Annotated in this window: 42 protein-coding genes and 7 pseudogenes; 28 read left to right on the plus strand and 21 right to left on the minus strand. The window is 61.0% G+C overall.

The annotated features are described in order from the left end of the window. The 4 genes and pseudogenes from F9929_RS13580 to F9929_RS24470 form a co-directional block, all read left to right on the plus strand. A pseudogene (locus F9929_RS13580) lies at positions 1 to 140 on the plus strand (IS3 family transposase); the annotation flags it as partial. A 340-nt stretch (positions 141 to 480) separates the two neighbouring features. Beyond that, a pseudogene (locus F9929_RS24940) lies at positions 481 to 747 on the plus strand (transposase); the annotation flags it as partial. A gap of 360 nt (positions 748 to 1,107) precedes the next feature. Beyond that, positions 1,108 to 1,584 (plus strand): hypothetical protein, encoded by a 477-nt coding sequence (locus tag F9929_RS13590; RefSeq protein ID WP_152047136.1) that lies wholly within the window; start codon positions 1,108 to 1,110, stop codon positions 1,582 to 1,584. A 1,238-nt stretch (positions 1,585 to 2,822) separates the two neighbouring features. Continuing rightward, positions 2,823 to 3,479 carry a DUF4145 domain-containing protein gene (locus F9929_RS24470; protein ID WP_235919294.1) on the plus strand — a complete coding sequence of 219 codons (657 nt, stop codon included), beginning with the start codon at positions 2,823 to 2,825 and terminating at the stop codon, positions 3,477 to 3,479. 17 nt (positions 3,480 to 3,496) lie between these two features. Here F9929_RS24470 and F9929_RS13600 read toward each other — a convergent pair whose 3' ends face one another. Further along, entirely contained in the window at positions 3,497 to 5,104 is a 1,608-nt protein-coding gene (locus F9929_RS13600; RefSeq protein ID WP_152047138.1) for a DUF6538 domain-containing protein, read from the minus strand. 699 nt (positions 5,105 to 5,803) lie between these two features. Here F9929_RS13600 and F9929_RS13610 point away from each other — a divergent pair. Next, positions 5,804 to 6,394, plus strand: a pseudogene (locus F9929_RS13610) (IS481 family transposase); the annotation flags it as partial. Between the two features lie 237 nt (positions 6,395 to 6,631). Here the strand turns inward: F9929_RS13610 and F9929_RS13615 are convergent. Next, positions 6,632 to 7,944, minus strand: a pseudogene (locus F9929_RS13615) (IS110 family RNA-guided transposase). A 143-nt stretch (positions 7,945 to 8,087) separates the two neighbouring features. Between F9929_RS13615 and F9929_RS13620 the strand changes: the two are divergent. Beyond that, positions 8,088 to 8,456, plus strand: a pseudogene (locus F9929_RS13620) (integrase core domain-containing protein); the annotation flags it as partial. A gap of 367 nt (positions 8,457 to 8,823) precedes the next feature. Here the strand turns inward: F9929_RS13620 and F9929_RS24035 are convergent. Beyond that, a complete protein-coding gene (locus tag F9929_RS24035; RefSeq protein WP_193227757.1) occupies positions 8,824 to 8,961 on the minus strand; it encodes a hypothetical protein in 138 nt (45 codons plus the stop codon). Positions 8,962 to 9,234: 273 nt separating this feature from the next. Between F9929_RS24035 and F9929_RS13625 the strand changes: the two genes are divergently transcribed. The 10 genes from F9929_RS13625 (at position 9,235) to F9929_RS13675 (ending at position 19,522) form a co-directional block, all read left to right on the plus strand. Continuing rightward, positions 9,235 to 10,611, plus strand: coding sequence for a porin (locus F9929_RS13625; RefSeq protein WP_328595993.1), 1,377 nt, complete (start codon positions 9,235 to 9,237; stop codon positions 10,609 to 10,611). 1,590 nt (positions 10,612 to 12,201) lie between these two features. After that, positions 12,202 to 13,155, plus strand: a complete 954-nt coding sequence (locus tag F9929_RS13635; RefSeq protein ID WP_152047141.1) for a hypothetical protein — start codon at positions 12,202 to 12,204, stop codon at positions 13,153 to 13,155. 93 nt (positions 13,156 to 13,248) lie between these two features. Then, a complete protein-coding gene (locus F9929_RS13640; RefSeq protein WP_328595994.1) occupies positions 13,249 to 13,641 on the plus strand; it encodes a tyrosine-type recombinase/integrase in 393 nt (130 codons plus the stop codon). A gap of 70 nt (positions 13,642 to 13,711) precedes the next feature. Further along, positions 13,712 to 14,464: a hypothetical protein gene (locus tag F9929_RS13645; RefSeq protein WP_152047142.1), complete on the plus strand. Its 753-nt coding sequence runs from the start codon at positions 13,712 to 13,714 to the stop codon at positions 14,462 to 14,464. 70 nt (positions 14,465 to 14,534) lie between these two features. Further along, the gene (locus F9929_RS13650; RefSeq protein WP_152047143.1) at positions 14,535 to 14,747 is read left to right on the plus strand and encodes a helix-turn-helix transcriptional regulator; all 213 of its coding nucleotides are present in this window, start codon (positions 14,535 to 14,537) and stop codon (positions 14,745 to 14,747) included. A 14-nt stretch (positions 14,748 to 14,761) separates the two neighbouring features. Beyond that, a complete protein-coding gene (locus F9929_RS13655) occupies positions 14,762 to 15,553 on the plus strand; it encodes a hypothetical protein (protein WP_152047144.1) in 792 nt (263 codons plus the stop codon). Between the two features lie 128 nt (positions 15,554 to 15,681). Continuing rightward, positions 15,682 to 17,355 carry a DUF927 domain-containing protein gene (locus F9929_RS13660; RefSeq protein WP_152047145.1) on the plus strand — a complete coding sequence of 558 codons (1,674 nt, stop codon included), beginning with the start codon at positions 15,682 to 15,684 and terminating at the stop codon, positions 17,353 to 17,355. A 71-nt stretch (positions 17,356 to 17,426) separates the two neighbouring features. After that, the gene (locus tag F9929_RS13665) at positions 17,427 to 17,981 is read left to right on the plus strand and encodes a hypothetical protein (protein WP_152047146.1); all 555 of its coding nucleotides are present in this window, start codon (positions 17,427 to 17,429) and stop codon (positions 17,979 to 17,981) included. Between the two features lie 394 nt (positions 17,982 to 18,375). After that, complete coding sequence (locus F9929_RS13670) at positions 18,376 to 19,137, plus strand: hypothetical protein (protein ID WP_152047147.1); 762 nt, start codon at positions 18,376 to 18,378, stop codon at positions 19,135 to 19,137. A 10-nt stretch (positions 19,138 to 19,147) separates the two neighbouring features. Beyond that, on the plus strand, positions 19,148 to 19,522 hold the full coding sequence (locus F9929_RS13675; protein WP_152047148.1) for a DUF3768 domain-containing protein: 375 nt from the start codon (positions 19,148 to 19,150) through the stop codon (positions 19,520 to 19,522). Between the two features lie 46 nt (positions 19,523 to 19,568). On the opposite strand, the gene F9929_RS13680 is transcribed toward F9929_RS13675, so the two are convergent. Next, entirely contained in the window at positions 19,569 to 19,862 is a 294-nt protein-coding gene (locus F9929_RS13680) for a helix-turn-helix domain-containing protein (protein ID WP_152047149.1), read from the minus strand. A 126-nt stretch (positions 19,863 to 19,988) separates the two neighbouring features. On the opposite strand from F9929_RS13680, the gene F9929_RS13685 reads away from it, so the two are divergent. The 3 genes from F9929_RS13685 to F9929_RS13695 all read left to right on the plus strand — a co-directional run bounded on the left by F9929_RS13685 (position 19,989) and on the right by F9929_RS13695 (position 22,856). Then, positions 19,989 to 21,557 carry a hypothetical protein gene (locus tag F9929_RS13685; protein WP_152047150.1) on the plus strand — a complete coding sequence of 523 codons (1,569 nt, stop codon included), beginning with the start codon at positions 19,989 to 19,991 and terminating at the stop codon, positions 21,555 to 21,557. 65 nt (positions 21,558 to 21,622) lie between these two features. Then, on the plus strand, positions 21,623 to 22,168 hold the full coding sequence (locus F9929_RS13690; protein ID WP_152047151.1) for a hypothetical protein: 546 nt from the start codon (positions 21,623 to 21,625) through the stop codon (positions 22,166 to 22,168). Between the two features lie 82 nt (positions 22,169 to 22,250). Further along, on the plus strand, positions 22,251 to 22,856 hold the full coding sequence (locus tag F9929_RS13695; RefSeq protein ID WP_152047352.1) for a DUF805 domain-containing protein: 606 nt from the start codon (positions 22,251 to 22,253) through the stop codon (positions 22,854 to 22,856). Between the two features lie 781 nt (positions 22,857 to 23,637). Here the strand turns inward: F9929_RS13695 and F9929_RS13700 are convergent. After that, complete coding sequence (locus F9929_RS13700; RefSeq protein WP_152047152.1) at positions 23,638 to 24,867, minus strand: CDP-glycerol glycerophosphotransferase family protein; 1,230 nt, start codon at positions 24,865 to 24,867, stop codon at positions 23,638 to 23,640. Further along, the gene (locus F9929_RS24705) at positions 24,864 to 25,562 is read right to left on the minus strand and encodes an adenylyltransferase/cytidyltransferase family protein (protein ID WP_152047153.1); all 699 of its coding nucleotides are present in this window, start codon (positions 25,560 to 25,562) and stop codon (positions 24,864 to 24,866) included. Before F9929_RS24705 ends, F9929_RS13700 begins: the two co-directional genes overlap by 4 nt. Before the next feature lie 113 nt (positions 25,563 to 25,675). Here F9929_RS24705 and F9929_RS13710 point away from each other — a divergent pair, with 113 nt between their 5' ends. From F9929_RS13710 to F9929_RS13730, 5 genes and pseudogenes are all read left to right on the plus strand, one after another. Beyond that, positions 25,676 to 26,656 (plus strand): glycosyltransferase family 2 protein, encoded by a 981-nt coding sequence (locus F9929_RS13710; protein WP_152047154.1) that lies wholly within the window; start codon positions 25,676 to 25,678, stop codon positions 26,654 to 26,656. Continuing rightward, positions 26,646 to 28,289 (plus strand): hypothetical protein, encoded by a 1,644-nt coding sequence (locus F9929_RS13715; RefSeq protein ID WP_152047155.1) that lies wholly within the window; start codon positions 26,646 to 26,648, stop codon positions 28,287 to 28,289. Before F9929_RS13710 ends, F9929_RS13715 begins: the two co-directional genes overlap by 11 nt. Further along, a complete protein-coding gene (locus F9929_RS13720; RefSeq protein WP_152047156.1) occupies positions 28,277 to 29,233 on the plus strand; it encodes a lysylphosphatidylglycerol synthase transmembrane domain-containing protein in 957 nt (318 codons plus the stop codon). The genes F9929_RS13715 and F9929_RS13720 overlap by 13 nt, the downstream gene beginning before the upstream one ends. Then, entirely contained in the window at positions 29,230 to 30,993 is a 1,764-nt protein-coding gene (locus tag F9929_RS13725) for a hypothetical protein (protein WP_152047157.1), read from the plus strand. The genes F9929_RS13720 and F9929_RS13725 overlap by 4 nt, the downstream gene beginning before the upstream one ends. A gap of 93 nt (positions 30,994 to 31,086) precedes the next feature. Beyond that, positions 31,087 to 31,200, plus strand: a pseudogene (locus F9929_RS13730) (IS5/IS1182 family transposase); the annotation flags it as partial. Between the two features lie 9 nt (positions 31,201 to 31,209). Here the strand turns inward: F9929_RS13730 and F9929_RS13735 are convergent. The 9 genes from F9929_RS13735 to F9929_RS13775 form a co-directional block, all read right to left on the minus strand. Further along, positions 31,210 to 32,019, minus strand: a complete 810-nt coding sequence (locus F9929_RS13735) for a MipA/OmpV family protein (protein ID WP_152047158.1) — start codon at positions 32,017 to 32,019, stop codon at positions 31,210 to 31,212. A gap of 256 nt (positions 32,020 to 32,275) precedes the next feature. Continuing rightward, the gene (locus tag F9929_RS13740; protein ID WP_235919296.1) at positions 32,276 to 32,548 is read right to left on the minus strand and encodes a helix-turn-helix domain-containing protein; all 273 of its coding nucleotides are present in this window, start codon (positions 32,546 to 32,548) and stop codon (positions 32,276 to 32,278) included. 40 nt (positions 32,549 to 32,588) lie between these two features. Then, entirely contained in the window at positions 32,589 to 33,875 is a 1,287-nt protein-coding gene (locus tag F9929_RS13745) for an NAD(P)/FAD-dependent oxidoreductase (RefSeq protein ID WP_152047159.1), read from the minus strand. Further along, the gene (locus tag F9929_RS13750) at positions 33,872 to 34,972 is read right to left on the minus strand and encodes a lipoprotein N-acyltransferase Lnb domain-containing protein (RefSeq protein WP_152047160.1); all 1,101 of its coding nucleotides are present in this window, start codon (positions 34,970 to 34,972) and stop codon (positions 33,872 to 33,874) included. Before F9929_RS13750 ends, F9929_RS13745 begins: the two co-directional genes overlap by 4 nt. Further along, complete coding sequence (locus F9929_RS13755) at positions 34,972 to 36,189, minus strand: alpha/beta hydrolase (protein ID WP_235919298.1); 1,218 nt, start codon at positions 36,187 to 36,189, stop codon at positions 34,972 to 34,974. Before F9929_RS13755 ends, F9929_RS13750 begins: the two co-directional genes overlap by 1 nt. Positions 36,190 to 36,212: 23 nt before the next feature. Continuing rightward, positions 36,213 to 39,341: an efflux RND transporter permease subunit gene (locus F9929_RS13760; protein ID WP_152047161.1), complete on the minus strand. Its 3,129-nt coding sequence runs from the start codon at positions 39,339 to 39,341 to the stop codon at positions 36,213 to 36,215. Beyond that, complete coding sequence (locus F9929_RS13765) at positions 39,338 to 40,414, minus strand: efflux RND transporter periplasmic adaptor subunit (protein ID WP_235919300.1); 1,077 nt, start codon at positions 40,412 to 40,414, stop codon at positions 39,338 to 39,340. Before F9929_RS13765 ends, F9929_RS13760 begins: the two co-directional genes overlap by 4 nt. Next, on the minus strand, positions 40,411 to 41,505 hold the full coding sequence (locus tag F9929_RS13770) for an efflux RND transporter periplasmic adaptor subunit (RefSeq protein ID WP_193227758.1): 1,095 nt from the start codon (positions 41,503 to 41,505) through the stop codon (positions 40,411 to 40,413). Before F9929_RS13770 ends, F9929_RS13765 begins: the two co-directional genes overlap by 4 nt. A gap of 172 nt (positions 41,506 to 41,677) precedes the next feature. Next, entirely contained in the window at positions 41,678 to 42,289 is a 612-nt protein-coding gene (locus tag F9929_RS13775; RefSeq protein WP_193227759.1) for a TetR/AcrR family transcriptional regulator, read from the minus strand. Between the two features lie 298 nt (positions 42,290 to 42,587). Between F9929_RS13775 and F9929_RS24475 the strand changes: the two are divergent. Continuing rightward, positions 42,588 to 43,330: pseudogene (locus tag F9929_RS24475) on the plus strand (IS630 family transposase); the annotation flags it as partial. A 16-nt stretch (positions 43,331 to 43,346) separates the two neighbouring features. On the opposite strand, the gene F9929_RS13785 reads toward F9929_RS24475, so the two are convergent. Further along, positions 43,347 to 44,104, minus strand: a protein-coding gene (locus F9929_RS13785) for an IS5 family transposase (protein ID WP_407922235.1) whose coding sequence is annotated in 2 segments (ribosomal slippage) — positions 43,347 to 43,768 and positions 43,768 to 44,104 — 759 coding nt in all. Because the reading frame shifts where the segments join, the coding sequence is not laid out codon by codon here. A 379-nt stretch (positions 44,105 to 44,483) separates the two neighbouring features. Next, complete coding sequence (locus tag F9929_RS13790) at positions 44,484 to 45,077, minus strand: TetR-like C-terminal domain-containing protein (protein ID WP_152047165.1); 594 nt, start codon at positions 45,075 to 45,077, stop codon at positions 44,484 to 44,486. Positions 45,078 to 45,169: 92 nt separating this feature from the next. On the opposite strand from F9929_RS13790, the gene F9929_RS13795 reads away from it, so the two are divergent. The 3 genes from F9929_RS13795 to F9929_RS13805 all read left to right on the plus strand — a co-directional run bounded on the left by F9929_RS13795 (position 45,170) and on the right by F9929_RS13805 (position 50,605). Further along, positions 45,170 to 46,909: a peptidoglycan D,D-transpeptidase FtsI family protein gene (locus tag F9929_RS13795; RefSeq protein WP_235919302.1), complete on the plus strand. Its 1,740-nt coding sequence runs from the start codon at positions 45,170 to 45,172 to the stop codon at positions 46,907 to 46,909. A 124-nt stretch (positions 46,910 to 47,033) separates the two neighbouring features. Further along, the gene (locus F9929_RS13800; RefSeq protein ID WP_152047166.1) at positions 47,034 to 49,475 is read left to right on the plus strand and encodes a penicillin-binding protein 1A; all 2,442 of its coding nucleotides are present in this window, start codon (positions 47,034 to 47,036) and stop codon (positions 49,473 to 49,475) included. Positions 49,476 to 49,681: 206 nt separating this feature from the next. Beyond that, entirely contained in the window at positions 49,682 to 50,605 is a 924-nt protein-coding gene (locus tag F9929_RS13805) for a 2-hydroxyacid dehydrogenase (RefSeq protein ID WP_152047167.1), read from the plus strand. Positions 50,606 to 51,000: 395 nt separating this feature from the next. Here the strand turns inward: F9929_RS13805 and F9929_RS13810 are convergent, their stop codons facing one another. The 4 genes from F9929_RS13810 to F9929_RS13825 all read right to left on the minus strand — a co-directional run bounded on the left by F9929_RS13810 (position 51,001) and on the right by F9929_RS13825 (position 57,608). Next, a complete protein-coding gene (locus F9929_RS13810) occupies positions 51,001 to 51,546 on the minus strand; it encodes a recombinase family protein (protein WP_152047168.1) in 546 nt (181 codons plus the stop codon). A 211-nt stretch (positions 51,547 to 51,757) separates the two neighbouring features. Then, entirely contained in the window at positions 51,758 to 55,081 is a 3,324-nt protein-coding gene (locus F9929_RS13815; RefSeq protein ID WP_152047169.1) for a DEAD/DEAH box helicase, read from the minus strand. Beyond that, entirely contained in the window at positions 55,074 to 55,862 is a 789-nt protein-coding gene (locus tag F9929_RS13820; RefSeq protein ID WP_235919304.1) for a hypothetical protein, read from the minus strand. Before F9929_RS13820 ends, F9929_RS13815 begins: the two co-directional genes overlap by 8 nt. A 117-nt stretch (positions 55,863 to 55,979) precedes the next feature. Continuing rightward, on the minus strand, positions 55,980 to 57,608 hold the full coding sequence (locus tag F9929_RS13825) for a DUF6538 domain-containing protein (RefSeq protein ID WP_152047171.1): 1,629 nt from the start codon (positions 57,606 to 57,608) through the stop codon (positions 55,980 to 55,982). Positions 57,609 to 57,671 lie beyond the last annotated feature (63 nt).

Consider the following 57,671-nt stretch of genomic DNA (forward strand, 5'->3'; position numbering starts at 1 on the left):
GTCACTACAACACCAAACGTCCACACTCGAGCTTGGGTTACCGTCCGCCGGCACCTGCCGCCGTGCCGTGGCCGGCTGCGCCACCCCAACCCGCTTCGCCGGCCACCTCAAACGTCGCCAGCAAGCCCACCATGCATTAGATTTGAACCAGGCCACCTAATGGGGGCAGGCCAATAAGGCGGTTAAGAAGGACTGTTTTTCCTGACTTCGAAGGCCCGGAAAGTGAGACAAGAGCGTTTCTAGTCTTCAACGCATTGCCTAGATGAGCTTCAAGTGGATCGCCCTGTCTGTCAACGTAGGTATGGTTGGGAAACGAGTTCGGGGTGAACACATCGACGGCTTTGAGCATGGCAGCAGCTTATAGAGGACAATCTCTGATAGATCAGACGAGAGCCTGCATTTCGTCAACTAGGTCCTGTTGACATAGTGGGTTCACGGAGCGTCTGAGGTCTGATGCACGGCTGTCTTTTGGAGGCAGCATTGGCGCGAGGCGACCTAACCGACGACGAGTGGTCGGTACTTGGCGAGCTTTTGCCGAGCGAGCGTGGACGCAAGGCTCGTCCGCCCCACGACAATCGGCAATTTCTCGACGGCATGCTGTTTGTGCTGCGTGCTGGCTGCCCGTGGCGCGACATGCACGAGCGCTACGGCAAATGGAACTCCGTCTACGTCCGCTTTCGCCGCTGGGCCGAACAAGGCGTTTGGGACGCGCTCTTGGAGACGCTGGTCGAACTCGGGCTGACCGACACGCTCTTTGCTCAAGCTGAAGGCGCGTCGGTTTTGTGGCTACGTCGCGTATCGGCCTACAATGAAGCCGCCCTGCCTAATCAAAACCCCGTTTGTCGGAGCTCGACAATGGACACGCCCGGTTCCAGCTCATAAATTGTCTGTAGGCATTGGGGGTTGGTATGGCAGGCAACTGGAACAGGAAAGGCGGCAATTTTTCTGGGCGCTCCGTACCTGCGCCTCAGAAGCCGAGCGACCACCCAACGAAAATTTCTGGACATAGCGCACATCCCCGGCCGCCGTCTGTTCCGACAACAATCGTGGACCGCGTCAGTAACGCGCTAAAGGCTGCTAACGAGAAGAACGGCTTCGTGAGGTCAGATGCCAAGAAATGATCAGGAAACATTTGCACACCTGATCTCAAACCCTAACGTCTCATATGAAATAAATCTCCTTTCGTACGCGCTTTTCGCGGATGAAAAAGCAAAGTGGGTAGAGCATTTTACCGCACTCCATGGGTCTCAACCTAGCTCTGCTGACACCGAGAATTGGGTTAGCAACATAACCGATCAACATTTTGAGCATATGAGATTGAAGGCAGCTCGCTTCTTCGATGCTGCGGCGCGCGAATACTTGGCTAAGGAGTTTGATCAAGAGAAGAAAGAGGTCCTTCAATCGAAAATTATATCGGAAGTAAAAGCGGCGGGTGCCTTCTGGCGGCAAATGGCTATTGCAATTCTTACCGCTGTTTTGGCTCCTGTTATCATTGGCGGTATCATCGCAGCATTCCTTGCTTATAACGAGGTGTTCCCCACCTTCATAAGAGTTCCAACTCAAATCGACGGCACAAAGGGGTGACGACTTGAAATTAGGCTTCAACTGCTACCAATCGGACATATCAGCAATTTCCCCTGGTACAGTGTTTGCAGCTTCCATCGGACAAGCGACAACCTTTTGCATGGCGGTTGAGGCCACGCAGGGCGACACCGTCGCAGGCCTCGTTGCACTATCACCGGGTCATCCGTCTCTTCGCAATCAAGCTGGCCTATTAAACGGGACAGTAATATCCGGTCAGCCGATACTTGTTTACCCTGATGCGCGCTTCGCTCCGTCACCGCATCCCGATCATTTGAAGTTCGACCCGTATTCCGGTATTCCAAATGGCGCTCTCGTAGCACGCGGCAGTGACTTCGCAGTTGTCGCGGCAACCGGAAATAGATCAAGGTCGGCGTATTCTTGCTCGGACGGCCTTGCAGTCCCCAACTTGTTTTATGCAAGGGATGTGATCGTTTTTACATCTTGGGAAATTCTGATTGAAGGACCTGCCGGAGAGCCACATACCTTATGTGTTATGAATGCCGTCACTGCCCCCAACCCTTATTGAATAATACTCAGTTTCAGAACTTCTTCAGCTTTGGCGGTTCATGTGCATACGGGTCATTCGGAACGCTGATATGAACCTGAGACTATTGCGTTCATTGAACTAAGGATAGTCCTATATTGTCAACAGGACTGTTCAACGGCCATAGGATGTTAACCCTTTAACCCCTGATGCAGAAAGCTTTCTGCATCTTCGGGGCCGACAGTCCCTTGGCGCGGCCGATCGGGAGGAGTTCCTGAAGGACCGGCCGGGGTGGGGCAAGCTTTCCACAGCCGCCTTCCAGCGGGCGGGCTGGACGTCGATGTTCCCCATGATGGCAGATCAGATGGGCGGCCTGCTTGGGGGCTGACCCGCTCTTTGATACCCGCACGACAGGAACGCCCTCTCAAGGCATTCTCTCGTTCCCTGCCGCGTCCCTCTACGACGACCTCTCGAAGGCGGTAGGGGGCGTGTCATCGGCCGCGATGGGGGACGATACTCCCGAAAGGATGCCCGCATTCTGTGGTCCTTGCTGCCCTTCCAGAACACCCTTCCGATGCTCTGGCTCTACAACAACACCGGGGGCCGCCTGCCGGCCGAAGAGTCGGATTAGGCTTGACGAGACTGTAGCCTCGTTTCAATCGACACGCTTTTAGCGAAGGCTGGGGGTGTGTCGATTTTTTCCCTTCTCGCACTTTGACGTGCCATGTTCCGCGCTGGCGGAAGGAGACCCAGCGTGTCAACGGAACTTTACATCAAGCGTTTTCAGGAATTGCGTGCTCAAGCCTCGGGCGTTGCCTCCACAAGGCATCGTCCATCCGGTGATATGGTCTTCGGTGACAGCGTTGACACCGGCAGGTTTCTAAACTGGAAGGTCAAAGCACGCAGTCTCATAATAAAGGCGTGCGGAGAAAGTTCTGAGCATTACAAGCAGTTTCTAAAATCAGAAGAGCCGCAATCGTACCGAACGAGTTTTGAGGAATTCCAAGAAGTATTCGCGGTTTTCGAGGCTGCCAGGGAGGACTTTGAAGGCGGGTATTTGGCAGACGTTAGGAACGTCATTCAAGCTGAGGTATTTAGCGACGAGCTTGACCAAGCACGAAATCTGCTTTCGGCCGGTTATAAAGCGCCATCCGCTGTTATTGCTGGGGTGGTTCTTGAGACGACCCTTCGGCGAATGTGTGTTGATCGGCAGTTGTCCACTGGCAAGCTCGATAAGATGAATTCCGATCTCGCCAAAGCGGGAGCCTACAACCTCCTTGTGCAGAAACGCATTACTGCTTTGGCAGACGTTAGAAACAACGCCGCTCACGGTCATCCCACACAGTTCAAAGACGATGACGTCGCCGACATGATCAACTATATCGAAAGCTTCGTAGCAACGCACACTTGATGCTATGCGAACGCCGCCTACCGCTTACCTGAGTATTTTGGAAACTTGGCGATGGCAGCCGCGCGGGTCCGCAACGTCACGTCTCCATAGCTATCGCCGGCCGTCTTCGGCGCATGACCTTGGATGGCGTCCAAGACCCTGTCGGAAATGCCTAGCTCACGCCCGACAGTTTTGAAACGATGCCGCCATCCGTGATTAGGGGCCACGTTCGGGTCAGTGACGAGGCCCCTTGCGAACTCCCCAAGGCGGTTCTTGACGCCCTGGAGGGGGCCTAGAACGTCGCCGTCTTCGGCAGGGTCAAGAAATAGGTGCCCTCTCTTGGACGCACCCACGAAGGCTGCAAAGCCTTGAGTGATCAAGTCGGCATGTAGGGGAACGTCGCGCGCTTCATTCGTCTTAACCGTTCCGGCCTCGGGAGTGATGCGAAGCACCCATATGTCACCGTCCTGCCGCACGTCTTCTTTGCGAAGCTGGGTCAGTTCCCCGACCCGCGCTCCGGTATAGGCGCACAGCCACGGCACCCACCGTTTCGCCGCAAAGGTCTTCTCACGTTCGTTGCCCCGACGAAGGTTTCGAGCGGCCGATAGAAGGGCTTCCGCTTCCGCATCGTTCAGGTCTTTAGATCGAAGCTTGGCAACCTTTCCAATTCGCAGGGTGACGCCAGCGGCCGGGTTGGAGGGCAGCTTGTGGTTCGCCACTGCCCACGCGAAGACCGCCTTCAGCCCCGTTAGGTCGCTGTCCTTGACCGTTTTCGGGGAGATTGGCTTACCAGTCCTTGGGTTGATCGAAGCGAGTCGGTGGTCTTTGAACGCGACAATGTCGGCAGGCGTGATGGCGGATGCGTTGTCGTGCTTCAGAAACGCTCTCAGCTTGTCGAAGGCGCTTCGGTAGCTCTCGTGGGTGCTCGGCTTCAGACCCGTCGCCTTGGCCTCGGTCCACCATCCTGTGAATAGGTCATCTATCGTGAGCTTGCCGGTGGCCTTCGATGCCGTTGGGTTGGCGGATACGGGCATGATAGGGTTCCATTCGGGGAACCGCATAGCGTCAGGGTCGGGGCGGTAGTCTCCATCAGCGTTCCTTTCGAGAACGCCGGCCGCTTGCGTCAACGCCTTCCCGGCTTCCCGCAGGAAGCGGCGCTTTGTCGTCTCGTCTAGCTCTACGCCCCTTGAGCGCAGGAAAGGCGATGGGTGGACGGCGTCTTCTAAGCGCCTCCAATTCGAAGGTGTCTCGTCTCGTTCTAGATCAAGCTGCGCGTCCACAATATGAGCGCGCATATCCTCCCACGCAGCAGCCTCGCCCGGGTCATCACTCCAGCCCGCGACCATTTCCCGATACCATTCGCCAGCGAGGGCGACCGTTTGCTGGAAGCTGAGCGATACAGGGCCGGTACGCACAGCGCGCCATGCCCGTTCGAGAGAAGCAATTGCCGCCGCCTGCCGCTCCCGCGCCTCCTGTGGGTCCCGTGTCCTCAGCGATAGGCGCACGTCTTGCGCTTTCGCAGACAGTTTAACGAGAACCGTCTCGTCGCCAACCCGAACAGCAACCGTCGTGCCACGCACCTTGCCTTTGATATCGGCTGGAATGCGCTGGACGAACTGATGAAAACTGGTGGTGGCGCGCTTCATGGGACGAGGCATAGCTAGAGGCACTGTTGAACCGTCCTGTTGAACAGGAGAGCCGATCCAAACCGTTGATTTCGCCTAAGCTACTGCGCCAAATGGAGTTTGTGAAGCAATGGTGCCCAGGGACGGAACGGGCATTTTGAATCTTAAAAAGAGCAGAATCAACTACTTAAGGCAGCGCCTAGCGAGCGCTTTGTATCACCCATTCGTAGTAAAGCGAAGGCCTGATGGGGGCAACTTTCTCACCACTATCAGGGTCGAAAGCATATGCTTGCCATATCGTGACGAGAGGTCACATAAATTCATAATCGCCCCAACCGAAATCCGCGTTGTCTCGAATGCGAACCTCTACGGCCAGATAGTTTGCGAGCAGTGCACGCATCACGTTCGCTCAGAAACGATTGGTTATTAGGCGCAAAGGTGGTGGCAATGTACGCGATAGCGCCGAATTAGGTCGCTGGCATCACTCGCCGCAATTCACGCATCGTAGCGGGTCGTTGAGGGGTCGAATGCGGTCTCAGTTACCGTTTTGCACCAGTAGCGACGTCTGTCGTGGGAGCGGGTGCGTTTCAAAACTCCCGTCCTGTAATGCAGGTTTCGATGTCCTTCATTTGCAGAGCGTACCAGAACCAGTCTGCGTCGTAGCTGTTTGGTCCCAGGGTTTGATGGTGTGATCCTTTCCATAGATTGGAAGGAGGCTCTATGGGACAGGTTCGTCACGGCAGCGCCACGACCACGCACGCCATCCGAGCAGCAATACAGCGATCGCAAGCTTCGCTCGCGACGCTGAGCCAAGAGCTCGGCATCAATCCGAAGACGGTGGCCAAGTGGCGCAAACGTCAGACCCTGGAGGACATGAAGACTGGGCCGAAGGAGCCCCGCTCAACCACACTGAGCGAGGTCGAGGAGGCGATGGTCGTCGCGTTTCGTCGGCACACGCTGCTGCCGTTGGATGACTGCCTCTACGCCTTGCAGCCAACGATCCCACATCTGACCCGGTCAGCGCTGCACCGATGTCTTCAGCGGCATGGCATATCCAGATTGCCGGATGTAGAAGGCGACAAGCCAAAGCGGCAGCGGTTCAAACGCTATCCCATAGGCTTCTTTCACATCGACATTGCCGAGGTGCAGACCGGCGAAGGCAAGCTCTACCTGTTCGTGGCCATCGACCGAACAAGCAAGTTCGCGGTCACCCAGTTGGTCGATAAGGCGGACAGGCGAACAGCTTGGGAGTTCCTGGAACACCTGCTGCAGGTCGTGCCGTATCAGATCCACACGATCCTGATTGACAACGTCCTATGTCGGGACGCTTTGGGAAGCTTGAGCCAACAGTTCTCCATCGCCGGCAGCAGCCAGCGTCGGCATTGAACTTGAGCCAGATGGCTCCCACCGTCAACGGGATCGCTCCCTGCCATAGCAAACACAGGATCCATCGGCGCCGAGGCAACCGTGGTCCTCACCATCCTTAAAACGGGATACGCACCCAGGTGGAAGGCCCGAACATTATCTACAGGGTCGCATGCTGCGCCCTCACGGCACTTGGCTTGGAGGGGTCCTTCCACCTGGCATCCGACCGCTCGAGGAACGGTCGGTATTCTGTCTCCGTCTTGATGACGGCATGAACGACCCGCGCCATCTTGGCGGTGAGCGCGGTCATGGCCTTCCGGCGCCTGTCGGCATCGCCCGCATGACCTGCGACGTATCGGCCAAGCTTGTCGCGGAAGCTGTTGTCGCATTGGCGCGCCGCCACCTGTGCGGCCATCCAGAAGGTTCGACGCAAACGGGCATTGCCGTACTTTGACAGCTTGGTCCGCCCTCGGAAGGTGCCTGACTGGCACGTGGCGAGATCCAGACCGCAGAACTTCAGGAACTGGCGGTGATGGCGAAAACGACGCAGGTCGCCGGCTTCCGCCAGGATCGTCAGGGCGTTGATGGGGCCGATCCCGGGGATCTTGATCAGGAGCTGATAGTCCCGGTTCTGCGCCAATGTCGCTTGGGCGGTCTCCTCGATCCGGTTGCGCTGCTGAATGAGGCTTCGAGCCTGCGCGATGATCATGCGGAACATGGCGATCGCCGCGGCGTCCGCGGGGACGGGCAAGGCGATCGACGAGCACGCCGTCTCGTAGATGTCGTTGATGAGGGCTGCCTTGGAGACCTTCCGGCCGACCAGAGGCCAAGCCTCTGCCGCGAAGGCCTCACGACCCATGGCGGTGATGCTGCCGGGCGTGGGAAAGCGCTCGATCAAAGCCAGGAACCAGTCCGATCGGCTGTTGCCGGCGAAGCGAGCGATCTCGGGAAAGTAGAGCGGCAGATAGTGGGTCAGGATGCGATGCCAGGTTTGCGTCTTGGCCTTCGAGATTGTCTCGTGGGTCTTCGACAGTTCCTGAAGGTCGTTGATGCCGGCTGCCAGCGGGTCGACATAGACCTGTGTCGCGCCGATCCGCAGCATGTGCAGGATGACCTGCGCATCCTTCGGATCGTTCTCGGACTTACGCGGCCCCACTGGGGCCACGGTTCCTCGAACTGTCCCAGCCGTTGTGGAGCGCTTCGCGCGTTCTGGCCAAGGCGACTGAGGAGATCAAGCGCAGCTCAAACCCTGCGGTCAGGAGCCGATGGGCCAGCGTGCGGTGGTAGTTGCCCGTCGCCTCGAAGCCGACGACGATCGGACGCCCGATGGCGACGAGATCGTCCACCAGCCGGTCGTAGTCGGGCTTGGCTGCCATCACGGTCATGCGGCGTCGGCGGCCGCCCTCCGGTCGCTCGATCAGGATCTCCTGACGATGCTTCGACATGTCGATCGCTACCAGCACGCTGCCGGTCGGATTAGAAAGGCGTTTGGCCATGGTCGGTCACGCTCCAAAGTGTTGTCTCGACAACCTCACTTTAGAGACCTGTTGGCCGGCCATGGCCGCCTGAGAATGCCCTACGCCCTATCGGGCTCCGCGCATCCTCAGGCGGCCCCAGCATCCGCTTCCCAATGTGCTACGGCATCCAGTTCGCCGAGCAGCAGCGCAACCGCAACACGGCCTGGTCCCGGCAGATGCGCTTCGACATGATCTGCGAGGCAAACAGCATCGAGCACCGCCTCACCAAGCCGAACCATCCCTGGACCAATGGGCAGGTCGAGCGGTTGAACCGCACCATCAAGGACGCAACGGTCAAACGCTTCCACTACGAGAGCCATGATCAGCTTCGCACGCATCTCGCCGACTTCATGGCGGCCTACAACTTCGGCCGTCGGCTCAAGACGCTCGGCGGTCTCACGCCCTACGAATACATCGCCAAGATCTGGACCTCAGAACCAGACCGGTTCATCGTCAATCCGATCCACCAGATGCCGGGACTGAACACGTAGCCGCAGTCGCCGAGCACATGCTACGCCTTGTGCAGTTCTTCAGAAGGCCGTTGCCCCGATGTGGTCGGTGAACGACCCAGCGGTCATAAAGAACCTCAACGGACGACCATCTGCATCGGCCATTGGGTCGGGCTTGGTATTCATGCCGCCTTTGATGTGGTTGATAGCGACCAAGAAACACTTTTTTGCGCCAATCTCGATGCTTTGCGGTGCATCTTCAGGTAGGTAGAGCCAATCATTATTGTCTTTCGCTTGGCACCGGCCGCAGCCAGCCCTCCATCATTTGAATGAAAACGCCCATCTCGCCCCAACGCTTCGAGCGGTTATACAGCGTCTTCGAGAACCCATAGGCCTGCCGCCTTCGCCACTAACGCAGCTCGTCGCCCTTCACGAAGATGATGCCGCGCAGCACCGCGAGTTCCCAATCCGTAGCTGGTAGTGGCTCTTCGCAAGAAAAATAGCTTCCGACGTGCCGACTGCGCGTCAACTGGCTGGTATCGGTCACTCATATCCAAACCTCGCAACAGAGTTCGTAATCCGACGCTATCCCTCGGACCTGTACGGCCCGACCCTAACCGTAAGCGCTGCGCTGGCAGCTTCAATCATCCGAGTGCTGCCTCAAATCACACGTCGGATTGCCAAAGGTCCCTAAAAATGAGGACTTCACCAAAGACATCTAACCTGCAGTGCCGTAAAATTGTGTCATCAAGGACACAGGGTGTGTTCGACTAGCTGCATCGACGGTCCAGCTATATTGCTTCCAAACGTCAGTTCGGTGATGTTCAACCTCGAAAGGCACCGAGGTTCACTTCGGGCTTTCAAAGCAGGGATGGGGCAGGGAAGGCTGTCCTTCAAACAAGGCCCAACCCTACCTTACAACTTGACTGGAGGTCAGGACATGAACATCAAGAGCCTTCTTCTTGGCTCCGCTGCGGCTCTCGTCGCAGTCTCCGGCGCGAAGGCGGCCGACGCCCCCGTCACGATGGTTGAGCCGGAGCCGGTTGAATACGTCCGCGTTTGCGACGTCTACGGCACGGGCTTCTTCTACATCCCGGGCACCGAGACCTGCCTCAAGATCGGCGGCTACGTCCGTTTCCGCACGAACGTCACCGGTGAACTGAACGGTGCGCTGAACCCTGGTTTCAGCGACGCTCAGGACTTCGACGACAGCAGCCGCAACTACGACTTCAACACCCAGACCCGCGCTCGTCTCGACTTCGACGCTCGCGAAGAAACCGAACTCGGCACCCTGCGCGGCTTCGTCCGTCTCCAGGCCACCAACATTTCGGGTTCGGACCTCGGCTACGGCACGTCCAACAACGCGGTCGCCATCGACCAGGCATTCATCCAGCTCGGCGGCCTGACGGTTGGTAAGCTTGACACGCTCTGGGCCGAAGATGACGGTCTCTATACCGACAACGACTGGTCGGTCGGCGATCTTTCGAACAACCAGGTCCGTTACACCTTCGCCACCAACGGCTTCAAGATCTCGGCCTCGGTCGAAGACGAAGGCGACGGCGATGCGATCCCGGATGTCGTCGCTCAGGTCGGCTACCAGTTCGCCTGGGGTTCGGTGAACGTCTACGGCGTGTACGACGAAGACAACTACGACCCGAACTTCGTCGGCGTCCCGGACGACTTCGCTGGCTTCCTGCTCGACCCGTATAATGGACAGGAAAAGGACGGCGGCGCGTTCGCGTTCAAGGCCAACGCCGAGATCAAGGACCTGATCTACCTTGGCGGCTCGCTGAAGATCGAAGGCCACTGGGCTTCCGACCCGACCGAATACGCTTCGCTGGCTCCCGGCGGTTATCTCGTCGGCATCGAAGCTGAAGGCAGCAACGTTTCCGCCGACAGCAACTTCAGCTTTGCTTCGCTGCCGGAAGAATGGCAAGTCGGCGGTGGTTACCAGCAGTCGTTCGGCAAGTTCACGGCCTACGTGTCGGGTATCTACGGCAAGACCTTCTCCATCAACTACGCCAACGGCGTGAGCGAGAGCTCGGAAATCTGGGGCGCTGCCGCCAACCTCGGCTACCAGCTCACCTCGAACTTCTCGGTTCTGGGCGAAGTGTCCTACCGCAACGTCGACCTCAAGGGCGGCCTGGAAGATCTCGACCAGACCCGCGGCTTCCTCGAGTTCAAGCGTTCCTTCTAATCGGACTAAACGATCCGAACGGAAATACAGGGAGGCCCGGCGGAAACACCGGGCCTTTCGCTTTTTAGATAGGGGGTTTACGTCGCCTACCTTTGGAAGTCCCACGCTTCGGAATGTCGAGCGTCTGGACAAGGCGGGTAACGGTGCTGATACCTACGCTGAGCTCTTCAGCAATCTGTTTGATCGTCGAGTCGGACCCAACGTAAAGTTGCAAGACACGTTCCTGCAACGTTGTCTGTTCCTCGCCAGATAGTATCGCGCGACGCGGTCGAGGAATTAGCTGTCGTACCGCCGTCTCCACGCTGTGCCTTGGCAGGTCCAAAATTTCCGCGATGCGCTTGCATGCGATACCTTGGTCCCGGTTCATCACGATGATCGTGTCGAGCAAGTCCGTTGGAAGTTTATCAATCGCGTTCGCTGACCGTCGCCGAAGAGACCTCCCGGCCGCTCGCAAACCTGCGTAGATACGCGATACTGGTAATTCGTACTTCGCTTGGAGAACTTCGACGCTCACGCCTGATTCATAATCGATCAACATCTCCGAAATGACGCCGTCGGGGATGCTACGTCGCTTAGTTCCAGGACGTGTTCGCGGCCGCGCAGGAAGGCCTAGCTCCGCAATAAGATGCCGTACCCCCTTCGCGGTTAGGCCGAAACGCTCTCCGAGACCGGACTGCAGCTCACCAGATTTGTAGGCGACCGCAAAGTCTTCTCTTTCTGATGCGGTCAAGTGACCAACATCCGACGTGAATTGCATCATCGTGTTCCGCTTCAAAGCCCGTCCAGCCGCGCGTTTGTGAAGAAACCTTGTACTAACCGGATCTCGAGGCGGATTTCCCAGCGAATCCTCCTAAACCAATTAAACTGGTCCCGGACCCACCTAACGGCGCTGTCGGTAACCGACATCAGACAAAAAAACCCGGCCGAAGCCGGGCAAGTCATACGTCTCGGCTGGAGTGAGACCAAACACATTTCGACGTTGGGTATGCGAACGTCAAGCCTTTATCTGACGATTGTCAGTCTTAGCCTCACATCCCACATTTTCAGTAAATCAAACGCTTCCGAAGTTCCTTCATGGGGCCCGTATATCCCTCAATGCCTAATGCCCACCATCTACAATAGGCCTCGTCACGGACGTCTATTCGCGGATCGAGGCCATCAACAAATTCTCCGCTTCCGCCTCCTCGGACTGCGTACAGGCAACGCGGCTCACTTCACATGTCAGGTACATCCACGCGCGACTATTCGTTTCATCGCCAAGTGTGGAGGAAACTGCCGTAACGGCAACTAGGTTTCCCGAACAAGAAGCTGGGCGGACCTCACGAAACAATGCTTACCGGAGTCCTTATTGCCGTCACCAAGGAGGAAGGCCCCCGCGTGAGGAAATCTATGCGGGTGCGTCACTACGGTAGGTTTTCCAACCACCCGAGGTGTCTTCGTTGGCAGCAACTCGAAGCCGGCGAAAAGCGACTGCGTTGTCCCAATAACATCACTGTGAGAGAAATGATTTCCTTGTTCTGGATCAGGTGTTTATCGCCAACGTTTGGGGATTAGATAGCACAACCCGAGCCCTTATGATTGGACGCCTGCGTGAGCAACGAGTTCAAGTCCAACCGTCGTTATGCGGTGCTTTTCCGGACCCATGTCTGGGACGAGTTCGCTAAACGGCAGTACCAGCGCCTGCTTGCCACCAACCCCTCCGGCGATGTCTTCATCGTTGCGAACAACACATCGGGGGCGTTCGACAACTTCGACGATCCAGCCCTGTTCGCGTTCAGCACCTCCTCGCTCGCCGCACTCGATCTTCCAAACATCAGCGAGATGAAGGCTGACAATCCGTTCTGGTACAATATCGACTACCCCCTCTACATGTTCGCGAAGGCGTATGGCGGTTACGACTACTACGTCGTTGTCGAGTACGACGTTGGCATCGAAGGCTCCATCGACAGGATCGTCGAAGATATGGCTCGGTCGGGCTATGACTCCATTGGCTACGACAGCGGGCAGCCGATGAAGCAGTGGGGGTACCGCAAGTCGGCAGTCGATTTTTACGAAGCGCATGAGATGAGGAAGGAGCTGTACTGCTTCTCCGTCTTTTCGGCACGAGCGTTGGCGTTCCTTTACGCTCGGCGTGTCGAGATGGGCAGGCTGGTTGCGGAACGGCCGGAGATGAAATGGCCGCACTGCGAGATTTTCATCCCAACAGAACTCGCCAAGAACGGCTTCTCGCTCGTTGACCTCTCACGATATGGGCGAACAGACCGATACGATTTCCAGCCGGCCGTGCTGGAGGATGACGTGCATCCGACAGGGACCGACCGTTTCCTGCACCCGGTGCTCGACCGTGAACGCAGCCTGCAGAACATTATCAAGTATGAGTATCGGCCGGAGCGTTTCTTTTATCCCCGCAGCGCTTTTCGTAGACGTCTCAAGCGGTTTCAGCCACACGAGTACCGTTCGCTCCTGAGACGGTCGCTGAACGCTCGCATGCGCAAAGTCTATGGGCGCTTGGCGGCTAGCATTGTGAACGTCTTCGTCAGCTAATCTGGCTCGAGTGTTCGATGCTGAGATGTGAACATTCTGTCCGCAATTACGGTGTGAACCGATCGGATCGGCCCAACGTCCGCGACCTACAATATGTCCTACACGCTGGCACATCAGTTCGCGCCGCTTGATCACCGTTCGAAGTGGTCGGCGAGTTGGGGCGTTCATTGGACCGTGCCGGCCGCGCGAATAAAGGCCAAGCGCGAGCATCGCGTGCCGCTCAGCAGTCGGGCTCTCGAAATCCTTGATCGCGCGAAGCTATTGGGAGGAGAGGGGGCTTTTGTCTTCCCTGGTCGCAGCGCGCAACGACCGATGTCGAATATGGTGTTCTTGATGGCGCTCCGGCGGATGGAAATGCCGATCACAGCTCATGGTTTCCGTGCGACCTTTCGCGACTGGGCAGCGGAAACGACCAACATTCCGCGCGAAGTCGCCGAGGCTGCCTTGGCTCACCAAGTAGAAAACAAAGTCGAGGCTGCCTACTGACGCGGAGACTTGCTGGAAAAGCGCCGAGAATTGATGCAGCTGTGGTCACAATATTGCGGAGACAAGAACGGTGAAGAAACCAAAGCCAAGGCGTAAATCTGCCCTAAACGATCATCATCCGCATCAAGGTATCGGACTACTGCCTTCGAACAATGATTTTGCGTGTCTTCAAAAAATATATGAAGTGCTTCCGGTGTTCTTGGATGGTTGTAGAAAAGAGGATGGCCTCGCCGCTGCTGTGGAATCATTGCACGAACAAAAAGAAGGGATGCTTCTCGTTGTTCGCCATTACAATGCTGACAAGGCAGACGATGATCGATTTACATTCCCTCAAATGAAGGGGGAGGTCCGTCGTCTCAAGAAGAAAATGGAGGATGTCCATGAAAAAATGTCAGGTTTGCCTAAGCAGGTTCGGAGCGCACTAAACGCAGAAATGCGAAAGGTCCTAAAACTTAATCGCGATCAGTTAGACCATATACAAGTGGTTAATGAATATTTTGAGACACTCCGGGCTGCCTGTGACGAAATATTAGATGCAGATGGTAGTAAGAGGCCCCGAACCTGCGTTGTGAATGCTTGTCGTCGTCTTTGGGATATGTGGGAAACGGCCTGCGGTCGCAGATTTATTCGGACTTGGACATCTGCTTCAGGCCGACCAAAAGCGGCAGAGGAGCAGTTTGATAACGCTGATGCAGGGTTCGTGCATGCTGTCTTAACAGCCATCGATCCTGAAATTCGACTTTCGCAAGTTCGGGATGGTTTGAAGCAGGTGGCAAAGGCCCGAGGAAGGTCAAAATCGCTGGAAAAAGAGATGCGATTTTGATCTAAGAAATTGTAGACCATAGGGAATTAGTGGATTTTATACGTGCTTCTTCGCAAATCGAGGAAGTCCGATGAACTACAGCAATGACCTGCCTGCCACTGGCTTCGTGACCCCTAGCTGGGTGAAACGCCGGTACCAGATTTCCAACTCAACCATGTATCTCTGGGTGGCTCAGGGGCGTTTGCCGCCCCTCTACCGCATTGGTCCGCGCGCGGTGCGCTTTCGCGCCGAGGATCTTCGCAGCTTCGAGGAGAAGCTCGCAACGCGCGAGGTGGCTGGGTAACGGCGGTCCTCGCGATGTCCGCCGATCCTCAACTCGAAGCGACGATGGCACGGAAGTGGCTGATCGGCCATTTGCGTGCCAGCGATTTGCCCGAAGCAACGGTGCTCGCTCTGATCTTGGAGCGCTGCGCGGCAACGAAACCGTGCCGCAGCCCGGCTTGTGCGGCTTGCGGTCTTGCCTTCCAGGCGGCGGCCGTCTCCATCGTCGAACGCTTCATTCGCGAACCGGCCCGTTCCATTCGCGGCCGTATGCATGCGTCGACTATCGTCCCGGGAACGCATTTCGTCGCTCCTGATGCCCTGACCGTCGAAGCGATCTCGGGTGTCGGGGCTGAGATCGCGAACGCATTCGAACGCTGCGATCTTCCCCCAGCCATCATCGGCCTCGAAACATCCTTCAACGAGGATAAGACCGGGGCGAGCGATCCTCACTGGTGCCCCCACGGGCACAGTCTGGGGCAGGACTGGCTTTCCGACGCAACGGTGCGGGCGCTGCGTGAGGCGTTCCCGAAGTCTCACCACGTTCAGCGTCCTGTTCGTGTCGATCTCCTCGACGATGACGAGCGTGCGCGTCGCTATCCCTTCAAGTCCGAACGCTCTCGTCGCGTTACCGAATGGTCGGAGTCTGACGGTCGCAATCGCCATCGCGTAACTCGCCACCGGCCGATGCGACCCGATCAAGCGACGCGCTTGGCGCTGGTCGAACACCAATTCGGGTTTCACCGCCGGCTGGTTTTCCACGGGATCGATGAAGACGCTGCCTGCCGGGACCTTAAGGGCCTCGGGTGGCCTCGCGACGGTCCGTAGAGGCCTGACGACGACAACGGGCAACTGCACTTGGCAGCCCCAATGAAGGCCCCACCCCCTCACTTAAAACCCCGTGCATCCCGTGCATCCCGTGCGGAAAGCGCACCCATTTTAAATCAGGACCAACGATGACCGACGATACCATCAAGAAGAAGAGCATCCTCCACGATGAGCGCGAGAGAGTATGGATTAACGTTTTCGAAGGCCCCGGGATCGAGGGGCAACCCGTCATCTTCGAGTTGCCGCGTGAAGATCGTGAGGTCACCGCGGTCAGCCGCGCCGCCTTGCGCAACGGCGTTTCGGAAGCCGCGCTCAGCAACCTCGAACTTCTGAGGCAGGCGATCAACGCCGAAGCTCCCATCGTGCACCGCGCTGCCCATACCGGCTGGCGCGCCAACAAGCGCATGTTTGTTTCCCACCGGCATGTCGCTGGCATTTCGGACAACGGCACCGTCATCCCCCCGGTCTGTCAGATGATCGGCGGTCAGGATCAGATGAACTCCTGCGGAACGTTGCCGGGTTGGCAAAAGGTCGCAAAGGTCGCGAAGTACTCGACGACGTTCACCGTCGCACTCTGCGCTGCCTTCGCCGCTCCGCTTCTCGACCTCGTCGAGCGCGGCAACTTCGCCCTGATGCTCTATGGGCCGAGCCGATGCGGAAAGTCGTCGGCGCAACTCCTCGCTGCGTCCGCCCTTGGCTTCGGCCGGGAAGAAGATTTGCCGGGACTCGGCGCGACCAAGGCCGGCCTGCTCGCCGCCTGCCTGGAGTTCCATGGCCATATGCTGCCGATCAACGAGGTCGGGACTGCCGATGGGCCAAAGCGCGAAATCTACGTCGCCCTACGAAACTCGACCTATCAGGTCATGAGCGGTCAGGACGTTATTCGTCATCCGTCCTGGCCCGGTGCGACGAGCGGCGCACCAACGAAGTTTCGCGTCATCTGTCTCCTGTCGTCGGAGAAGTCCCCAGGCGAATGGGCGGATCGCAACGGTGAAACGCGTGATCCCGGCGAAGAAGCACGTTTGATCGGACTTCCGGTTTTGATCGGATCGGCGACCTCGATCTTCGATAAGCTTCCGTCGGGTTTGGAAGGGGAGGCGCTCTCCGAGTGGAGGACTCGGCAGTTCGCTCGCCTGCGCGATCGTCTGCCGCGCCATCGCGGCGTGGCGTTCCAGCATTATCTCGACTGGCTACTTCGCGATGTCGAAGCCCGAACAGCGCGCGCGAAGCAAGTGATCGAGGCCTTCGAGCGGTCAATGGCGTTGCCCGATCAGTCGGAGGTTGCGCGTGACATCATCGCCAAGTTCGGTGTGCTCGCCGCCGGCGGCATTCTGGCGGTCGAGGCAGGGGTCGTTCCGCTCCGGGAGAAGACGATCCTCCGTGCCGTTCGGCGCGCCTGCCGGGCGGCGGTCACCGATCTATCGAACCCAGACGCTCAGCTACAAACCGACTTGAGTTCTCTGCGAGAACGGCTGGACGGCGGAAGCCTGCTCGATGCGGATAATCTTTCGAAGAAAGGGGAGCGTTTGATTGGCCGCGCCGATGGCTTCTATCGCCAGCGCGGCGACGGTCGGCAGTTCGTCATCCGCGCACAGATATTTATGACTTGGTTTACAGGTCCGTCGCGTGGTCGCCAACTGCTGGAATGGCTCGCGAATGCCGGCTTTCTCGAGCACAACCGCGAGCCAAAAGGCTCACGACGCTCGAACGAATGGGCTCAAACCCAGACCGTATGGCCGGACGACACTCGGCCTCGCTCGATTTGCATCTTCCTGCCGAATGGCCTTGCGGACCTTGAGTAAAAGGGAATGAGGCAATCGGAATATCGCCGGCCAGTATCAAATGAACATTAGGAAGGTATCGGAGTGTGATCATGAAAATCGACGAGAACAACCAAACGAACGGCACTGAGGATATGAATCTGTCCAATTACATCGACAACGAACGTGTCCTTCTTTCCTGGGTAATTGACCAGATTCCTTTGTATGGGGTCGTAGTAAAGGTTACGACTGAACTGAAAAGAAAAATCGAAGAGTTCCTCGAGGTGTGCCGAACTAAGCGAAAATTCCGAAAAATTCTGACTAAGGAATATATCGAGCGCCAAATGGAGCGCCCCGAGGAAGAACGGCCCGAAGTATGCAGTGGCATCCTGATCGAGTTCTTGGAGGATCTCGCCGAGGTTAAGTCGGAGCGCTGGCCGGATCGAACTTTCGACATCGAGGACTTGCTTTTTGTGTTCGCAAGTGGCGTGGGCCGGGCTCTTCCGGTCCCGATAGAGTTAGTCATCATCCATCATGGGATCATGGTTCGGAACGATTTGAACAGGAATGAGGAGTGGCCGCTGAAGCCTGTCATCAATGTCTGGTTGGCAATTCGTTTGGAGCAGATGAAGCGGTTCGACCGCTATGAGGCGTGGATAACGGCCTGATCCAGGACCGATATGTAACTTTGGAAGGTGCGAGCCGATGACAATGGAATGCAGAGCGTGCAGCGGTGTGCTCTGCATTCCGCATCATTGATCTCCAAATACCAACAATAAGAGATAAGGTAGATATCCTTCCGGCAATGGACACTATGCTTATGAGCCGATTTGCGGAAGTTGATAATACATGATAACATTGTATTGTGGGCCAGACTTCGGTGAATAAATCATTTGATAGTCCTGTAACGGGTCGAAACGTACTATGACTTCGCTCGAAGTTGCACATCGTACTGAACCGCATCGACGGCAACGCCCGCAACGACCACCCCGCATCTCACTCGCTGACCATCCGAACCAAGGGCCCTACGGGGTCCTTCGTCGTTTCTGGAGCACGCTTTCCATGACCATGCCCAACATGACCCCTGCCGGCCGCCTCGCCGACATCATGCCCCTCGCCGTCCTGGGAACGCCGCCGCGCGGCGAGGCTCGGGTGCCAAGGCCCGATGCCGTTGCGGCGATGAAAGCTGGGGCTGATGCCGCCGATGCCGTGCCGGCCCTGATCGTGCTCGGCCGCGACGACTCCGACCGACCGCACGCTTCCTGGTTCACAGCCGACGAGGCAGAGCTTGCCGCGAAGGCGGCCGGGCTGATGGAGATGGCGGCCTTGCCCGTCGAAGGCGATGCGCTCGCTGCCCTTGCGGCGAAACTGCCGCACGGCCGGGTGTTTGCCAGCGGCAAGGCCTTCGTGCCCTTCGTACGTGCTGCGACCTTCGACGATCTCGTGCGACACCTGTCGGCAGGCGTCACCGGACCAAGCCGCAGCCGAAAGGAAAGCGAGCCGGCAAGGGCGGCGGCGAAGGGGGGCCGTAAGCGCGAGGCGGCTGTGAATGAAGCAGCGAAGTCGGAAGCCGGGGAGGGGCCGGCCATCGAGCCCGGCGCGACCGAAGCCTATGCACTGCCCGGCGACTGGCCGGAGATCGCGCCCGGCTGCCTCGTGCTGGCGTCCGAAGGCGGCTCGGACGGATGGTACGAGTCGGTGGTCTTGGAAGAGAAGGCCGAGAACGAGTTCGTGCTGCAATGGCGCGACTGGCCGGACCTCCCGACATTTACACGCCGGCTCGACCAGCTCGGCCTCCTGCACCCGACCTACGTCGCCGGCTGAGGGGGTGACCATGCCGCCCCTGACGCCGCTCGCCGGTCCCGCCCAGACCCGCCGTTCCGAGGCGGGTCTCAGCCCCACGGCCGCCCTGAACGATGCCTTCCGCCGGACTTTTACCGGCGGACAGGTGATGCTGACGGCGGGCGTTGCCGCGCTCGATCCCGCCGAACGCTTGGCCGTGCTCGATGCGGTGCGCAGCTTCGATGCCTTCAACAGCGGTTGCGATCCCTACGGAGAACACGACTTCGGCGCGTTCGAGTGCGCTGGGGTCAAATACTTCTGGAAGATCGATGCCTACGACCGCGACTACGCCTATGCCTCGCCCGATCCGGCCGACCCAGCGCTGACGGCGCGAGTTCTTACGATCATGCTCGCAAATGAATACTGAGGCGTTCGGAACGGCGCTGGCGGGCCGCTACCGGCTTGTCAGCGCCTCACACGGCTGGCGGCTTGACCGTTGGCGTATCGGCCTTCCGCTTGCGACCGGGCGGCAGGGCAGGGGGCCTGGGGGCGTTCGGCTCGGGTTCGACGAAGAGACGGGCGACCGGCACGCCGAGCACCTTGGCAAAGGCTTCGAGGGTGGCGAGCGTGACGTTCTCGCTGCCCCGTTCGACGCGGCCGACATAGGCCCGGTCGATGCCGGACGCCAGCGCCAGCCGTTCCTGCGACAGGCCGCAGGCGACGCGCAGCTCGCGCAAATTCCAACCGAGGATGTCTCTCGCGTTCATGCATGCGGGAGAGAAGCCGACGAGCGGCGAAGGAATCGACGGACTGAAGATCCTGTATTATACGAGACGCAACCAGGGGGCGCGCCGAGCCATCGCGCTGTGCCCTATCGCCAAACCGAGGCCGGCATGAAACGCGGAACGATCATCGCCGTCATGGCGTCATTAGCATGGACCATCCCGACAGCGGCCGAACCCACAACCGTCCCGGTCGGCGACTGGCTGGTGATGACGGTGCGCGATTGGCCGCCGGCCAACCGCCCCGCCTGTACGGTCTTCCATCGCTCAAAGTCGCTGAGCGTGTTCGCCGCCGTCGAGAAAAACGGCGCGACCTATGTCGGCGTGACCGCGCCTACGGCGAAGCTGACGCCCGCTATGTTCCTCGACGGATCGGCCTCGCTCTGGTTCGACGGCAACGAGGCTGTGGTCGTGAACGCATGGCCGTTCGACAAGCTCGGCGCGGTGATCGTCAGCGGGAGGCAGGCCGCCGATGGGACAGACACCATCATGACCAAGCTCAGCCAAGCGTCGCGCATCACCCTTCGCGCGCCGGGTTTTGAGGCGAGCGTCAGCCCGAAGGACACAAAGCGTGCCGTCGAACTCACGCAACAATGTGCCGCTTTGCTGCCCTACACCGAAGAAGCAGTTGCGCAGTCAACGCCCAGTGCCGGCTCGCTCGTTGGGTCCTGGCAGGTCGGCCCGCAAACCGATCCCGAGATCGCCGGTAGTTGCGTCATGGAACAGGCCGCTGATGCCAGACGATCGATCTTTGCTGTGATCGACGACGAGGGGATTGTTCAAGTCGGCCTGCGCAATCGCGACCGCTTTCCCTTGACCCCGAGCGACGACCCCAACATTCAGTTCGTTTTCGATAAAGTGCCTTCGACATGGCACTGGTCGCGTCTGGTCACGCCCGAGGTCGTGTTGACCGATACGCCCTATCAGTCGGCCGAGCCGGGTCAGCTCGAACGGGAACTGCGGGCGGCCAACCGGATCGAGGTTCGCGCCAAGAGTTATGCGGCGACGCTGACGGCGTCTGCGACCGGGGAGGCCCTGGACGCGCTGCGACGTTGCGACAGTGATACCGATACCGACGAAGGCGACGAGTTCATCATCGCCGAGCCCCCGCCGACGTCTCCGCCAGCCGCTTCGCAGGGCACGGCGGCGCAGGCTGCACCTTCGGGAAGCGGCAGCGAAGCCGACCGGTTGGGTCAGGCGATGGGGGCGATGGCCGGCCGGTCGCCGACCTTCGCGCAGTATCGCTGCGCGTTCAGCGTCAGCCAGTTCACCGGCATTCTGCCGATCAACGGCAAGGACGATCACGGCACGCTGACGCTCAGCATTGCCGAGGACGGGTCCGGCGAGATGAACGGCGGGCGTTTCCAACCGGTCTATGCCGATGGCAGCGTCGCCAACGGCGACCTGCGCTCGGTCGCCTACCGGGTCAGCGACATCACGGCGGCGACAAACCGTTCGCCCGAACATGCTGCCCCGCCGCTTCTGTACATGACGGAAAGCGAGATGGCCGCCTATCGCTTCGGCATGAAGTACATGCAGGGGCTCGGCCAGCAGATGATGGCAGGCCGGCAGCGCTACATGACGGTGTCGCTTGCCGACGATGTCGTGCGCTTTCTCGACCTGACGCCGCAGAACCAAGCCGCCAACATTGCGACGCTCGAATGCTTCCGGACGCAGTGACGGGGGTGAGGGGCGTGCGGGCAGTGGCCATCCGGCGAGGGCTGCGAACGGGTCGTGGGCTCGCGATGGCCCTCGCGACTATGGTCGTGACACTGATGATGCCGTTCGGACCGGCGACCGTCGCAGCCGCCGCGACGCAGACCCCGCCCGTGACGATCACGCTCGGGGCTTGGACGATCACCAGCTTGCCCGAAGGAGGGTTGTTCCGCTGCCTGATGGTGCAGGGCGCGCCAGCGACCGGGGCGATGTTCGTCGGGGTGGACGAGAAAGGCGCGGTGCTCGTCGGCTTCGATCACCCGCCACGACCCGAACCGGGACGGGAATGGCCGAGCCTCGCCATCGTGATCGACGGCGCTCCGGTTCGATTGACCGTGCCGCGCGCCCGATCCGTCAGCGAAACGGCTGTGGTCTACCTCGGACTTTACGATGCTCCGTCACCGCGCGGCGGCGGTCGGCATTTGAAGCGTGGCCAGCGGCTCGACTTTCGCGAGGGCGCGTTCGCCAAAAGCTTCGATCTCGGCGGCTTTGCCGAGGGCGTCGCGTCCCTCAGGACCTGCGACCGCATCGAGCGCGGGCGCGACAAGCTCGGGCGCATCGCGCGTCCCGGCTGATCCGAAACCATCCAACCATCATCGACAACCCAAGTTCTCGGCCGCAAGGAGGCCTACGCCCGTGCATCACTACGCCAACGCCATGCGAAACTATGCGACCTTCCGGGGGCGTGCCTCGCGGGCCGAGTTCTGGGTTTATACCCTTATCGTCATCATCCTGGCGGTCGTGGTCTCGGTGATCGATCAGGGCATGGTTCATCCTTTAAGCCCAATGTCGGGCGTCCTGCTGGGCCTGTTCACGCTCGTGCACATTTTGCCGAGCATCGCCGTTCAGGTTCGCCGCCTTCACGATATCGACCGCACGGGTTGGTGGATGCTGCTGAACGTCACCGGCATCGGCGCCATCGTGACGCTGATCTTCGTCATGCTCGGCGGCACGCAAGGGCCGAACCGCTTTGGTCCGATGCCGCAGGGTTCGAACGCTGATGGTTATGCGACCGCAAACAGCGGGGGCGGCTATGGGGCATACGCCGACCCGGCCTTTGCCGCGCCCCAGGCAGCCCTCCGCGTCGATCACACTCACGTCGGCAGGCAAGGCAGCCCGAATGCGCCAAACGCCGCTTTATCCACTTCGCAAGGCCAGCACGACACCATCGCCGATATCGAACGCCTCGCCAAGCTGCGCGACAGCGACAGCATCACCGATGCCGAGTTCGAGGCGATGAAACGGCAACTCTTAGAGCGTTAACTGGTGTTGATAGCTTGAGTGGGCCGATAGCCGACCGGCAGCTTTGGGGCGGTACAACCAAGAAGCTGCCGTGCCGCTGTCGACCCATTGCAGAGACTCCGCTCGTGGCGATCGATATCCAGAATCGGTCGTTCACCTGTCAACTTTCGAGCATGCCTTGGATCCAGTTGGACAAGATCATCATGTTGAAGGGCTTGGTGACGACCTACATGTCGGGATCGGGATATCCGTCGCTGAGCACGGCGTTTTCGGCGTGTCCCCTGATGAACATGACCTTGAGATTCGGCCGCAATTCGCGAGCGGCATCCGCGACCCGCCTCCAGTTCGTTCCGTTGGGCGTGCCAGCAGATCGGCATACGCGTACACATGCAGGGAATCCCCCTTGCCGCGCCCGCTTGGTCCCTTCGGAGCCGAGCCTCGAATAGAACTTATATCCGCGACCGAACGGCGCCCGCGACGGTCTCCGCCTGGCCGCCACCGCGCAGAAGCCGAAGGAAGGCGGCTTGACTCCATGCCGCCGAGCAGCCGATCCCGGTAACATGACCGCCAATCCCGCTGGACCATCGGCGTTTCGCCGCGAGATCGCCTTTCGGAAGTTCCTACGCCAGAACATCCTCATGCTTCCGCCGAACGCTGTCAGCTGGACCGCCAATCATTTTCGACGAGTCGTCGACCTGCATCGGACAGATCGTGAAAAAATCACCTCTTGCGACCGGCAAAAGACAATCGAGAAAAGGAGCATGCGGATCGCGAATGACCGTGCATGCGATATGTAGGTGTTTCAGCGTCCGGGGGCTGGATACGGACGATTTGCAGAAAATGGCGCCAAGCCCGGCTGCTCCTGCGGATCGAGGTTCTCGAAAAACGCGACGATCCTCGGCGACGAGATACCGGCATTGTCGTCCCAAAACTCTCGCCGTGTCCGCGCGCAGGCCGAGACATTGTCGATCGAAGCGCCGCATCCTGTCGCAACGATCCGGCAGAGGGAGTCGAAGTCATCAGCACGCTCACCTTCAATCAGTTCGTAGGGAACGTGGAAGCTTCGATCGGCCCCTTCGTACCGGGCCTTATCGAACGGATACAGAATAAGGCCGGCTGGTTTGGCGAACAGAAAATCGGCGAAGGTCGAAGAGTAATCCGTGATGAGAAAATCGATGGAATGGAGAACGCCGTAGAGATCGACATCCTCGGGCCAGACGCGGACGCGATCGAGTCCATGGACCAACTGCTGCAGGTGGTCGCCGTCCTGTCCAAGTCTGAGCGTCTTCGGATGGAGTTTGACATAGAGCGTTGCTCCCCTCTCCCGCAGGATCGCGTCGAGGCGAGGCAGGTCCGGCAGCGCTTCGCGCAGGAACGGCCTGTTCCCCGCCCGTAACGTCGGCACGTAAAGGTAGGTGAGGTCGCGAAACGGATCGGGATTCGATTGTCCGTCAAGGTCTGCCAACTTGTCTTTGAGCATTGGGTCGAAAGCCGCATCGAGACGCGGCGTTCCAAGGATCGGACAGTTCTCCAACGGCAGACTGAACGAATTGGCGAAACGCTCGGCATGGCGGCGCGAGGACGCCACAAGGAAGTTCGGCCGGAAGATACTGTCGACGTAAAGCGCTCCACTGTTCTTCTCGCGGTGAATGCCAATATTCTTGATGCCGACGCCATGCCAAAGCGAAACCAGGAAGCTGCGGCTCGATCGAAACGGTATCTTCTTTCCGTAATCGTTGACGAAATGGAAGCCAGCCCTCGCCACGAGTTCGATGGCCTTGCCCGACGGGAAAGTCTCCGCCGCCAAGCCATGCCGTCGCAGTCGCCTCGTGGTTTGCCGCGACGAACTCAGCCAGACCGCTCGAATGTCGGGTCTGTGCAAGCTCAACCACAGGAACAGGTATTTGGTATTGCCTTCGAATGCGCCGTGGAACAGCCAAAGGTCGCGACGTGAGGGCAACCGGCCGCTGAGACGGAAAGGCAGAAGCTTGGCGTAGACTTTGGCTGCTTTCGGAAGATCGCGCAGTTTCAAGCCGCGGTCTCGATCTCACGGATGATCGCCGTAGTGCTGACGCCGCGATAATAGGGAACGAGCTTCAAGCGAACGCCGAGTATCTTCAGCTGTTCGGCGGTCAGTTGGATTTGACCGAGATAGCGCTCGGCCGTCCAATCGTCGCCATGCACGACGATGTCGACATCGTGCTTTTCGATCAGGGACGCCACAGAAAAGGCGTCCGTGATCTCCGCATGATCCACGTAGCGGACCGCGGCGACGATTGCCAAGCGATCTTCGGCGGCAATCACCGGCATACGTTTGTAACGGGCGACCTTCGAGTCCGAATTCACGGCGACCACGAGTCGATCGCCTAACGAACGAGCGGTCTTCAGAAACTCCACATGCCCACGGTGGAAGAGATCGAATGCGCCGAGAACGAGGACGGTTATCTGGGTCAGTGAAGTGCTCTCGCGACGATTTTGTGACAGCGCCCTCCAACATGGGACAAGACCGCTCCGTTCCGCAAGCCGATTCTGCTTAGCTGCGGAACGCGCGAGGCTGCACCCGGCGATGGACGGGACGAACGAGGTGCATCCCGGCCGCCCGACCGGACGCGCGCGAGCGTATCCAGCGTGATCGGATAGGACGCCGGCAAACCGGGCCCGTCGGCCTTCATCGTTTCGAGGTGCGACATCGCTTGGAACGGCTTTCGCGCCGAGGGCCGTCGGCATTTCGAGACCGATGCGGCTTGCCGGCTTTCCCGAACCCAAAAAGCGTGCGACTTGACCTTTCTCTCCGAAGTGGCGAAGGCAGCCGAAAGCCGAAGCTCCGCAACCAGTCGTCCATGAAGCTCATCATCCAAATACCCTGCCTGAACGAAGAAGGCACGCTCGCGGAAACGTTGAGCCATCTGCCGCGCCAAGTGGAAGGTTTCGACACGGTGGAATGGCTCGTCGTCAACGACGGCTCGACCGACCGGACGGTGGCGGTCGCCAAGGAATGCGGCGTCGATCACGTTCTCGATTTTCCGATCAACCGGGGCCTTGCCCGCGCCTTCACCGCCGGTCTCGAGCAGGCGCTCGAACTCGGCGCCGACGTGATCGTCAACACCGACGCCGACAACCAGTACAACGCCGAAGACATCCCGAAGCTCGTCCGCCCGATCCTCGAGGGGCGCGCACAGTTCGTGATCGGCGCGCGGCCGATCGTGGAGATCGAGCATTTCTCGGGGGTCAAGAAGCTGCTGCAGCGGCTCGGAAGCTGGGTGGTGCGCTTCACGTCCGGCGCGGCGGTGGCCGATGCGCCGAGCGGCTTCCGAGCCATGTCGCGCGAAGCGGCGCTGCGGCTCAACATCTTCGATTCCTATACCTACACCCTCGAATCCATCATCCAGGCGGGCCGATCCGGCGTTCGCATCGCGTCCGTGCCGATCCGGGTGAACGGCGAAACGCGTCCGTCCCGGCTCGTTCGATCGATCCGGCGCTACGTGATGCGCTCGTCGATCTCGATCCTGCGCTCGATGTTCGTTTACCGCCCCGGCCAGACCTTTCTGGTGCTCAGCCTCGCACCCTTCGCGCTCGGAGCGCTTCTGTGCCTGCGCTGGCTGGTCTTCTACTTCGAGGGCGCCGAGCGCGCCCATGTGCCGAGCCTCATCGCTGCGGCGGTACTGCTGATCCTCGCCTTCCTTTGCTGGCTCTGCGCGCTCCTCGGCGAGTTGAACCGCATCAACCGGCGACTTCTGGAAGACACGCAATACCGGTTGAAGCGGGCGCAGTTCGCCGGCGCTTCGATCGGCCGGGACGGGGAGCATACCCATGCGGGTTGAGGACCTTCGCGCGGCGATCGCGACGATCGTCCTTCCGGAGATCCCGAAACTCCTGACGCTGCTGGACCGCACCGCCGTCAGCCCGACCTACGGCTGCTTCGACCGAGCCTACTGGCATTACCGCATGATCGATTTTCCCTGCGGCATGAGCCAGGAATTCGTGCTGCCCCTCGCGCTCGTTCATGCCCTGCCGGCCATTCCCGGCAACCGCTACCATGGCGATCCGGCGATCCGCGAACTGGCCATCGCCGGCATCCGCTTCGCGGCACGCTCCAGCCATCCGGACGGTTCCTGCGACGATTACTATCCGTTCGAACGGGCAGCCGGAGCCGCGGCCTTCTCGCTCTTCGCAATCCTCGAAGCGGCCGAAATCCTGAGGCTTCCGGCGGACCCCGAGATCGACGGCTTCGTCCTGCGCCGCGCGCGCTGGCTGGCCGCGCACACGGAAAGCGGCCGCCTGTCCAACCACGAGGCGCTGATCGTGTCCTGCCTCGAACGGGCGCGACTACGCTGTCCCGGCGCCGAACTGGAAACTGCTCTCACGGAACGGCTCGCCCGGCTTCTCGGCTGGCAGGACGCGGAAGGCTGGTTCGACGAATATGGTGGGGCCGATCTCGGCTACCTGTCGCTGACGATCGGCCTTCTCGCCGATCTCGACCGCCGTCGCCCCGACCTCGGGCTTCGCCCGCCGCTCGCCCGCGCGATCGATTTCCTCGCGCATTTCGTTCATCCGGACGGCACCGTCGGCGGCGAATATTCCTCGCGCTCCACGCTGAACTTCTTTCCGTTCGGCTTCGAGACCGCGGGCGCCTGGCATCCTGCCGCCCTCCGGGTGAACGACCAGGCGCTCCGCCCGCTTCTCGAAGGGCGCGTGCCCTGTTATTCCGACGACCGCATCCTCGCCCACCATCTCTGGGGCTGGCTCTTCACGCTGCGGGCGTTCCAGGAAAAGCGCGGCATCGACTCCGACCCCGCGTCCGGCCGGCACTGGTTTCCCGGCTGCGGCTTGTTCGTGGAGCGCGGGCCGACGCCCGACGCCATGCTGGTCGCCGCGCCCGCCCGGGGCGGCGTCTACAAGGCTTTCGCGCAAGGCCGTCTCGTTCGCAGCGACACCGGCGTGACGCTCGCGACGCGAGGCAAGGGCCGCGTCGCGGTCTGCCATCTCGGGGGCGCGGCGGTGCGCGTCGAGGCGAACCGCATGCTTTGCGAAGGGCGCATGGCTTGGGCCAAGGGAACCAAGCTCACGCCTGCCAAGAACGCCGTCCTCCGGCTTCTGATGCTGAGCGCGGGGCGCTTCTTTCCGGACCTCGTGCGCCGCCTCCTCCAGCGGGTCCTCGTGACGGGCCGAAGCGACGCGCCGTTCCGGTTCGTTCGCAGCTTCATGCGCGATGCGGACGGAACATGGACCGTGCGCGACGAAATCCACGCCGACGAAGGCTGGAGCGACGTGGCGCTCGCCGGAATATCCGGCCACCAGACCTCGATCACCACCATCATGGCGCGCGTCTATCAGGCCGATCAGCTCCGGCCTTTCGAGGACCTGACGGCGCGGCTCCGAGGTCTCGGCGACCGCGAGCCGCTCGTGGTCGAGCACCGTCTGGCAAAGGGAGACGCGCCGCCATGGGCCGCCTGATCGGGCTTCTGGTCAGTCTTGCGATCCTCGCGGGGCTTTACGCCTTCATCGATGTCGGCGCGCTCTGGCGCGCGGCCCGGGCCGCCGATCCCTGGTGGCTCGCCGCCGGCATCCTCTTCGTGGTGCCGCTGACGCTCCTCACCTCCTGGCGGTTGACGCTGCTCGTCGCGGACGTGGCTCTGGGCTTTCTGGAATCGAACCGGCTGATCCTCGCCGCCTCGACGCTCAACCTCTTTCTTCCCTCCAAACTCGGGGATCTGGCGAAATCCGGCGTCCTCGCGCGCCGTCACGGCATGAAGCCGAGCCTGTCGCTGGCGATCGTGGTTCTGGAGAAGGCGCTCGACATGGCCTCGCTTCTCGTTTGGGGCGTGTTCGGGCTTCTCGTGGTGGGCGCCGCGCGGCCGGCGATGCTCCTCCTGCTGCTCCCGGTCGGCGGCGGCCTCGCCGCGCTCGCGCTCCTCATCGCGCCCTTGCACCTCCTGCCCTTCGTGCTCCGCCATTTCGGGCGATGGATGCCGGGCAAGCTCGGCGGCGCGGTCGCGGCCTTCGCCGCAAGCTGGCGCGAGGTGACGGACTGGTTCTGGCAAACGCCCGGCCGCGCAGGCGGCGTCGTGCTCCTGTCGATCACGATCTGGGGCGCGCATCTCTTCCAGTTCTGGCTTTTCGCCGAAGCGCTGGGCGCAGGCGTGCCGGTTCTCGCGAACGCCGCCTTCGCGACGCTTTCCATCCTCGCCGGCCTCCTGCCTTTCACCTTCGCCGGCGTCGGCACGCGGGACGCGGCAATCGTCTTCTTCTACGCGCCTTATCTCGATCCGGGCGCGGCGGGCATTCTCGGGCTTCTGGCGACGCTGCGCTACGTCCTGCCGGCCGTTGCCGGCGCGCCGTTCGTGGCGGATTTCGCCCGCAAGGGTCAGCCGCTCGCGCCCGACGCCGCCAAGCCATGACGCCGCGAGAACCCGTTCCCCCGCCGTCCCGATCGACGCGCTTCCTCGCCGCGCGGCTGGAAGCGCGCGACGAGAACGGGTTCTGGCTGGCGCTCAGCCTGCTGCTCGGGCTCGCCGCGGCGATCCGCTTCCTCGTTCAGGCACATGCCGCGCCGGGCGGCATCCAGAGCGACGCGATGATGTTCCTGTCCTGGATGGGGCGATGGGACGACCCGTCGGCGCTTATGGGCGACCTCGTCGCCGACTACTGGCAATCGGTGACGCCGTGGTTCTTTCAAGCGCTTTTCAAGGGCGCCTGGCAGCTCGGCATCGGCCCGCACGCCTTCGCGCGGCTGCTGCCGGCGATGCTTTTCGTTGCGGTTCCGATCGCATCGTTCCGCTTCTTGCGCTCGATCGGCGCCGAGCCGCTTGTCGCCTTTGCGGCGACTGCGCTCCTTCTCTTCAACTTCGTGGCACTCTCGAATTCGATGGCGAGCGCCACGCCCCGTTCGCTCTGGCCTCTTCTTCTTCTGCTGCTCCTCGACGGGCTTGCGCGCCGCAACATCGTCCAGAGCGCCCTGACGCAAGGATGTCTCGCCGGCTGCTATCCGCAACTGACCCTCGTCACTTCGACGATGATCGGCATGACGCTCCTGCAGCCGCGCCTCTTGTTCCTTGATCTTGCCCCCAAACGCTTGCTGCTCGTCGGCGCCTGCGGGCTTGCAACGGTCGCCGGTCTTCTGCCGTTCGTCCTGGAAACCGGCGCGTTCAGTCCGGTGGTGACGCTGGCCGAGGCCCGGACGCTGTCGACCTTCGGTCCGGAAGGGCGCAACGTCGTATTCGAACCTGACGGATCGGTGGATCTTCTTTGCGGAAGACGGGTCGGCTTGTTTCAGAACGCCTGCCACGGCACGCCCAACCTTCTTTTCGTGTTCCTCGCGCTGGCTGCCGTCTTCGGTCCCGTTGTCTTGCTTCGGCGCTGGCTACGATCGGACGAGAGCCGACGGATGGGGATGTCCTCCGAACTCCCCTTCCTTTTACTTCTCGCTTCGCTTGCATGGTTCGTGATCGCAGCGTCCACCATGTTCCGCCTTCACTTGCCCAGCCGTTACAGTACGGCGCTGGTGACGCTTGCGATCTTGACGACCTTTCCGCTTCTCGTGGAGCGGATCCGCGCCCGCCGGTTTCCTCGCTGGCTTCGGGAACGGCGAAGCGGCCGGATCCTCATGCACGTTGGAACGATCGCAGTCCTGATTCTCGCCTTCGGGGGCGCACTCGGCGTCAAGCGCTCGATGCTGAGCCCCGACAACCCGGAACTCGTGGCCTTCGTCCGCTCGCTGCCTCCCGGTGCGAGGGTCGCCGGCTTCGTGACGGACCTCGATTTCTCGCCGGTTCTTACCAATCGTTCTACGCTCTTCAGTCGGGAGCTCACGATCGGCTACCAGCTCGGTTACCTCCGTCCGATCCTTGCGCGCATGGCGGACATACGTGATGCGATCCTCACCAACGATCCGGTGATCCTCGCCGACCGCCTCCGCCGCAATCAAGTCGACGTTCTTCTGATCGCAGATGAAACGTTGCGGGATCCGAAAGTGCCGGAACGGTTTCGTGGCTTCTTCCAGGCAGACGAGTTGAAGGACGCCGAAACGCAGGCAACAGTACAGGGTCTGACCGCATTGTCCCGCTCGGCGGCTGATTGCACCTTAAAGCGGATCGGTCGAGTTTGGGCACTCGACGCCCCCTGCCTCATGGCCGGAACGCGAGCGGCGGTCGGCGGCTAAATTGCCGATGGGACGCATTCGGCGACGAACATGTCCGCCGACGGGAGGGCTGCTCTTAGGGTCTGAACGCGCAGACGCGCCTACAGCGGAAAAGGGCGCTGTCGCAGGCTTGCTAGCGACCACGAAGCCAAACCCTCCTCGGCGCTCGCTTTTCTCATGCTCGCCGCCGCCCTGATCCTCGTCAGACGGCTCGCTCGGCCGTTATAAAACGGGCTCTTAGAAGAGGTCGAGAGAGAAGCGCTTCGAGATGCCGAGGCCGACCGTGTACTGGTTCTCGTCGCCGGTCTTCACGATCGGCGAATCCTCGGCGTCGCCGATGAAGCGATTCCAGGACGCGTCGGCATTGAGGAACCAGGTCGGGCGGAACTCGTAGCGCGCGGATGCCGCGACGCCCGCCGACCTGAAGCCGCCATCGGCGTCATAGGCGTCGAGACGCCCGCCGGTGGCGATGGATTCGCTGTCGCTGACGCCGAAAAGCGTGTTCATGTACTTGCCGGATGCGAAGGACAGCGTCGGGCCGGCCTTCAACTGCCATTCCTGCGAAGGGCGCGCCACGAGGTTGGCGCCGACATCGCCGACGAATCCGTCCGCACCGCCGAAGGCGTAACGGAACTCGCCGTAGACTTCCGCCGCATCCCATTCGTAGCCGAGCTTGACGCCCGCCTCGTAGGTCGCGTCCACATCCCGAAGGCCCTGAAGCTCGTCGTAGTCGGCGGCATTGCGCTTGTCGATGAACTCGAATGACGGGCCGATGGAGAAGCCGCCGCGCTGCGGGTCGATGCTGCCGAAGGAGAACAGGCCCGGAAGGCTGAGGTAATCGACGCTGACGATCGGATAGGGCGAGAACTGATAGTCCTTCGCGCCGGCATATTCGGGCATCAGCCGGCCGCCGACGCCGAGTTCGATCACGAGATCGGTGTCCGCGGTCGGACGGGCACTTGCCGCCTCCTCGTAGAGATCGGCGGCGCGTGCCTCCTCGGCGAGGAGAAGGGACAAAAGGCAGAAGCCGAGGGCGGCTTTCGTCATGGAATGAAACTCCGACGGATCAATCTTCAGATAAGCCATTTACCGACGTGCCTTTGAAGAACAATAGATAAGGAGAAGATGAGATCAAAAATAGAACATTTGCAATCCCGGTCGCGGCATTTCGGAGACTTGAAAACAAATAGGTTCTATACAAAATCGGCATCAAAATAAATACCCGCCCTGTTGTCACACCGTTGAAGCGGAGGGGCTTATAACGCTCAACATTTATAAACGTTTTTACGTCAACGCCAATAAGTTACCGATCATGCTCGTAAGTCAATTGATCATCGCATATCATCCGTACGCCGACGCCTCGCTTGTTTTCAAAAAGCAGTTCGACGCCGGCATCTTCGAATACCGTGCGTAGCGCGCGCAGCTTCGTCAGCTTCGGCGTGCTAATTCCCGCTTCGAAACGGCGCAATTCATTGGCTTCGAAGCCAGCCAGCGAACTTAGTTTTCTAGAAGACCAGTCGAGACAAGCCCGAGCGGCGCGACACTGCATTGCATTGATAGGCAGATCGATACTCATGAACTGTTGTTGCTTCGACGGGGTTTATCGCTCGGCTGCCTCAGGAAAGCCGCGTGGGCGGCCGCACGCGCGAACTCAAAACGTCTGCTAGCCAGAGCAGGCTGCCGCGGCCGAACCCGTGCAGGCGCGCTTGGTGACGACGGTACAGAAGAGCGTGACCGAGTTGGGCGACACGGCCGCGGAGGAAGCCGCCGCCGAACAGGCCAAACTGTCCGAGCGTGCCGTAGGCGTCGTAGCCGCCGAGCGATACCAGACCGCCGAAGTCGCGATATCGGAAGTCCGGGATTTTCCCGCCGTTCAGGATCTCTGGCAAATGTGTAATCAGATAAGCGGCTTCCTGGAACGCAGCCTGTGCGGTGGTGGGCACCAGGGCATCTTGTGAGAGCTGCGGGCTGGCACAATCCCCGACTGCGACGATCCTCGCATCGTCGATGGCCACAAGGTTGGAGCCGACCAGGATCTGGCCGGCTTTGTTCTGTCGAAGCCCATCGATCGATCGTATGAGGTCCGGCGCCCGCACACCCGCCGCCCAGACCTTCAGGTCGGCTTGGATCGTTTCGCCGTCTGGCAGATGAAACGCTTGCGCATCGGCTTCGTGCACCCTGACACCGGTGCGCACGACCACACCCATGCGACGCAACCGGTCCTCGGCGGCACGGGCCACCCGCTCTGGAAAGGCGCGTAGCAGCCGATCCCCGGACTCGATCAGCGTCACGCGCAAGCGCTCGCGCGATTGCGCGACGCCGTAGTGTTCCACGATGTCGACGAGCTGAACGATTTCCGCAGACAACTCCACGCCCGTCGCTCCGCCGCCGACGATCGCCACCGAGAAGGTCCGCTCCGCGGCGAAGGCTTTCAGCATGTCGGCGCGCATACGGTCGTTGAAGGCGATCGCCTGGCTGCGCGTGTTGATGGTGAAGCAATGCTCGGCGACACCTGGGGTCCCAAAGTCGTTCGCCTCGCTGCCGACAGCCAGAACCAGCGTGTCGTAGGCGATGCTGCGGGCCGGCACGATCTCTTCGTCGCCGGATCGAAGGGGGGCAAGATGGACCGAACGTGTCTGACGGTCGATGCCGACTGCCTCGCCTGGCTGGTAGATGAAACCGCGCTCATGCGCCTGCACGAGGTAAGGCGTTTGTTGGGTTGCCGCTTCCTGCGTTCCGGCCGCGATGGTGTGCAGCATCGGTTTCCAGACATGGGCTGGCTCGCGATCGATCAGCGTCACGGCCAGCCGCCGTGTGCCGACGGCTCGTCCCGCGAGATGTCCGGCGATATCGAGGCCGGCGACGCCTCCACCCACCACAACGAGCTTGTGATCACTGGTCATCGGTCATCTCGACTTGTCGTATTGCTTCTGTCCAACGGTGACTGGGCGTCCGCTGTTGGTTCGGAGGATGATTGAACACCGCGCGTCGAAGGTTCGGCCTGCGAACTCCGACGGATTGCCTCAGAGTAAGGCACGCCGATCGGGCGTTGCTTCGCCTTCTCGCTGATGGCGCCGCGACGTCGCAGGGAACCGTCCGGCATATGCCAAGCGAGTGCGCCCCGTTCGGCTAGATAGCTCGGTAGGTATCCCGACAGGAGAATGCGCCAGTCCATCGGGATGCCCGGCTCGATGAGCTTGGCCAAATCGAAGATCACGGTCGTACAGTTTGCGGTAAGCGTATTGTAGAATGCTGGTTCGCGCGCCAACAGGTTGCCGGCTTGGACGTAGTTCAGGAACAGAGCGATCCTTGTCTGCTTGGGAAGCGCCAGCGGGTAGAGATAAGTGTCTTCTCCCCGCATGTTGGTGCGCAGGAAAATGATGTCGCGTTCCTCGGCCGCGATCAGCGACAGTTCGTAACTTTTGAAGAAGCCGGCAAGCGAGGAGAACTCCTCGCCCTTCTCCCGACGGATCTCGACGGAGAACACGACGCGCCGTCCGTCGGCGAAACCGAACGAGATCAGGGTGTGGGCTATGGCGTCCATGCCCCAATAGGACAGGACGAGATCGGTTTCGGTTAATTCGGTGAGATCGTAGGTTTCGGTCCGCCAGCGCTCGATGGCATCCGATTGCGTGCGCCATTCGAAGTCACGGACATTGTCCAGCGTGACCTTGTCGCCTTCCACACGTCCCGTAACAATACGCGAAACGTCGGGAGCCCAATCGCGATCGAGTCGTGGCTGAAGCGTGAACCACCAGCCGACAAAGCCGAAAGCGAGCAGTGCCAGTACAGTCCACGGGATCCAGGATCGTCGTATCCGAATGAATACGACGAGACAGATAAGGCAGGCCATCCACGCCGCGACGCCGGTGGCTCGTAGATATTGCGCGCCTTCGATATGAAACCATAGCGCCAGGCTGCTCCAGCCAAGCGCCAAAAGCGCCAGGATCGCGATCGCTGTGTTCAGGACGATAAGAACGAGGTGCCGCACGATTTGCATCACCGTCCAGTCGCCGAGCGAAGCGAACCGTCGAGGTTGCGCCCTGTATCCTCGACGCCCTCGCGAAGGCGGCGGCGGGCTTCCGGGCTGACCAGCGCGCCCGGAATGTTTGCCGTCGCCCCGATCGCCGAGCCGACGCCTTGCGCCGTTCCGATCGCGGTGGCCCCGATCGTATCAGCGAGACTGAGATTGTTGTCGGATACCTTGTCTCCCGCGATCAAGCGCCGCCCTATTGCCTGCACAACGTCAGCGCTTTCGGCGAATTTCGTATGGTTCAGGCTGTCGCCGGCGCGGATGCCGCTGAGATCGACGACGCGGATGCCCCGCTCCTGAAAGGCGGCCTGGACGTCCGGTTTCGTCAGGTCCACGGCGCCCAAGCGCTGCACACCGCCCGCGAGACGCCGCGACACGAGAAGCGCGCGGTCGTCCTGCGAGGTGAAGATGGTGATGCGGTCCTGCGCCGGGCCGATGTCGTTCAACTGCTCGCGGAACACGTCGACGTCGAGGTCGGGCGAGGCGAGGACGATGTTGCGCAGCTTGTCCGGCAGCCGGCCCTGGCGGATTGCGAGCTGGCGCATCGCTTCCATCGCCAGCCAGCTTCCCATGGAATGCGCCATGAGGGTGATCTCGCCGACATCAGGCCTGGCGGCAGCCTGGGCGATCATCGCTTCCAGGCTGTCGCGCGAGTAGTTCGCGCTTTCCCGGTCGTAGAGATAGCCAAAGATCGACCCGCGCGAGGGCCAGGTGAAGAGGATCGGCGCGGCGTTGACGCCGGTGTCGTGGCTGATCTGCGCGAAGCGGAAGACAGATTCCTCGTAGGTCGAGTTGAAGCCGTGGACGAAGATCAGGACCCGCTTCTTGGGGCCGGCGACCCGCTTGTACCACGACCGGGCGCCTTTGGTGTCGAGGGACGCGACCTTCAGGGTCACGAACTCCTTTGCCGGATTGCCGGGATTGCGCGGGGGATAGATGACCTGTCCCGGCTTGCGAACCTCATCCGGCGGGATCGACACGAGGATGTTCTCGATCGACAGGCCTGGCCCCCGATCCCCCCCGAAGATGACGCCCGGCACGGACGACGGTGCCCTAGTGGTCGCGACCAGCATGTCCACGAGATGGGCATCCGGCACGGTTCTGGAAACCGGCAGGAGCGTCGCGTAGGGGCGCGATGCACAGCCCGAAAGGCAGATCGAGACGATCAGAAGCGAGCGAACCATCGGGCGTCCAGCAACTCTCGCTTTCATGTCGCCACCGCTTCGCTCGAGCCGCCTTCCGGCGCCGAGCCGGCACCGTCATGCCCATCGCCGGCCCCGTGTCCTTCAGGCGCTCCGGTCTCGGTCGGCTTGATGCGGAACCAAGCGACATAGAGCGCCGGCAGGAACAGAAGGGTCAGAACCGTGCCGACGATGATGCCGCCCATCATCGCGAAGGCCATCGGCCCCCAGAAGATCTCGCGCGAGATCGGGATCAGAGCGAGAGAAGCCGCCGCCGCCGTCAGCATGATCGGCCGCATGCGGTGCTCGGTGGCGTCGAGCACCGCATCCCAACGCCCCCAACCTTCCTTGATGTGGTCTTCGATCTGCACCACCAGGATCACCGAGTTCCGGATAAGGATGCCGATCAGCGCCAGGACGCCGAGGATCGCCACGAAGCCGAGCGGGGCGCCCGAGGTCACCAAGGCGACTACGACGCCGATCAGACCGAGCGGGGCGACGGCGATCACCAGGAAAAGCCGCTGGAAGCTCTGCAACTGGAACATCAGAAGCGTCGTCATCGTCAGGAGCATCAGCGGCAGCACGCCGGCAATCGGACCCTGGCCCTTGCCGCTTTCCTCAACCGCGCCGCCGGTCGCCAGAACGTAGGCCGGCGGGAGCTTGGCGCGGAACTCGTCGATCTTCTGCGTCAGCTCGGCGTCGATCGTTGCCGGTTGTGCGTCGGTGATCACCGTCGCCTTGACGGTGATCGTCGGCACGCGGTCCCGACGCCAGATGAAGGGTTGCTCCATCTCGTAGTGGAAGTTCGCGATCGCCGCGAGAGGGATGACCCGTCCGTCCTGAGTGTTGATCTGCAGGTTCTGCAAGGTTTCGATGGAAGTTCGGTCGGCCGCTCGTGCCCGGCTGACGACGTTCACAAGGTAAATTCTGTCCCGGATCTGCGTCGCCGTTGTGCCGCCGACGACATTCGCCAGAACGGAGGAAACATCCTGCGAGGAGATGCCGAGCTGACGCGCCTTGTCCTGCAGCAAGTTCACCTGCACGACGCGTGCTGGCCCGTTCCAATCGAGCGTGACGCGGCCGGTGTTGGAGTTGGCGCCGACGATGCCGGCGACCTCCTGCGCGTAGGCTCGCACCTTCTGCAGGTCCGGGCCGCTCATTCGGTACTGGATCGGACGACCGACGGGAGGGCCGATATCCATCGTATGGACGAAGACATCCGTGCCGACGAACTTTTTCTCTCCGAGATCGCGCAGTCGTGCGATGACGCGGTTCCTCGCCTCGATGTCCTTGGTCATGATGACCATCTGCCCGTAGTTCGGGCTCGCCGGCTGCACGTCGAAGGACAGAACGAAGCGCACGGCGCCCTGACCGACATAGGACGACCAGTAAAGGATGTCGGAATCGTCGCGGAGCTCACCTTCGAAGCGGTCCATCTCCGCTCGCGTTTCAAAGATCGAGGCGTTCTGCGGCGCCGTCCAGTCGACCACTACTTCCGGGCGGTCCGAGGTCGGGAAGAATTGCTGCTGGACGAAGCCCATGCCGTAGATCGAGCCCGCGAACAGCGCGAGCGTCGCGGCGATCGTCAGCCACTTGAAGCGGACGCAGAAACGCAGGAGCGCGGCGAAGGCGCGGGCGAGGAAACCCTTCTTGTCCGAATGCTTCTTCATCGATTTCGGCATGAACGTCACGCCGAGGATTGGCATGAAGACCACCGCGACGAGCCACGAAACCACGAGCGAGACGGCGATCACCACGAAGAGCGTGAAGGTGAACTCGCCCGCGTTGCTGTTGTTGAGACCGACGGGCATGAAGCTCGCGACGGTGACGAGGGTGCCGGTCAGCATCGGGAAGGCGGTGGAGGTGTAGATATACGTCGCCGCCTTGTGCAGGCTGTCGCCGACCTCGAGGCGCGCCACCATCATCTCGATCGCGATCATAGCGTCGTCCACGAGGAGGCCGAGCGCGATGATCAGCGCGCCGAGCGAGATGCGCTGCAGGGAGATGCCGCTATATTGCATCGCCAGGAAGGTGATGGCGAGCGTGAGCGGGATCGCCAGCGTGACGATGAAGCCGGCTCGCATGCCGAGGCTGAGGAAGGACACGGCGAGAACGATGACGATCGCCTCGATCAGCGCCTTCGTGAAGCCGCCGACGGCTTCTTCCACGACGTGCGGCTGATCGGAGACGAGATGCAGTCCGACGCCCACGGGCAACTGCGACTCGACGATGCGCATCTCGCTCGTCAGCGCTTCGCCGAATTTGAGAAGGTTGCCGCCAGCCCGCATGCCGATCGCCAACCCGATCGCCGGCTCTCCCTTGTAGCGGAAAAGCGACTGGGGTGGGTCGGCATAGGTCCGGTTGATCGTCGCCACGTCCGACAGCCGGAAATAGCGGTCGTTCACCCAGAGATTGAGAATGCGCAGGCTGTCCTCGGAGGCGAACTGCCCGTTGACTCGCACTGCGATCCGCTCGCCGTCCGCGTTGATGGTCCCCGATGAAGAGACGGCGTTCTGTGCCGCCAGGGCATCGATGACGGCTTGCTGGCTGAGGCCTAGCGCGGCAATGCGGCGAACCGAGAATTCGAGATAAACGACCTCGTCCTGGGCGCCGATCAGGTTCACCTTGCCGACGTCCGGGACCGCCGTGATCTTGGCGCGCGCCGCTTCGGCATAATCGCGCAACTGGCGCTGGCTGACGCCGTCGGCCGTCAGGGCGTAGATGTTGCCGAAGACGTCGCCGAAATCGTCGTTGAAGGTGGGTCCCTGCACACCGGACGGCAGCTGGGACCGGATGTCCGAGATGATGTTGCGTACCCGCACCCATTGCTGGGGTACCAGCGCCGCCTTCGTCGTATCGAGAAGATAGACGTAGATCGTCGTCGAGCCGGGTGAGGTCAGGCTTTTGGTGTAGTCGAGCTGCGGCAGCTCTTCGAGCTTCTTCTCGATCCGCTCGGTCACTTGATTGACCGTTTCCTCCAGCGTTGCACCGGGCCAATTCGCCTGGATGATCATCGTCTTGATCGTGAAGTTCGGATCTTCCTCGCGACCGAGGTTGACGTAGGCCAGGGCCCCCGCCACGGCGAAGACGATCATGAAGTACCAGACGAGCGAGCGATGCCCGAGCGCCCACTCGGAAAGGTTGAAGCGCTTCAAAGTGCCAGTTCCTGCTGAGTCTTCACGGATTGACCGTCCTTTAGGGAATAAGCGCCGGCAGTGACGACGCGCATTCCGGGCTCGAGGCCGGACGCGACATGCACGACGGAGCCTTCTTCGCTGGCGATCGTCACGGCGCGTTTCGACACGGTCGACTTCGCTTCGTCGACGACCCAGACGAAGGTGCTGTCCTTGGTGCGAAGCAGGGCGGTTTTGGGCAGGCTAATCGCCTGGTCGTCGCCCACGTCCATGCGGGCGTCGACGGTGGTCCCAAGCCGGAATGCCGGCGAGGGATCGGCAAGCGTGATGCGAACGCGGCGGCTGCGCGTCGCGGCATCCGAACTCGGCGCGATCTCGCGGATACTGCCCCGCACCTTCTGGCGTGGGTCGATCTGAAGAGTGACCGTGAAAGGCTGACCGACCGACAAAGAGCCAACCATATCTTCCGCGACGTCGATCACCGCCTCACGCACGTCGGCCTGCGCCACCGTGACCGCCGTCTGCCCGACGCTGGCGATCTGGCCGACCTCGACCGAGACGCCCGTGACGATGCCGTTCGTTTCCGAGACGAGACGCGTGTAGCTCAGTTCCTCCCGCGCTTTGGCGAGATCCGAGCGCCGGTTGATGACGGTGGACTGCGCTGTTGCGAACTGCTGCTCGGCCGTATCGAGTTGGGCCTGCGGACTGGCGTTCAGCCGCACCAGCGCGGCCTGCCGATCACGCGTCGCCTTCGCGTTTTCCAGTTGCGCCTCGGCGGCGGCCAAGTCGCCTTCGAGGGAGCGAACGGAAAGCGCCTGCGCCTGCTGGTCGAGCGAGGCGAGGAGCTGCCCCGCCGCGATTGTGTCGCCGACATCGACGTTGCGGCCGGTGACGCGGCCGAGAACGCGGAAAGCCAGATCGCGCGAGTAGCGAGGCTGAACGGAGCCGGCGAAGCTGGCCGGCTCCACGGCCGTCGGCTCGGCGCGTACGGACAGGACCGGACGCACGGGCGGCGGCGGCGCTTCGTGTTCGCCGCAGCCCGCAAGAAGGCATGCCGCGCAGGCCATGCCAATAAAAGGAATGGACGATCTCATGCTCCGGCGTCTCCGGCCAGCGCCACGACCTGCCCCGCACGGAGAAGTTGCGCTCCGGCGGTGACGACTTTCTCGCCGTCCCGAACGCCGTCCGAAACGAAGACACGGCCGGTCCGGTAATCGGCGATGGTGACGGACCGTAGCGAGACGGCATTGGTCGCGGCGTCCACCACCCAAACCGCGGCGCCGTGCGCATCCGCTGACAATGCGGTCCATGGAAGCTCGACGAGCGGCCGGACCTTCGTACGGCCGACACCCTCTACCGCCGCGCCGAGGCCCATTCCGGACGGCGGATCGATGAGCGTCGTACGGACACGGACCGTTCCGGTCTGAGTGTCGAAAGTTGGTGAGATCTCGCGCACGCGGGCCTTCGACACGACCTTCGGATCGCCGACGAGGCGCACTTCAAAATCCACCTTGGGCGATGCTTCTAAGAGAATTGCTTCGTAAGCGTTGAAGATCGCCTCACGCTCGCCGTCGTGGGCGAGTGTGAACACGGACTGCGCCGCGGCAGCCACCTGCCCGGTTTCCGTGTTGCGGGCCGTGATGATTCCGTCCGCGTCGGCGCGCAGTTCCGTGAAGCTGAGCTGCTTGCGCGCACTGCCGAGATTGGCTTCGGCCGTTGCGAGCGCGCCCTGCGCGTTGCGGAGTTGTTCCCGGGCATTCTCAAAGTTGCCTTTCGTCGTCACCCCGCTTTTGAGAAGCTGGCTCTGCCGGTCGAAAGTTACTTGCGCATCGCGAACAGAGCTTTGGCTTGAACGCACGGAAGCCTCGGCGGACGCGAAGTCGGCCAGTTGTTGTCTCGAATCGAGCTTGGCGAGAAGGTCGCCGGCCCGAACATGGCTGCTGACCTCGACGTAGCGCTCGATGACCTGCCCATCGATCTGGAAGGAAAGTTGACTTTCGACCCGCGCGGCAACGGAGCCGGTCAAGGAGATGTCGCTGCCGACCTGCTTGTAAGCGACCGATCGAACGACCACGCGCTCCGGCTGCTGTTGCGGCGGAGCGCTTTCGCTGCCGCACCCCGACGTGATGAAGGCGACAACGACCAAACTGCCCGTCGGAAAAAGCGGACTTGCAAGCAGACGCAAGGGCAGTTCCATCCTTTTAGTAGAAAATGCATGGGTGAGCGTCCGCAGAGGTTCGAACGAGTATGTTCGAACCTCTGCGTCCTTCAGTGGGACAGGGACAATTCACCCACGCAAAAGCGATATAGGTACGGAACCGTTCCGTATCAATACGCGCCGGGATAATATCTGTCTATTATTCTGCCTGAGAGCGGATGGGGCGTTTCGGGCTTGGTCCGTAGCCCCGGACATAGAACTTCACGTATCGACGCAGGGCTTCGCGGTCGTCGGCGTTGATTTCGGCACTGCGCAGGCCGAGACTGGCCTGCCGGAACAGTGGAGTGACCCCGCCATCGATAAGACGCCAAGCCGCTTCATGGATGTCGTCGATCTCAAGGACACCGACATGGTTGGCTTCATTCAGCACTTCGCAAATGCCGACGATAATGCGGTCCTTGGTTCGCTCGACTGTTTTTGCGATCTCTGGAAAACGCATCGCAACGGAAGCGACTATTCTTTCGAATTCGATGATCTCGGTTTGCAGCAGGCCGTCGAGATGACGAATCAAGATGTCTTCTAAAGCAGCTTGTATGCCGGATCGCTGCAGTTGCACCGGGATAACGTCGGGAAAGCGCTCCTCGGCAATCTGCATGCAGACCGCTTCGAAAAGTTGTGCCTTATCGCTAAAACGAGCGTAGAATGTCTTCTTGGAGATCTTCGCCTGGACGACGATTTCGTCAATGCTTGTGTTGTCGTATCCGTTCTTCAGCAGCATCTGACGGGCGACGCCGACAATGAGAGCGGTCAACTCGTTCGCCTGCCGAGCAGAGGGTCGGCCGGGCGAACGTCGCGTGACTGAATCTATGGGCATACGCTAGGCTGCTTCCCATTTCGCGGCAGGCGAACTCCCCACGCGTGGCGAAAGCGCGAAGATCCGGTCAGCCCGTCGATCATCATTTCGCTTACGTCTTCAAGAGGTAGTAAAACGTCGCTGTGCCATATGCTACCGCACATCGATGGCTTATACCAACGAGCGTAATTTCTGACCCGTTGGGGTTTTCAGGGGCGCGTTGGTCTAATTCAGGGTTGCAAACGGAGATTTGGTCGTGACGGTGCCAATTGCGCTTCGGAGTGATTTTGACGGTTTGGGCCTTCGCCGTCTGGCGCGGTCAGACAAAGGACGCGGCGCAGACCCGGCGGCTTCTGGCGCTGGCTGCGATCTACGATGGGGCTCGCGCACGGACGCGGCCCGGATCGGCAGTGTGACGCTTCAGATCATCCGGGACTGGATGATACGGTTCAACCAGCGCGGCCCGGTCGAGCTCGTCAACGGCAAGGCGCCGGGCAGCTCTTCGAAGTTGAACGATGAACAGCGTCAAATCTTGGCGAAGATCGTCGAAAAGGGCCCGATTCCGTCGGTGCACGGCGTCGTTCGCCGACGGAGCAAGGACCTCATGCGATGGATCTTCGAGGAGTTCCGTCTTTCGCTGGATGAGACGACGGTCGGTCGCGAACTGAAGGCCATGAGCTTTGCCAAGCTCTCGACCCGTCCGCGCCGCTACGCCCAGAACGAGTTCGAGGTGGTAGCTTTCAAAAAGATTCCCCCGCCGAGTTGGCGGCCATCGCGGCGCGGCTCCCAAACGGCACCGAAATCGAACTCTGGTGGGCCGACGAGGCCCGCATAGGCTAGAAGAACAAGATCACCCGCCGCTAAGCCAAGCGCGGCACGCGACCCTCCGCCCCGCAGGACCAGCGCACGATGTGGGCATACATTTTCGGGGCGATCTGCCCGAAGAAGGGCAAGGGCGCTGGTCTCGTCCTGCCCTACTGCGACACCGACGCCATGAACTAGGATGAATCCACATTCATCGGAGCCATATGGCGATGGCCGCGATGTGAACGAAGGCGAGGAAGTGAGAGGCCTTGCGGTCGTAGCGTGTGGCGAAGCGTCGGAAATGCTTGAGCTTGTTGAAGCAGCGCTCGATGCGGTTGCGGTGCCGGTAGATCGCCGTGTCGTGCGGGATCGCAACCTTGCGCGATCGGGTGGACGGGATGACCGCTGCCGCGTTCATGGCGGCTATCGTCTGCCACAGGTCGTTGTTGTCGTAGGCCCTGTCGGCCAGAACCGCTTCGGCCTGGAAGCCGTCGAGCAGCGCTTTGGCGGCGAGATTGTCATGGCGCTGGCCGGCGCTCAGCATGAAGCGCAACGGTCGGCCGAGCGTGTCGCAGAGCATGTGAACCTTGGTGGTCAGACCACCTCGGGAACGCCCCAGAGCCTGATCCCTGGCCCCCCTTTTCCGCACGCCGCCTGTTGAAGGACGCGCACCAGGGTCGTGTCGAGCATCAGATACTGGTTGTCGCGGTCCTTGATCAGTTCCGCAAAGACCCTCTCCCAAACGCCGGCCTTGGCCCAGCGGCTGAAGCGGGCATGGACGCTTTTCCATTTGCCGTAGCGCTCCGGCAGGTGCTGCCAGAAGGCGCCGGAGCGCAGAACCCACAGAACGCCGTTCACGAACAAACGGTTGTCCGCCGCGCTGCGGCCGGGATCACCGACCTTGCCCGGCAGTAGGGGCGCGATCCGCTGCCACTGCGCCTCGTTGAGTTCATAGCGCTTCACACCCATCAAGCCGCTCCGGATCAGCAAAACCCAAGCGCCTTGAATCAAACCTCAGCCGCAATGAAAACTCTGAATGTGGATTGGTCTTAGATCACCGCACAGCTAAGATCGGTCGTTGCGCGCAAGTCCGTCTTGGCGACGTCCTCAGCGGTCGCTACCGGATCGCTGGCAGCCTCCTGCATGCGGGCGAGCGTCTCATTCGTGATGTCGGTATAGACTTCTTGGAAGCCGCCTTATCCAATGATTTGCGCTCATGCATTGGGTCAGAAGCTGGTGGTGAGCGCCGAGCCCGGTATGACCGCTGCATTGCGGATGCCGAACGGAGCCAGTTCAAGCGCAGGCGTTACTGCCATCGGAACAGAGCACGGGAGACTGCGGAGCCGTTTCAGCTCGGCTGAATGCGCTGTTGTCGTTTGAACGATCGAAACTCCCCGTCCAAGCGCATCGCCAGATCTACAAGTTCGAGCTGGTAATCCTTGTCCGGCAACTGGTCTGCAAACGCGAAGCGATAGATCACCGGAGCGACGAGTAGGTCCATGAGGCGGTCCGGGTCGTGCCCGGCCTCGCCCCTCGCGTCGGCGCGCGCGATCAGGGTCAGGAAGTTGGCGTACGGGTAACCCGCTACGGTCTTGGCGAGCGCAAGGTCCGCCACGCGTTCCTGAATCAGGCTTCGACCCAGCCCCGTCGCCATGTCGTCGACGAAGCGCTCGAGCCAGACCTCCAAATCCCCGCGCAGGCTGCCCGTGTCCGCGAGCTCCGGGTCGGCGCGGAGGTTTCCCGCCGCGACGTCCGCCACGAGCTGCCCGACCGTTCCCCAACGGCGATAGATGGTGGACGGCGTGACGTCGGCGGCCTGGGCCACCATGGGAAGCGTCAGTTCCCGGTCCGGGTCTTCTTCTAGCAACGCCTTAACGGCACGGTGCACCGCGATCTGGATACGCTCGCTCCGCCCACCCGGACGGATCATCGGCTGACGCATGTATTAACCTATCCGTAATCTACTAATGCAAAAATTTTGCATTAGGTCTTCCAAGCATCGGCGTCCCCGCGACGCTAGCGCGGAACGCGCTGATGATCATCATAAGCGGGATCGCTTGCCAAATGCCGGCAAAGGGTAAGAACCAATTCGGGATGCCCTCGAGGTTGCACGAGGGCATCGGTCGGGGACGGCGGCGGCCCCGTTTCGTGGTCGCGGCCGTCGGCTTCGCGGCCGCCTACGCGGTCATCGGGATCCGGCTGATCCAACTCGGGGTCGCCAGCGTGCCGGAGACCGCCGCCGTGGCGGATCGCGTCAAGCCCTCCCGGCCGGACATCGTCGACCGGAACGGTGTTCTCCTTGCCACCGACCTCAAGCTGGCGTCCCTTTATGCGGAGCCGCGCAGCATCCTCGACGCGGACGAGGTCGTGGAGAAGCTGTCCACTGTGCTGCCCGACCTCCCGATGGCCGAGACTCATCGCCGGCTCCGGACGGAGCGGGCATTCATCTGGCTCGACCGTCATCTAACTCCCTCCCAGCAGGCCATGATCCACGCGCTGGGCCTTCCGGGGATCGGGTTCCGGCCTGAGGTGGCGAGGATCTACCCGGCCGGAAACCAGACGTCGCACATCCTCGGCCTGACCAACATCGACAACCACGGCATCTCCGGGATGGAGAAGTGGATCGACCAGCAGGGCCTTACGGACCTTCAGTCGGCGGGTCTCGGCTCGGCGGGCGAACTGGCCCCGGTGCGGCTGTCTCTCGACATCCGCGTCCAGAACGTCCTGCACCAGGAACTCGCCAAGGCGATGGAGACCTATCGAGCCAAGGCGGCGGGTGGCGTCGTTCTCGACGCCAGGACGGGAGAGATCATGGCGATGGTCTCGCTTCCCGATTTCGATCCGCTGGTTCCGGCTGAGGCCAACGAACGCGATCGACTTAACCGGATCGCAGCGGGAACGGCGGAGATGGGGTCGACCATCAAGACGTTCACGACAGCCATGGCCCTCGAGATCGGCGGGGCCACCTTGAACACCCTGTTCGACGCGAGCCGCCCGCTTCGGGTAGGGCACCAGAGCGTCCGCGATCCCCACAGCAAGGGGCGACCCCTGTCGCTGGAGGAGGTGTTCCGCTTTTCCTCGAACGTCGGGTCAGCGCACGAGGCGCTTATGGTCGGCGTTGATGCCCACCGCGACTTCCTGCGGCGCGCCGGCCTTCTCGACCGCCTGCGGACCGAGCTTCCGGAGACCGCCCAGCCCATTCAGCCACGGACATGGTCCCAGGCGACCTCCATCACCGCGTCCTTCGGACACGGCTTCGCGACGACGCCGTTGCAGACGGCGGCGGGGATCGCCGCAGTGCTCAACGGCGGCAATCTCATTCCGCCGACGTTCCTGACGCGGTCGCGGGAGGAAGCAAACGGCCTCGCCACCCGCATCGTCAGCGAGCGGACCAGCGCGGCTATGCGGTTCCTCTACAGGGACAACGCCGTCCGCGGATCAGGCAGACGCGCGAACATCGACGAGCTGCGCGTCGGCGGAAAGACCGGGACGGCCGAGAAGGTCGTCGACGGCCGATACTCGCGGGACCACAACTTCAACGCCTTCGCCGCCGCTCTCCCGATGGACGACCCGGAATACGTCTACCTCGTCGTCGTCGACGACCCGAGGCCAGAGAGGCCCGGCATGGGATCGACAGCGGCCTCCAACGCGGCCCCCGTCGCCGGGGCGATCATCGCCCGAACGGCCCTGATGCTCGGGGTGAGACCGAGTTTCGGACGCGTCGCCGATGCCGAAGTGACTGCGGTGCCTGCTCCGCGGCTCTCGGACAGGTGAAGCCACTTCGACCTGTTGCGTTAGGATCCACCCAAGGTTAATGCAAATAAATTGCATTAGTCTTGGGTGTGCCGTAAAGCCGTGGTCTCTGACGGGCAGACAGACACCCTTTCCCGGAGTTACCATGATCAGGCTCGCAGGCTACCTGTTCGCCATCGCCAGCCTCTTGCTGCTCGCTTTCGCGGGAGCCGCCTTCTGGCAGTTCCGCCTTATGGCCCGCGACCTTCCCGACTACAAGGTCCTCGCCGACTACCAGCCCAAGGTCGCGACGCGCTTCTATGCGGGCGACGGCGCGATGATGGCAGAATACGCCATGGAGCGCCGGCTCTACCTGCCGATCCAAGCGATCCCTCAGCGCCTGAAGGACGCGTTCCTTTCGGCCGAGGATAAGAACTTCTACAACCATTCGGGTGTGGATCTCGAAGGCATCGGGCGTGCCGCGCTTCTCTACCTGCGTGGTGGGCCCATGCAAGGCGGCTCGACCATCACGCAGCAGGTCGCCAAGAACTTCCTTCTCACCAATGAGCGGTCCATGGAGCGCAAGGTGAAGGAGGCGATCCTCTCGCTCCGCATTGAGCGGGCCTATTCCAAGGATCGCATCCTCGAGCTCTACCTGAACGAGATCTATCTCGGCATGGGCTCCTATGGCGTCGCCGCCGCATCGCTTGCCTATTTCGACAAGTCGGTGAACGAGTTGGAGATCCAGGAGGCGGCCTATCTCGCCGCGCTTCCCAAGGCGCCGGAGAACTACAACCCGTTCCGCGACCCGGACGAGGCGATCGGCCGCCGCAACTGGGTCATCCAGCGGATGGCCGAGAACGGGCTGATCTCGCAGGACGAAGCCCTCGCCGCGATCGCCAAGCCGCTCGGCGTCAACCCGCGCCCGAGCGGAACGTATCTCGCATCGGCGGAATACTTCACGGAAGAGGTCCGCCGCCAAGTCGTCGCGCGCTATGGGGTCAAGGCGCTCTACGAGGGCGGGCTGACGGTCCGCACGACGCTGGACCCGAAACTCCAGATGATGGCGCGGCTCTCCCTCCAACGCGGGCTTGTGGCCTTCGACGAAGCCAAGGGATGGCGCGGACCGTGGGCGAGCGTCGAGGTGGGCGCCGACTGGGGCCGGACGCTCGGCGCGATCGAGCCGCTGGCGGACGTCCCAGAGTGGCAGCTCGCAGTCGTGCTCACGTCGGGTCCGGACGGGATGAGCGTCGGCTTGCGGCCGTCCCCGTCCGCGTCCGGGGGGATCGGCGCGGAGCGCCGCATCGTAACCGTCTCGCGTCCCGACATGGCGTGGGCGTTCAGGGTGGTCCGGGACGGACGGACGCGCACGGTGCGTTCGATCGAGGAGGTGGTCTCGCGCGGCGACGTCGTCTTCGTCGAACGCAAGGCAGACGGCGGGGGCTACCGCCTGCGCCAGGTCCCGAAGGTGCAGGGCGCGCTCGTGTCGATGGACCCGCGCACGGGGCGCGTTTTCGCGATGGCCGGCGGGTTCTCCTACTCGCAGTCGGAGTTCAATCGCGCCACCCAGGCGATGCGCCAGCCGGGATCGTCCTTCAAGCCGATCGTCTACGCCGCCGCGCTCGACAGCGGGTACACCCCAGCGTCCGTCGTGCTAGACGCCCCGATCTCGTTTCCCGACGGGCGCGGCGGCGTCTGGGAGCCGAGCAACTATGGTGAGGGAACAGGGCGGGGCCCATCGACCCTACGGACCGGCATCGAGAAGAGTCTCAACCTAATGACGGTGCGGTTGGCGGCCGACATGGGCATGCCACTTGTTTCCGAATATGCCGAGCGCTTCGGCGTCTACGACCATCTTGCTCCGTACCTGCCTATGGCCCTGGGCGCCGGGGAGACAACCGTGATGCGTATGGTCTCAGCCTATGCCGTCATGGCGAACGGGGGGCGCTCAGTTGCCCCGTCCCTGATCGATCGCGTGCAGGACCGGAGCGGGCGGACAGTGTGGCGACACGACGCTCGCGAGTGCGTCGGCTGCAACGTCGCGGCTTGGGACGGACAGACGGAGCCCGACCCCATCGACCGCCGCGAGCAGGTCCTCGACCCGATGACGGCATATCAGATCACCTCGATGATGGAGGGCGTCGTCCAGCGCGGGACGGCGACCGTGGTCAAAGAGCTCGGCGTGCCCGTGGCGGGCAAGTCCGGCACGACAAATGACGCCAAGGACGCTTGGTTCGTCGGCTACACGCCGAACCTCGTGACAGGCCTTTATGTCGGCTACGACGCCGCGACGTCGCTGGGGACGAATGTCAGCGGCGGGGGGCTGGCAGCGCCCATCTTCTTGGACTTTATGCGCGGGGCGCTGGCCGAGCGGCCCGTCGCGCAATTCGCGATGCCTGCGGGGATGACGCCGACGTCGATAGACCCGCGGACGGGCCGCGCCTCCAATGCCGGGAGTGCCATCGTCGAGGCCTTCAAGCCGGGAACCGGACCCGCGGACACTTACGAAGTGATCAGCGGCCACACGATGCCCGGCGCCCCGTCGGCCGCGATCAGCCCGACCGCCCGCGAGTCGATCGCGGGCGGTGCTGCGGCGGGCTTGTTCTGAGGCGGACGGGCATTGCGGTTGGCAGTGGGGGCTTACGGACCCGCTAAGCCGCACCCCAGGCGCGCAAGTGCCCGGCAGCTTGCGGGACTAGGCATGCATCTCAGTACTGCCGCCTACCCATCGTCGGCCGCGGCTACTGCGGGTCTTGGCTTGCGCATCGGTAGCTCGACGCAACGGAATGAAAATTGAATCCAAAGGGCACTTCGATGGGCTTTCTCTTTCTTTCTGATGCTGAAAGGGCTCGGATTTTTGCAGCGGAGTTTGCACAAAGCCTCCCCAAAATTCGCTTCGCCACATCGCGCGACGAGATCGAGCCATCTCAGGTAAAATACCTACTCACCTGGACCCCGCCTGACGATCTGGCCACCTTTTCGAATCTTCAAGCAGTTTTCTCGATCGCCGCCGGCATCGACCAGTTCCGCCTGGATGCGCTTCCGCCGCATGTTCGCTTGATACGGATGGTGGAGGAAGGCATTGCGCGGATGATGCAAGAATACGTGGTGATGGGTGTCCTTGCCCTTCACCGTGACCTGCCAGCCTATGTTGAACAGCAGAAACAAAGGGTTTGGCATGCTTTGCCGAGACGGCAGGCGGAAGATCGACGGGTCGGCGTTCTCGGCCTCGGGCAACTCGGCACAGCCGTTCTCGAAAGGTTGCGTCCGTTTGGCTTCCCGCTTGCCGGCTGGAGCCGGTCGCCGCGCGAGATCGAAGGCGTCGCTTGTTACGACGGACCGGACGGGCTCGGCCCCTTTCTTGCGCGAACCGACATCCTGATCTGTCTCCTGCCCCTGACGCGGGAAACGCATGGGCTTCTGTCAGCCGAACTCTTCGCGAGCTTGCCGGCGGGAGCCGGCTTGGTTCATGTCGGACGCGGAAAGCAGCTCGACGCGCCAGCGCTTTTGGCTTCGCTGGATAACAATCACCTCGCGGGTGCCGTCGTGGACGTTACCGATCCTGAACCGCTTCCCCGAGACAACCCGCTTTGGGGACATCCGAACATAATTTTAACGCCACACGTGGCAAGTGTCACGCAGGCGCGAACCGCCGCCCGCGTTGTGGTCGATAACATTCAACGGATGGATGCTGGGTTGGACCCAATCGGCCTTGTGGATACCGTACGTGGTTATTGAGAACTCAAGCCTCGGAGTTTCCTCGACCATCAGAGTGAACCGTTCCAGCAAGGAGCCGGATTAGTTGTCTATGCTCCAGCTCCCTCATGGTGGCTGTAGCGTTCGGCGTCGCGTCGGCTTCTCGGGTGCTGTCTGTCGCCATTACCTTGCCGAACGAGGAGACGCGGAATGTCAGCTCAGCGATAGCAAGCTGCCGTTGGGCACATTCCTTGATAAAGACCGCTTTGTCCCAACGCCAGTCGCTCTGACCGCCGTTCCGAACTCAGTTCACGAACGGCGGGTTTCAGGATCGCGCGAGGTCAAACCGAACGACCGCGTTGGGCGCAGAGCAGACAGCCCTCGATCCCAGATTTCAACGATAAGACTGGTTGAGCGACTGTCGTGCTTGGGAAGCGTCATACCGTTCCCAGAATACGGTAAACCTGCATCCGTGAGCACCCGACCGTTCTTGCGATGGCCGCTGGTCCAAAGCCCTCAGCGTGCAACGCGGCGACGCGGGCACGGTCGAACCGCTGTTTGCCACCTTTGTAGACGCCGGCGGCCTTCGCGCGTTCGATGCCTTCGCGCTGTCGCTCGCGGATGAAGCGGCGCTCCATCTGAGCTACCATGCCGAGTACCGTCAGGATGACATGCCCCATCTCGCCGCGGGTCGTGACGTGCGGGTCGAGCACGGTCACGAACGCCTCCCGTTGCTCGCACTCGTGAATAAGATTCAGCACGTCTCGGGTATCGCGGCCTAGGCGGTCGAGGCGGGTAACGACGAGTTCATCGCCGGGTCGAAGGAACTCAATGACGGTCGCGAGTTCGAGGCGACCGTCACGGCTCGCCCCCGACACCTTTTCCGATCTAATGATCGCGCAGCCCTCAGCCTTCAAGCGGGCAAGCTGAATATCGAGGTCTTGATCGAGCGTGCTGACGCGGGCGTAGCCGATGCGGGCCATGATGTCACCTCAAGGTTTAAGCCCGAGGCTACCCTGTCACAAATAGGCGTCGTCAACACAGAAGTGACGTTTTCTCGAATAGCATGGCGTCACAACGGGATCGACGCTGTGATGTGTACCCTGGTGTCACACCACCAAATCCAGTTCACCCGTCAATAACGGCCACCCGTCTTAGCTAGCAAGGTGAACGGTTTTCACGGGTCACCTCATTCTAATCATCAGTATCGACCTGAATAGTCATCGACGAGTTGGAGGACCCAGCGTCAAAGTCGAGAAAAGAGGCAAGCGCCATGGCGTTGCGGACGCGCATCCGGGTCTGCTCGAAAGGTTCATTAATTGTCGAGCCAGTTAGATGCGGAAGAGCCGATTCATATTGTCGACGGGCCGCGACGCGCGACACCGTACGACCGGCTTCGAGCCGGACCGCAAGCGCCTCTGGACAATCGCAACCTTCCCGTAGAATGCTGGAAAGCGTGGCTAGGACCGTTGGGATTTCAGGCTTATCGTCCGGCGAGATCGCCGCTAGACGATTGAGTAGCAGTCTGGCCGGCAAGCTGGCGACGAAAGCGAGGTCTGGAGCTACCCTCGTGGCGAAGTGACGGGCGGTAACGCAGAAGCCGAGCTTTGTAGGTCTTCCTTCGACAACCGCTTCAATGTCGCAAAGGGGGCGACCGGACATCCAAATAGGAAGAATCTTGGCGATTAATTCAAGTGCCTGAACTGCACGCTCATCGTCGGTTGCAAGCTTCTTATAAGCATCGCCAAACAGTCCCTCTAAACCTTCTGGACGAACCAAATCCATGAGGCGTCGTGGGGTTTGCTGCACCCATGCAAGCAACGACACCATTATCTGTGGGGCGCTTCCAACAAGTGCGCCGCTATCTACGAGATGAAGCAAACTCTCCAAGAGTTCCGTTGACAATCCAGTTGAAGCAGCGGTTGCGCTTAACCAACTGACTTCAAAGGCTGATGCTGCTGGTCGTGCTGCGACCGCTGCCGCTGTTCGTGAAAGAAGCCAAGCGGAGTCACCAGCCCTCGTTTTCGAATAGGCCACAAAAGATCGCTTTAGCATGATTTCAGCTGGATCAGGCCCACCGTCAGCCTTCGCGACCGGGAGCCTTCCAAGTAGATATGCCGCCGAACCTGTCAAAGTGATGCCGTTGTGAATATCGTCGAGCGCCGCCTCCATAGGATCCTCGATGACCAAACATTGGTCCGACTGCCCAAATATAGCCTGGAGGTCCATCCAATCCTTGCCAACGACGGACTTCGCCTGGTCAAAGCCAATGACGTGACTTGGAACTAGTAGAACAAAACCTTGGGAGCCCTCGCCAGCGCGTCCCGCGCGACCAGCCGCATTAAGTAACTCATGCGCTTCGAGCTGCTTCAGCTTGTCAGCTTTGGAGTCAAAGCGGCTATCACCGCAAATGATGACCACCTCGCTGGGAAGGTTCATGCCTTGCGCAAGCGTCGATGTTGCAAACAGCGCGTAGATGCCGTCCTTCCGCTTAAAAAGACTTTCGTGAAGTTCTCTTTCGGTCGCAAGAAGCAATGCGTGATGACTGGCTGCGCCGGTTCTAACCTTTCCATCATCGTCAACGGTAAGATAACAATACTGGGGGCCACCCATTTCCTCGACAGCGAGTCTGCGCCACGCCGCCTCTTCCTCGGTAAGAGTAACTTCCTGGGGTGTCAGATGCTCAACGAAATCCCGCACGCACTTAGTGCATGCGGTCGTGCTCTGAACAAACACTAGGGTTTTCATGCCAGCCCCAACGGAGCCTGACGCGATGGAAGTGCTCACCTCGTTGCCGTTGGGGGTAAGGTACCAACGGGCGCCGGTGCTAGCGCTCAAAAGCGTCGGGGACTCAATTAGAGCACGGAGTGTGTAATCCTCATGTTTGGTAGAATTCCAAGTCTGTCGCAAACCAAAGAAGCCGAAAGGGATAGCTGACAGCCCGCGTTTCACAGCTGCTGGAACAGCCTTCTGACTAGGCTTCGCAACGCGTGCGGCCGTTAATCGACCACCGAGCTCATTGAGTCGACTCATATCGTAGACGACACAGCCTCGTGCTTGTCGCGTTGGCTTCCAGGCTAGGTCAAGGGCTAAACAGTCTCGGTTCGTAAGAGTTTTGAGCCAGCCGGATAATTCTGCGGTATTTTTCATCATCGCGGACAAGAGTAGTAAGTCCGCTTGAGGTGCAGCTTGGGTCAACTGCAGAAGGCATAGCATACTGTCTAAGCCGCGTCGGCTCCGGTCATCGGGGCGAGCGTGCATCAGGTGGCATTCGTCGAAAACGATAAGGCCAAGATCAACGAAGGCCTCCGGCTGCATAGATAACAACATCAAGCAGCGTTCAGGCGTAGTCACGACGATCTCAGGAAGCTCCAACTCCACCGAAATGGCTGCTTCGTCATCAATGTCTCCGATCACCGAAGCATCTCTGAATGTTCGTTGCAAAGCTTTTGCGGTCTGGGAGACTAAGGCATGAGTCGGCGCCAGGAAGACAATTTGCTTATTTTGGAGAAGGGCCGCGGCGATTTTCAGTTCCGATAGAGTGGACTTCCCGGCGCCCGTTGGAAAGCTGATTGCTGCGGACTGTCCAGGTTCAAGAAAGCCTTTCTCGATTGCGACTCTATGGTTCTGCCACAAGAATGGACGGGACCTTACCATACGTCGTAATATTCCTGCCCAACCGGCGGGGTCAATTCCAGTAGGTGCAGGTAAATGAGCGAGAGCTGCTGCGCTCATATCTTTCTCGGCGGATATTAACAAATTGGCGAGATGTAAGGGTCCCGAGAAGACGCTAAAAGCCGCGCGGCCATCGCCGAACGGATCAGTGATTTCGTCGATGCACAATCTCTTGACGCGCTGAAATATATGGTGCGCGCCCGCTAGGCCATCAGCTCTCCGCGTATTGCGTAGTTGGCGGGCGAGAGCATGCACGCCGCTAAGTAAGAGATCAAGAAGGGCTTCTAAAGCCCGATCCTCGGGTGCTATGGCCACCGCCTCAGGAAGCGGATCCGAGATTATTTCAGCCAATCGCCCTTCTGCTAACTTTCTCAGCGCGACGAGCAGGGCGCGTTCTATTGGTCCAATGGAGACGTCGTCAAAAACGATCCTTTTTGCAGCTTCAGCCGCGTCCGGATACGCCTCAGCGATGAGGAATAAGAGTGATGCGCTAATCTCTGAACTAATACTTGTGATGCTAATCCGACTGGAAGATTGAGTTCCGACCCGAGCGAGCCGTCGAGCTTGGTGCGCCGAGGCGGCTACGAAGGCCGCAGCGGCTCTATTTTCTCGATCCGGCATTAAGGCCACGTAGATTTCGTGGGTCGCAGCCAATCGGGTCAGCAGTTTTAGGGTCTCTGTTACTTCAGTTCCTTCAGGGTCCGGCGACCCAGTACGCAATCGAATACGCGCAGCCACCACCGTTGCGAAGGCCTCGGTTAGTATTTGAGGCAGGGCCGTAAGATCAAGACCCTCCAGGGGTGGGGCTCTTTGGATAAGATCAATTGTTTCGGGGTCAAACATGGTCGGGCATATTGAAGATTTTGACGATCACGAGGTTTGCGAAAGCATCCATCCATGGCCTTAGGTCTGGAACATGCATTGTTTCAGCGTGACGCCGACTTGTGTCGCCTGGGGCGCAGCTATCGAAATCCTTGAAAAGGGCCATGCGCGCTTCAACGGCAGCATGCGACTTATCAACCGTGATCGCTACCCGATACCGCCGCGCTTCCTTCCAGGCTATCTCCTCAACCGCCGCATCAACATCTAAGTCTGGGAAAGACCTCATTTGGGTTTCCAAAAGCGCGCTGACCTCCTGCCCCAGTTCGTTGCTGCGCTCCCCTTGTTCCAAACGTGCGATGCCCGGCCATACATCCTCACGGATTGTGGCGCGGGGGTTTTCAGTCGCCTTATCCTCGAAGACAACGACCGCGATGACCTGGCCTTTCTCGCCCAATTCCAGTTTCAGACCATCGAAGCCTTTATGAGCTCTAATTAAGTGCGGCGCCCTGATCGCGACTCCACTGTTCTGGTGAGCTGCAATCCACGAAACCGCCTGGAACATCCATCCATCGCGGTGCCAAGGCTTCTCATCAACCTTGAGCGATAGGAGAGCTACGGCATCTTTCTTCGCTGCTTGAGTTACTCTGACCGCCGGCGCATCTGCCCCGAGCAGAATTTTGCTAACGTGCCTGTACTGACCGACGGCAATCCGTGCTACCTGCTCGGCTAATGCATGCTGATCAACTACGATCCATTCCGAACCTTCGCAAAGGTTAGGTGCGGTTGCCTTCTGAAGTGTCAACATTACTCGGTAGCCGTCATGCCGGAACTGATCATCAGTTACACCAACAACCAATAGGGTAAGAGCAGTTCGTGGTGGTGAAGCCTACATCTTAGCATCCTTCTCAGCCCGGTCGAACTAGATAGCGAACCTTGGTAGCTTACCGATAGCTGCTGCTTTCGCCCGAAGGGTGACATCGCCGTAATGGTCGGCGACCGAGCGGCCGGCATGGCCCTGGATCGCGTTGTAGACCCGGGCCTCGATCTCGGCGTCGATGCACATCGTGGTGAACAGGTGCCGCCAGCCATGGTTCGGGGCAACCATTGGGTCCGGCACGATGGGCCTTACGAACTCACGCATCCGGTTGAGAAGGCCGGCGAGGGGCCCGAGAACGTCGCCATCCTCGGCAGGGATCAGGAATAGCGGCCCGTTCGCGCTCGCCTTTACGAAGTCCGGGAAGCCGAGTTCGATCAGTTGAGGGTGAAGGACGACATCGCGGGCCTGGTTGGTTTTCACCGTGCCGGCCTCAGGCGTAATGCGCATCACCCAGAATTCGCCTTCCTGCCGAACGTCCTGGCGTCGCATTTGGCCGATCTCGCCAACTCGAGCGCCGCTGAAGGCGCATAGCCAAGGAATCCATCGCTTCGCCGCCGCCGTGCAGGCCTGTTCCCTTGGGCCGGCTTGGTAAGCGAGGGCGGCCGACAGGATGGCGTGCGCTTCGACTTCGATGAACCCCTTCGGCCGAACCTGCGCTTTCTTACCAACCTTGATCGTCAGGCCGGTCGCTGGGTTCACTGGCAGCTTCCGGTTCATCACCGCCCAACTGAACAGTGTCTTCAAGGCCGAGAGGTCGCTATCCTTCACGGTTTTGGCGCTCGGGATCTTGCCGGTCCGTTTCGAGGGCGTGCTGAGTCGGTGGTCCTTGAAGGCGACCACATCGTCGGCCGTGATGCGAGCGGCATCGTCGTGCTTCAGGAAGGCGACGAAGCCCTTGACGGTGTTCTGGTAGGATTCGTGGGTGGATGGCTTGCGGCCGGCCGCCTGCGCTTCGCGCCACCATGCCTCGAACAAGCCCGTCATGGTCAGCGCGGAAGCCTTTTTCGATGCCGACGCCGAGCGTTTCGAGGAGGAGGCCGCTCGGGTGTCGGTGATCCGCAACGGGTTCGCTGCAACCTCGCCCGCGAGCGCCGGGACCTCTTCGGGAGTAAGCCGCCCTTGCGATAGGTCGGCGAGCGTCAGACTGGCACGCTGGAAGGCGGCCCCGATGGCCTTCGCGAGCTTAATTCGGCTGTAGCTGTCCACCTTCAGCCCATGGTGGGCGAGACAGTTGTCGGCTTGGACGAAGCAGAACCGCTGCATGGTTTGAACGAACAGGTCATCGGGCGCGAGCGTCTTGCCATCGCCCGGCAGCCCGTCCGACAGGCCCTTGGTCCAAAGCCGACGATAGAGTCCCAGGTGCCATGTGAACTGCTCGCTCGGCTCCTCCCCGTGCATCCTCAGCCAAGCGTCGTGCGCCGCCACGGCCAGCGTATGACATTCGCGTTCCGTCAGGGATCGCTCGCCGGCCCTGAGGTTTGCCCAGCGGCTTTCGACCTCGGCTGAAGCCTTGGCGTAGCGAACGCGCGCTTCGGCAGCGTCCTTGGTGGCAAGCGTGATCAGTTCCTCGCGCTTGCCGACAAGGGCGCGCAAGTCGTTCGGCACGGCGCGCCGAAACCAAAAAACGCCGGTCTTAGGATGGGGCCAGGGTTGAGCCATTCGCAGGGCCATTTGTATCACCCGTTTGTATCAACGGGCTGCCCGTAAGTCGATGATTTAGCTCAACCCTTTGAC

Origin of the sequence: Aureimonas psammosilenae, assembly GCF_009176975.1 — a bacterium.
GTDB classification, from domain to species: Bacteria; Pseudomonadota; Alphaproteobacteria; order Rhizobiales; family Rhizobiaceae; genus Plantimonas; species Plantimonas psammosilenae.

Bases quoted from the DNA above. Each gene is read 5' to 3' on its own strand.
- F9929_RS13590 (WP_152047136.1), top strand. From the start codon at position 1,108: ATGCCAAGAAATGATCAGGAAACATTTGCACACCTGATCTCAAACCCT.
- F9929_RS13600 (WP_152047138.1), bottom strand. From the start codon at position 5,104: ATGAAGCGCGCCACCACCAGTTTTCATCAGTTCGTCCAGCGCATTCCA.
- F9929_RS13625 (WP_328595993.1), top strand. From the start codon at position 9,235: ATGTTCAACCTCGAAAGGCACCGAGGTTCACTTCGGGCTTTCAAAGCA.
- F9929_RS13640 (WP_328595994.1), top strand. From the start codon at position 13,249: ATGTCCTACACGCTGGCACATCAGTTCGCGCCGCTTGATCACCGTTCG.
- F9929_RS13650 (WP_152047143.1), top strand. From the start codon at position 14,535: ATGAACTACAGCAATGACCTGCCTGCCACTGGCTTCGTGACCCCTAGC.
- F9929_RS13655 (WP_152047144.1), top strand. From the start codon at position 14,762: ATGTCCGCCGATCCTCAACTCGAAGCGACGATGGCACGGAAGTGGCTG.
- F9929_RS13660 (WP_152047145.1), top strand. From the start codon at position 15,682: ATGACCGACGATACCATCAAGAAGAAGAGCATCCTCCACGATGAGCGC.
- F9929_RS13665 (WP_152047146.1), top strand. From the start codon at position 17,427: ATGAAAATCGACGAGAACAACCAAACGAACGGCACTGAGGATATGAAT.
- F9929_RS13670 (WP_152047147.1), top strand. From the start codon at position 18,376: ATGACCATGCCCAACATGACCCCTGCCGGCCGCCTCGCCGACATCATG.
- F9929_RS13675 (WP_152047148.1), top strand. From the start codon at position 19,148: ATGCCGCCCCTGACGCCGCTCGCCGGTCCCGCCCAGACCCGCCGTTCC.
- F9929_RS13680 (WP_152047149.1), bottom strand. From the start codon at position 19,862: ATGAACGCGAGAGACATCCTCGGTTGGAATTTGCGCGAGCTGCGCGTC.
- F9929_RS13685 (WP_152047150.1), top strand. From the start codon at position 19,989: ATGAAACGCGGAACGATCATCGCCGTCATGGCGTCATTAGCATGGACC.
- F9929_RS13690 (WP_152047151.1), top strand. From the start codon at position 21,623: ATGGCCCTCGCGACTATGGTCGTGACACTGATGATGCCGTTCGGACCG.
- F9929_RS13695 (WP_152047352.1), top strand. From the start codon at position 22,251: ATGCGAAACTATGCGACCTTCCGGGGGCGTGCCTCGCGGGCCGAGTTC.
- F9929_RS24705 (WP_152047153.1), bottom strand. From the start codon at position 25,562: ATGCCGACGGCCCTCGGCGCGAAAGCCGTTCCAAGCGATGTCGCACCT.
- F9929_RS13710 (WP_152047154.1), top strand. From the start codon at position 25,676: ATGAAGCTCATCATCCAAATACCCTGCCTGAACGAAGAAGGCACGCTC.
- F9929_RS13715 (WP_152047155.1), top strand. From the start codon at position 26,646: ATGCGGGTTGAGGACCTTCGCGCGGCGATCGCGACGATCGTCCTTCCG.
- F9929_RS13720 (WP_152047156.1), top strand. From the start codon at position 28,277: ATGGGCCGCCTGATCGGGCTTCTGGTCAGTCTTGCGATCCTCGCGGGG.
- F9929_RS13725 (WP_152047157.1), top strand. From the start codon at position 29,230: ATGACGCCGCGAGAACCCGTTCCCCCGCCGTCCCGATCGACGCGCTTC.
- F9929_RS13735 (WP_152047158.1), bottom strand. From the start codon at position 32,019: ATGACGAAAGCCGCCCTCGGCTTCTGCCTTTTGTCCCTTCTCCTCGCC.
- F9929_RS13740 (WP_235919296.1), bottom strand. From the start codon at position 32,548: ATGAGTATCGATCTGCCTATCAATGCAATGCAGTGTCGCGCCGCTCGG.
- F9929_RS13745 (WP_152047159.1), bottom strand. From the start codon at position 33,875: ATGACCAGTGATCACAAGCTCGTTGTGGTGGGTGGAGGCGTCGCCGGC.
- F9929_RS13750 (WP_152047160.1), bottom strand. From the start codon at position 34,972: ATGCAAATCGTGCGGCACCTCGTTCTTATCGTCCTGAACACAGCGATC.
- F9929_RS13755 (WP_235919298.1), bottom strand. From the start codon at position 36,189: ATGGTTCGCTCGCTTCTGATCGTCTCGATCTGCCTTTCGGGCTGTGCA.
- F9929_RS13765 (WP_235919300.1), bottom strand. From the start codon at position 40,414: ATGAGATCGTCCATTCCTTTTATTGGCATGGCCTGCGCGGCATGCCTT.
- F9929_RS13790 (WP_152047165.1), bottom strand. From the start codon at position 45,077: ATGCGTCAGCCGATGATCCGTCCGGGTGGGCGGAGCGAGCGTATCCAG.
- F9929_RS13795 (WP_235919302.1), top strand. From the start codon at position 45,170: ATGATCATCATAAGCGGGATCGCTTGCCAAATGCCGGCAAAGGGTAAG.
- F9929_RS13800 (WP_152047166.1), top strand. From the start codon at position 47,034: ATGATCAGGCTCGCAGGCTACCTGTTCGCCATCGCCAGCCTCTTGCTG.
- F9929_RS13805 (WP_152047167.1), top strand. From the start codon at position 49,682: ATGGGCTTTCTCTTTCTTTCTGATGCTGAAAGGGCTCGGATTTTTGCA.
- F9929_RS13810 (WP_152047168.1), bottom strand. From the start codon at position 51,546: ATGGCCCGCATCGGCTACGCCCGCGTCAGCACGCTCGATCAAGACCTC.
- F9929_RS13815 (WP_152047169.1), bottom strand. From the start codon at position 55,081: ATGTTTGACCCCGAAACAATTGATCTTATCCAAAGAGCCCCACCCCTG.
- F9929_RS13825 (WP_152047171.1), bottom strand. From the start codon at position 57,608: ATGGCCCTGCGAATGGCTCAACCCTGGCCCCATCCTAAGACCGGCGTT.